Source organism: Acidovorax sp. ST3, assembly GCF_003231145.1.
In the GTDB taxonomy this organism is placed as follows: Bacteria; Pseudomonadota; Gammaproteobacteria; order Burkholderiales; family Burkholderiaceae_C; genus Acidovorax.
Genome location: NZ_QKVP01000007.1, coordinates 166864 through 222884, shown reverse-complemented (window position 1 = coordinate 222884; position 56021 = coordinate 166864). Strand labels below are relative to the sequence as shown.

General features: G+C 67.1%; 51 protein-coding genes and 2 pseudogenes (2 of these 53 only partly in view). 41 read left to right on the top strand and 12 right to left on the bottom strand.

The features are described 5' to 3' along the window. Positions 1–189, bottom strand: partial view of a flagellar biosynthesis anti-sigma factor FlgM gene (gene flgM, locus DNK89_RS22285; protein WP_110961863.1) — the 5' portion only. The gene continues 132 nt to the left of window position 1, outside the view; only the first 189 of its 321 coding nucleotides appear in the window; the start codon lies at positions 187–189; the stop codon falls past the left edge of the window. A gap of 94 nt (positions 190–283) precedes the next feature. Further along, complete coding sequence (flgA, locus tag DNK89_RS22280; RefSeq protein WP_238990901.1) at positions 284–997, bottom strand: flagellar basal body P-ring formation chaperone FlgA; 714 nt, start codon at positions 995–997, stop codon at positions 284–286. Between the two features lie 332 nt (positions 998–1329). Here flgA and flgB point away from each other — a divergent pair, with 332 nt between their 5' ends. The 12 genes from flgB to DNK89_RS22220 all read left to right on the top strand — a co-directional run bounded on the left by flgB (position 1330) and on the right by DNK89_RS22220 (position 13715). Continuing rightward, a complete protein-coding gene (flgB, locus tag DNK89_RS22275; protein ID WP_060987142.1) occupies positions 1330–1800 on the top strand; it encodes a flagellar basal body rod protein FlgB in 471 nt (156 codons plus the stop codon). A 36-nt stretch (positions 1801–1836) separates the two neighbouring features. Further along, positions 1837–2241 carry a flagellar basal body rod protein FlgC gene (flgC, locus tag DNK89_RS22270; RefSeq protein ID WP_015015832.1) on the top strand — a complete coding sequence of 135 codons (405 nt, stop codon included), beginning with the start codon at positions 1837–1839 and terminating at the stop codon, positions 2239–2241. Positions 2242–2259: 18 nt separating this feature from the next. Next, positions 2260–2913 (top strand): flagellar hook assembly protein FlgD, encoded by a 654-nt coding sequence (locus DNK89_RS22265; protein WP_110961862.1) that lies wholly within the window; start codon positions 2260–2262, stop codon positions 2911–2913. Between the two features lie 38 nt (positions 2914–2951). Next, a complete protein-coding gene (gene flgE, locus DNK89_RS22260; RefSeq protein ID WP_110961861.1) occupies positions 2952–4226 on the top strand; it encodes a flagellar hook protein FlgE in 1275 nt (424 codons plus the stop codon). Between the two features lie 46 nt (positions 4227–4272). Beyond that, positions 4273–5013: a flagellar basal-body rod protein FlgF gene (gene flgF / locus DNK89_RS22255; protein ID WP_015015835.1), complete on the top strand. Its 741-nt coding sequence runs from the start codon at positions 4273–4275 to the stop codon at positions 5011–5013. 43 nt (positions 5014–5056) lie between these two features. Further along, on the top strand, positions 5057–5839 hold the full coding sequence (flgG, locus tag DNK89_RS22250; RefSeq protein WP_110961860.1) for a flagellar basal-body rod protein FlgG: 783 nt from the start codon (positions 5057–5059) through the stop codon (positions 5837–5839). 49 nt (positions 5840–5888) lie between these two features. Then, entirely contained in the window at positions 5889–6611 is a 723-nt protein-coding gene (locus DNK89_RS22245) for a flagellar basal body L-ring protein FlgH (RefSeq protein WP_238990898.1), read from the top strand. 282 nt (positions 6612–6893) lie between these two features. Next, positions 6894–8036 carry a flagellar basal body P-ring protein FlgI gene (locus tag DNK89_RS22240; protein WP_015015838.1) on the top strand — a complete coding sequence of 381 codons (1143 nt, stop codon included), beginning with the start codon at positions 6894–6896 and terminating at the stop codon, positions 8034–8036. A 48-nt stretch (positions 8037–8084) separates the two neighbouring features. Continuing rightward, a complete protein-coding gene (gene flgJ, locus DNK89_RS22235) occupies positions 8085–9002 on the top strand; it encodes a flagellar assembly peptidoglycan hydrolase FlgJ (protein WP_110961858.1) in 918 nt (305 codons plus the stop codon). Between the two features lie 25 nt (positions 9003–9027). Next, entirely contained in the window at positions 9028–11034 is a 2007-nt protein-coding gene (flgK, locus tag DNK89_RS22230; protein ID WP_110961857.1) for a flagellar hook-associated protein FlgK, read from the top strand. A 28-nt stretch (positions 11035–11062) separates the two neighbouring features. Further along, positions 11063–12334 carry a flagellar hook-associated protein FlgL gene (gene flgL, locus DNK89_RS22225; protein ID WP_110961856.1) on the top strand — a complete coding sequence of 424 codons (1272 nt, stop codon included), beginning with the start codon at positions 11063–11065 and terminating at the stop codon, positions 12332–12334. A gap of 133 nt (positions 12335–12467) precedes the next feature. Next, complete coding sequence (locus tag DNK89_RS22220; RefSeq protein WP_110961855.1) at positions 12468–13715, top strand: HDOD domain-containing protein; 1248 nt, start codon at positions 12468–12470, stop codon at positions 13713–13715. Between the two features lie 95 nt (positions 13716–13810). Here the strand turns inward: DNK89_RS22220 and DNK89_RS22215 are convergent, their stop codons facing one another. Continuing rightward, positions 13811–15298, bottom strand: a complete 1488-nt coding sequence (locus DNK89_RS22215) for a PLP-dependent aminotransferase family protein (protein WP_110961854.1) — start codon at positions 15296–15298, stop codon at positions 13811–13813. 137 nt (positions 15299–15435) lie between these two features. Between DNK89_RS22215 and DNK89_RS22210 the strand changes: the two genes are divergently transcribed. The 12 genes from DNK89_RS22210 to DNK89_RS22155 all read left to right on the top strand — a co-directional run bounded on the left by DNK89_RS22210 (position 15436) and on the right by DNK89_RS22155 (position 24734). Then, a complete protein-coding gene (locus DNK89_RS22210) occupies positions 15436–16050 on the top strand; it encodes a LysE family translocator (protein ID WP_110961853.1) in 615 nt (204 codons plus the stop codon). After that, complete coding sequence (locus tag DNK89_RS22205) at positions 16047–16964, top strand: DMT family transporter (RefSeq protein WP_110961852.1); 918 nt, start codon at positions 16047–16049, stop codon at positions 16962–16964. The genes DNK89_RS22210 and DNK89_RS22205 overlap by 4 nt, the downstream gene beginning before the upstream one ends. Further along, a complete protein-coding gene (locus DNK89_RS22200) occupies positions 16961–17431 on the top strand; it encodes a RidA family protein (RefSeq protein WP_110961851.1) in 471 nt (156 codons plus the stop codon). Before DNK89_RS22205 ends, DNK89_RS22200 begins: the two co-directional genes overlap by 4 nt. A 4-nt stretch (positions 17432–17435) precedes the next feature. Continuing rightward, the gene (locus tag DNK89_RS22195; protein WP_110961850.1) at positions 17436–17765 is read left to right on the top strand and encodes a DHCW motif cupin fold protein; all 330 of its coding nucleotides are present in this window, start codon (positions 17436–17438) and stop codon (positions 17763–17765) included. A 98-nt stretch (positions 17766–17863) separates the two neighbouring features. After that, entirely contained in the window at positions 17864–19069 is a 1206-nt protein-coding gene (locus tag DNK89_RS22190; protein WP_238990897.1) for a PLP-dependent aminotransferase family protein, read from the top strand. A gap of 6 nt (positions 19070–19075) precedes the next feature. Beyond that, positions 19076–19705: a glutathione S-transferase gene (locus DNK89_RS22185; RefSeq protein WP_110961848.1), complete on the top strand. Its 630-nt coding sequence runs from the start codon at positions 19076–19078 to the stop codon at positions 19703–19705. Positions 19706–19713: 8 nt separating this feature from the next. Next, on the top strand, positions 19714–20577 hold the full coding sequence (locus tag DNK89_RS22180; RefSeq protein WP_110961907.1) for a PhzF family phenazine biosynthesis protein: 864 nt from the start codon (positions 19714–19716) through the stop codon (positions 20575–20577). 169 nt (positions 20578–20746) lie between these two features. Beyond that, complete coding sequence (locus DNK89_RS22175) at positions 20747–21622, top strand: PhzF family phenazine biosynthesis protein (protein ID WP_110961906.1); 876 nt, start codon at positions 20747–20749, stop codon at positions 21620–21622. Further along, the gene (locus tag DNK89_RS22170; RefSeq protein WP_110961847.1) at positions 21619–22338 is read left to right on the top strand and encodes a VOC family protein; all 720 of its coding nucleotides are present in this window, start codon (positions 21619–21621) and stop codon (positions 22336–22338) included. Before DNK89_RS22175 ends, DNK89_RS22170 begins: the two co-directional genes overlap by 4 nt. A 6-nt stretch (positions 22339–22344) precedes the next feature. Then, entirely contained in the window at positions 22345–22986 is a 642-nt protein-coding gene (locus DNK89_RS22165) for a LysE family translocator (protein WP_110961846.1), read from the top strand. Next, positions 22983–23966 carry a threonine dehydratase gene (locus tag DNK89_RS22160; RefSeq protein WP_110961845.1) on the top strand — a complete coding sequence of 328 codons (984 nt, stop codon included), beginning with the start codon at positions 22983–22985 and terminating at the stop codon, positions 23964–23966. The genes DNK89_RS22165 and DNK89_RS22160 overlap by 4 nt, the downstream gene beginning before the upstream one ends. 96 nt (positions 23967–24062) lie before the next feature. Further along, positions 24063–24734, top strand: a complete 672-nt coding sequence (locus DNK89_RS22155) for a histidine phosphatase family protein (RefSeq protein ID WP_015015854.1) — start codon at positions 24063–24065, stop codon at positions 24732–24734. An 88-nt stretch (positions 24735–24822) separates the two neighbouring features. Here the strand turns inward: DNK89_RS22155 and DNK89_RS22150 are convergent, their stop codons facing one another. Then, positions 24823–25674: a creatininase family protein gene (locus DNK89_RS22150; protein ID WP_110961844.1), complete on the bottom strand. Its 852-nt coding sequence runs from the start codon at positions 25672–25674 to the stop codon at positions 24823–24825. A gap of 335 nt (positions 25675–26009) precedes the next feature. On the opposite strand from DNK89_RS22150, the gene DNK89_RS22140 reads away from it, so the two are divergent. From DNK89_RS22140 to DNK89_RS22105, 7 genes and pseudogenes are all read left to right on the top strand, one after another. Further along, positions 26010–26762, top strand: coding sequence for an alanyl-tRNA editing protein (locus DNK89_RS22140; RefSeq protein WP_110961843.1), 753 nt, complete (start codon positions 26010–26012; stop codon positions 26760–26762). Positions 26763–26939: 177 nt separating this feature from the next. Next, positions 26940–30788, top strand: a complete 3849-nt coding sequence (locus DNK89_RS22135) for a DUF748 domain-containing protein (RefSeq protein ID WP_110961905.1) — start codon at positions 26940–26942, stop codon at positions 30786–30788. 115 nt (positions 30789–30903) lie between these two features. Further along, positions 30904–33144 (top strand): protein-disulfide reductase DsbD, encoded by a 2241-nt coding sequence (locus DNK89_RS22130; RefSeq protein WP_203422439.1) that lies wholly within the window; start codon positions 30904–30906, stop codon positions 33142–33144. Positions 33145–33190: 46 nt separating this feature from the next. Then, positions 33191–33378 (top strand): annotated as a pseudogene (locus DNK89_RS22125) (redoxin domain-containing protein); the annotation flags it as partial. A gap of 269 nt (positions 33379–33647) precedes the next feature. Continuing rightward, a pseudogene (locus tag DNK89_RS22115) lies at positions 33648–34076 on the top strand (thioredoxin family protein); the annotation flags it as partial. A 40-nt stretch (positions 34077–34116) separates the two neighbouring features. Beyond that, positions 34117–34632, top strand: coding sequence for a CoA-binding protein (locus tag DNK89_RS22110; RefSeq protein WP_110961842.1), 516 nt, complete (start codon positions 34117–34119; stop codon positions 34630–34632). 104 nt (positions 34633–34736) lie between these two features. Continuing rightward, positions 34737–36059 carry an O-acetylhomoserine aminocarboxypropyltransferase/cysteine synthase family protein gene (locus tag DNK89_RS22105; RefSeq protein WP_110961841.1) on the top strand — a complete coding sequence of 441 codons (1323 nt, stop codon included), beginning with the start codon at positions 34737–34739 and terminating at the stop codon, positions 36057–36059. Between the two features lie 12 nt (positions 36060–36071). Here DNK89_RS22105 and DNK89_RS22100 read toward each other — a convergent pair whose 3' ends face one another. Next, positions 36072–36881 carry an IclR family transcriptional regulator gene (locus DNK89_RS22100; RefSeq protein ID WP_043565733.1) on the bottom strand — a complete coding sequence of 270 codons (810 nt, stop codon included), beginning with the start codon at positions 36879–36881 and terminating at the stop codon, positions 36072–36074. A gap of 142 nt (positions 36882–37023) precedes the next feature. On the opposite strand from DNK89_RS22100, the gene DNK89_RS22095 reads away from it, so the two are divergent. The 4 genes from DNK89_RS22095 to DNK89_RS22080 all read left to right on the top strand — a co-directional run bounded on the left by DNK89_RS22095 (position 37024) and on the right by DNK89_RS22080 (position 41011). After that, entirely contained in the window at positions 37024–37983 is a 960-nt protein-coding gene (locus tag DNK89_RS22095) for an MBL fold metallo-hydrolase (RefSeq protein ID WP_110961840.1), read from the top strand. A gap of 26 nt (positions 37984–38009) precedes the next feature. Next, on the top strand, positions 38010–39662 hold the full coding sequence (locus DNK89_RS22090) for an FAD-dependent oxidoreductase (protein ID WP_110961839.1): 1653 nt from the start codon (positions 38010–38012) through the stop codon (positions 39660–39662). 26 nt (positions 39663–39688) lie between these two features. Then, positions 39689–39946 (top strand): DUF2783 domain-containing protein, encoded by a 258-nt coding sequence (locus DNK89_RS22085; RefSeq protein WP_015015947.1) that lies wholly within the window; start codon positions 39689–39691, stop codon positions 39944–39946. Between the two features lie 96 nt (positions 39947–40042). Next, positions 40043–41011 carry a tripartite tricarboxylate transporter substrate binding protein gene (locus tag DNK89_RS22080; protein ID WP_056648130.1) on the top strand — a complete coding sequence of 323 codons (969 nt, stop codon included), beginning with the start codon at positions 40043–40045 and terminating at the stop codon, positions 41009–41011. Between the two features lie 55 nt (positions 41012–41066). Here DNK89_RS22080 and DNK89_RS22075 read toward each other — a convergent pair whose 3' ends face one another. Genes DNK89_RS22075 through DNK89_RS22070 form a run of 3 tightly spaced genes read right to left on the bottom strand, consistent with a single transcriptional unit; the run spans position 41067 to position 42784 of the window. Next, positions 41067–41618, bottom strand: a complete 552-nt coding sequence (locus DNK89_RS22075; RefSeq protein WP_015015949.1) for a DUF2062 domain-containing protein — start codon at positions 41616–41618, stop codon at positions 41067–41069. Continuing rightward, positions 41615–41773 carry a hypothetical protein gene (locus DNK89_RS24605; RefSeq protein ID WP_167514376.1) on the bottom strand — a complete coding sequence of 53 codons (159 nt, stop codon included), beginning with the start codon at positions 41771–41773 and terminating at the stop codon, positions 41615–41617. Before DNK89_RS24605 ends, DNK89_RS22075 begins: the two co-directional genes overlap by 4 nt. A 27-nt stretch (positions 41774–41800) precedes the next feature. Continuing rightward, on the bottom strand, positions 41801–42784 hold the full coding sequence (locus DNK89_RS22070; RefSeq protein ID WP_060987433.1) for a TerC family protein: 984 nt from the start codon (positions 42782–42784) through the stop codon (positions 41801–41803). 162 nt (positions 42785–42946) lie between these two features. Between DNK89_RS22070 and DNK89_RS22065 the strand changes: the two genes are divergently transcribed. Then, positions 42947–43849 carry a LysR family transcriptional regulator gene (locus DNK89_RS22065; RefSeq protein ID WP_110961838.1) on the top strand — a complete coding sequence of 301 codons (903 nt, stop codon included), beginning with the start codon at positions 42947–42949 and terminating at the stop codon, positions 43847–43849. A gap of 51 nt (positions 43850–43900) precedes the next feature. Here the strand turns inward: DNK89_RS22065 and DNK89_RS22060 are convergent, their stop codons facing one another. Together DNK89_RS22060 and DNK89_RS22055 are read right to left on the bottom strand one after the other, a co-directional pair. Then, a complete protein-coding gene (locus DNK89_RS22060; protein WP_110961837.1) occupies positions 43901–45235 on the bottom strand; it encodes a sulfatase in 1335 nt (444 codons plus the stop codon). A gap of 148 nt (positions 45236–45383) precedes the next feature. Continuing rightward, positions 45384–46337, bottom strand: a complete 954-nt coding sequence (locus DNK89_RS22055; protein WP_015015953.1) for a Bug family tripartite tricarboxylate transporter substrate binding protein — start codon at positions 46335–46337, stop codon at positions 45384–45386. 118 nt (positions 46338–46455) lie between these two features. Here DNK89_RS22055 and DNK89_RS22050 point away from each other — a divergent pair, with 118 nt between their 5' ends. From DNK89_RS22050 to DNK89_RS22035, 4 genes are all read left to right on the top strand, one after another. Then, positions 46456–47001 (top strand): MarR family transcriptional regulator, encoded by a 546-nt coding sequence (locus DNK89_RS22050; RefSeq protein ID WP_015015954.1) that lies wholly within the window; start codon positions 46456–46458, stop codon positions 46999–47001. 135 nt (positions 47002–47136) lie between these two features. Then, the gene (locus DNK89_RS22045; protein ID WP_043565737.1) at positions 47137–48717 is read left to right on the top strand and encodes an MFS transporter; all 1581 of its coding nucleotides are present in this window, start codon (positions 47137–47139) and stop codon (positions 48715–48717) included. A 101-nt stretch (positions 48718–48818) separates the two neighbouring features. Beyond that, positions 48819–49931 carry a uroporphyrinogen decarboxylase gene (hemE, locus tag DNK89_RS22040; RefSeq protein ID WP_110961836.1) on the top strand — a complete coding sequence of 371 codons (1113 nt, stop codon included), beginning with the start codon at positions 48819–48821 and terminating at the stop codon, positions 49929–49931. A gap of 58 nt (positions 49932–49989) precedes the next feature. Further along, entirely contained in the window at positions 49990–50868 is an 879-nt protein-coding gene (locus DNK89_RS22035) for a helix-turn-helix transcriptional regulator (RefSeq protein ID WP_238990896.1), read from the top strand. Between the two features lie 12 nt (positions 50869–50880). Here DNK89_RS22035 and DNK89_RS22030 read toward each other — a convergent pair whose 3' ends face one another. Beyond that, the gene (locus tag DNK89_RS22030; RefSeq protein ID WP_370220959.1) at positions 50881–51342 is read right to left on the bottom strand and encodes an NADH-quinone oxidoreductase subunit B family protein; all 462 of its coding nucleotides are present in this window, start codon (positions 51340–51342) and stop codon (positions 50881–50883) included. 827 nt (positions 51343–52169) lie between these two features. On the opposite strand from DNK89_RS22030, the gene priA reads away from it, so the two are divergent. Further along, on the top strand, positions 52170–54302 hold the full coding sequence (gene priA, locus DNK89_RS22025) for a primosomal protein N' (protein WP_015015960.1): 2133 nt from the start codon (positions 52170–52172) through the stop codon (positions 54300–54302). A 192-nt stretch (positions 54303–54494) separates the two neighbouring features. Here priA and DNK89_RS22020 read toward each other — a convergent pair whose 3' ends face one another. After that, on the bottom strand, positions 54495–56021 hold the 3' portion of the coding sequence (locus tag DNK89_RS22020; RefSeq protein ID WP_110961833.1) for a gamma-glutamyltransferase family protein. It continues 435 nt past the right edge of the window; only the last 1527 of its 1962 coding nucleotides appear in the window; its start codon lies beyond the right edge, outside the window; it ends in the stop codon at positions 54495–54497.

The following is a 56021-nucleotide window of genomic DNA, read 5'->3' as shown; positions in this document are numbered from 1 at the left end:
GGCCGTGCTGCGGGTGGCGGGGCTGAGAGCGCGGGCTGCGGTGGACACCGTGACGGGCACACCGGCGGATGACGCAACCAGTGCGTCTTTCGTGGCTCCTTCCGCAGCGCTGGCGGGAGCCTTGGCTTGCTTGGCAAGCCCCGTCGGCGGCAACCCGCCCGGCAGTTCCGGTGTTTGACCTATCTTCATCGCTCTCTCCACCACCCCGTTGGATGTGGGGCATCAGTAGCAATGTTTTCGACCCATTTGGCCCGGACTTTAGCCATTTATTACCGGGGCGTCATCACAGAGTGACGTCCACCGTCCCAGAATCGTTCACAGTTCCGCTCACGATACGCCCATTCTCCATGCGTACGCGCACAGTCTGTCCGGCCGAGCCCGCCGTCAACGCCTGTCCCGCCGAGCTGACCGCGTAGCCGGGCCCCTGGGCCACCACCTTGACCTGCGCACCCGCCTTGAACAGCAGCGGGGCCCGCACCATGGCCTGGCGCACCGCCTGACCCGCCACGAGCTGGCGAGCGGCGGTCTGACCCACCCAGAGATCGGGGTTGGCCAGAACGGGGGAGGCATCGGCCGCCCAATCCACCTCGGCCTCGGTGGCGTCGTTGGCAGTCAATACTGCGCCCGGAGCCACATTGTTCGTCAGCACCCAGGCCGGCCCAAACGCTTTGATGGTGACGGGTAAAAACACGTTCCATGCGGTCGCGCCTTCCACACAGCGCAGCCCTAGGCGTGTACGGCCCCACAGGCGAGCACCCACAGGGAGATAAGGTTCAACGCGCGCACAGGGCGCCAGCCGCAGGCGCGAATCCAGTGAGCCAACACTCACTTCCATGCGCAGCGGCAGTGCGGAGGACTGGTTGCGAGCCAAAGCATCGTCCAGCCAGCGCTGGGTGAGCGGGCCGAGGTCTGCCGCAGGGTCCGCCGCCGACTGTGCGTGAGCGACACCGGCAGTTCCCAGCAGAGCCCCAGCCACGCCACCAAGCAAGCACAGCATGCGCAGCACAGCACGGGCACGTGCCACCAGGGGCGATCGGGTCGCGCCGTGCAGTACAGCGCCGTGGCGGGCATGCGTCAAAAGGGAAGGGGTGGACATGGGGGCCTCCTTGGGCATCGACGGGCCAGACTGCCCGCGCACAGTGCGCAGAGGAAGGCAGAGGCCATTTCACCCCTGGAACTATAGGCACGCGCCTTGAACGCAAAACCCGGAACTGCGCATCCATTTGCCACTTCTTCGCGCTTTAGAAAAAAGGCGCGGTTTCCATAATCAAGCAACGCCAAAAAGGCCCCTCGGGCTGGCGACTTTGCAACCGACGGTGTGAGGCACACATGCTTGACAAGATGACCAACCAGCTGAATTTTCACGGCAACGCCCTGGTGCTGCGCGGTGAACGCCAGCGCGCCATCGCCAGCAATATCGCCAACGCCGACACGCCAGGCTATGTGGCTCGGGACTTCAAGTTTGGTGATGCGCTGCGCGAGGCCACAGGCGTGACCTCTTCGGCGACCGGTACGCCCGGCGCAGCTGTCACGCGGCTGGCCACCAGCGGCTCGTACGGAACCGCTGGCACCACCGATCCGCACCACATTCCGCTGCCCACCGTGAATTCCAGCACCAGCATCGACCGGCAGGGCGCGCTGGGCTATGCCGTGCAGACGCAGCCCAGCCTGGACAACAACTCGGTGGACCTGGACCGCGAGCGTGCCAACTTCGTGGACAACGCCGTGCGCTACGAAGCCACGCTGCGGTTCATCAACGGCAACGCCAAAACCATGCTCAGCGCCATTCAGGGTCAATAACCAGCCAGCCCCGCAGCGCAGAAAGCGAGCCACCCCATGTCCATGTTCTCGATCTTCAACGTGTCCGGCAGCGCCATCAGCGCGCAGTCGCAACGGCTCAACGTGGTGGCCAGCAACCTGGCCAATGTGGATGCCGTGGCAGGCCCCGATGGTCAGGCCTACAAGGCACGCCAGGTGGTGTTCCAGACAGCGCCGATGGGCGCCGACAGCTCTGCAGGCGTCAAGGTCAGCGGCATCAGCGAAAGCAACGTGCCGGGCCGGCGGGTGCACGATCCCAGCCACCCCTCAGCAGACGCCGAGGGCTATGTGACCCACTCCAACGTCAATGCCGTGGAGGAGATGGTCAACATGATCTCCGCCTCGCGCTCGTACCAGAACAACGTCGAGGTCATGAACACGGCCAAGTCGCTGCTCCTCAAGACCCTGCAGATGGGCCAGTAATTCCCGGGAGACCCCACCATGATTCTCAGTGCCACCAACGCCGTCGCGACCACCACAGACGCGTCCACCAAAGCCAACGCGGCCAGCGACCCGTCGGCCGCGCAGGACCGCTTCCTGAAGCTGCTGGTGGCGCAGTTGAACAACCAGGACCCGATGAACCCCCTGGACAACGCCCAGATGACTTCGCAGATCGCGCAGATCAACACGGTGACCGGCATCCAGCAACTGAACCAGACCATGCAGAGCATGGCGTCGCAGTTCAACTCGCTGCAAGTCATGCAGGGCACGGCCCTGGTGGGCCGCAGCGTGCTGACCGAAGGCTCCAGCCTGGCGGTGGCGGACAAGACGGGCAAGGGCGGATTCGAGCTGGGCTCGGCGGCTACCAACGTGAAGATCGAGGTCACGACTGCAGGCGGCCAGGTGGTGGACACCATCGATCTGGGCGCCAAGGCCGCAGGCCGCCATGCCTTTGACTGGGATGCCAGCAAGTACACCGGCTCCACCGATGCACTGCAGTTCCGCGTGACGGCCGTCAACGGCTCCACCAAGCTGGACTCCACCCCGTTGAGCCTGTCCAAGGTCACCGCCGCAGGTGCCGAGGACGGACAGCTGGTGCTGAGCCTGTCCAACGGCAAAACCATCAACTACAGCCAGATCAAGGCCTTGGTGTAACACCAGCCCGCTTCGTATCGCGTCAACAGGAGAACACCATGAGTTTTCAGCAAGGCCTGTCCGGCCTGAACGCCGCCAGCAAGAACCTCGATGTCATCGGGCACAACATTGCCAACTCCAACACCGTCGGGTTCAAGGCCTCGCGGGCCGAGTTTGCCGAGATGGTGGCTTCCGCCATTGGCTCTGCGGGCGGCTCCAACGCAGGTATCGGCGTGGAAGTGGCGGCCGTGGCGCAGCAGTTCACGCAGGGCAACCTGACCATCACCGGCAACAGCCTGGACGTGGCCATCAACGGCAACGGGTTCTTCACCCTCACGCTACCCGATGGCACCGCCGCCTACACCCGCTCCGGCAACTTCAAGCTGGACAAGGAAGGCAACATGATCACCAACGACAACGCCAAGGTGATGGGCTTCCCGGTGGACCCGGTCACGGGCCTGCGCACGGGCACCGACCCCATTCCCATGGTGTTCCCGACAGCCGAGCCGATCCCCGCCAAGCAGACCACCAAGATCACAGCCGCCTTCAACCTGGACGCCCGCGCCACCGATGCAGCCGGCGACCCTGCGGCCACGCCCCCCATCCCGGCCACGCCACGCGCCACGTATGGCACCTCGATCAACGTGTTCGACAGCCAAGGTGTGGCCAAGCCGGTGAGCCTGTACTTTCAGAAGACCGCTACCGACAACACCTGGGACGTGTACGACGCGCTGGACGATCCTGCGACGGGCTTTGTAGCATCGCCCATCGGCCAGATCACTTTTGACAACAACGGTGCCATCACCGGCCCGGTGGCCACACCACCCGCCACCGGCTTTTCGCTGCCGCTCACCGTCAACCCCACGCCCCCCAACCCCAATAATCTGCCTGCGTACACCGTGGAGGTGAGCCTGGACAAGGTGACCCAGTTCGGCACCAAGTTCGCGGTTTCCAATCTGACTCAGGACGGCTACACCTCGGGCGAGCTGACCGGCATCAACATCGAGAACAACGGGATGATCATGACCCGTTACTCGAACGGCGTGACGCGTGCCGAGGGCCAGCTCGCACTGTCCAGCTTCCGCAACACGCAGGGCCTGGCCTCGGTGGGTAGCAACAACTGGGTGGCCACGTTCGAGTCGGGCCAGCCCGTGGTCGGCACGGCCACCGACGGCAGCTTTGGTTCGCTGCGCTCGGGCGCCCTGGAGGACTCCAACGTGGACCTCACCGCCGAGCTGGTGAACATGATGACCGCCCAGCGCGCTTACCAGGCCAACGCACAGACCATCAAGACGCAAGACCAGGTGATGTCCACCCTGGTGAACCTGCGCTGATCGGCTGACCCTCTACTGAACCCGCCCAGGACCCCGGAGAGCCCCCATGGACCGCATCATCTACACCTCGATGACAGGCGCCAACGCCGCTGCCCACCGGCAGGCGGTGCTGTCCAACAACCTCGCCAATGTGTCCACCGGCGGGTTCCGCGCCGAGATGTCCACCTTCCGCTCGGTGCCGCTGCAGGGCGACGGCGCCAAGACGCGCGTGTTTGCGCTGGAGGCCACCTCGGGCTACGTCAATACCCCCGGCCCGGTGCAGCGCACCGGCCGCAACCTCGACGCCATGGCCGCTGGCAATGCCTGGTTTGCCGTGCAGGGGCTGGATGGCACCGAGGCCTACACCCGCGCCGGCAGCTTCGAGGTGTCGGCCACGGGCCAGCTGCTCACACCGACCGGACTGCCCGTGCTGTCGGACGGCGGCGCGCCCATCGATGTGCCGCCCGGTGCCGACGTGTCGCTCGGGTCAGACGGCACCGTGACCTCCAAGATTCCGGGCCAGCCCGCCCAGGCCATCGGCCGCCTCAAGCTCGCCACGCCCACGCCCGAAGACCCACTCAAACGCGGCGACGATGGACTGTTCCGCACCACCTCGGGCGACCCCATGCCCAACGACGCCAACGCGCGCATGTTGTCGGGCGCGCTGGAGGGCTCGAACGTGAACCCGGTCGAATGCATGGTCGGGATGATCGCTGCATCGCGCCAGTTCGAGCAGCAGATGAAGCTGCTGCAAACCGCCGAAACCAACGACAAGACCGCCAGCCAGTTGCTGAGCATGAACGGCTGATGCCGCTGCCACACCCTGCACGCACCCGCCGAAAGGAAGCACCATGATCAACTCCCTCTGGATCGCCAAGACCGGCATGTCTGCCCAGCAGACTCAGCTCGACGTCATCTCGCACAACTTGGCCAACGTCTCCACCACGGGCTACAAGCGCAACAACGCGGTGTTCGAAGACCTGATCTACCAGAACCTGCGCCAGGTGGGCGCCAACACCACCGAGCAGAACCAGCTGCCCACCGGCCTGCACCTGGGCCTGGGCGTGCGCACGGTGGCCACCAGCCGCAACTTCATGCAGGGCAGCCTGCAGGAGTCCAAGAACAACCTGGATGTCGCCATCAACGGCAACGGCTTCTTTGAAGTGACCATGCCCGATGGCACCGTTGGCTACACCCGCGACGGCTCGTTCCAGGTCGATGCACAGGGCCGCATGGTCACATCCAGCGGGCTGCCCGTGGTAAACGGCATCACCATTCCGGCCAACGCCACCAGCATCACCATCAGCGCCGAAGGTGCCGTGGCGGTCACGGTGCCGGGCAACACACAGCCGCAGACCGTGGGCAACCTGGCCATGGCCAGCTTCATCAACCCGGCCGGCCTGGAGCCGATCGGACAGAACCTCTTCAAGGAATCCGCCGCGTCCGGCCAGCCCCAGCAAGGCACCCCCGGCACGAACGGCCTGGGCATCATCAAGCAAGGGTTTCTGGAAGCCTCCAACGTCAACGTGGTGGAAGAGCTGGTAACCATGATCCAGACCCAGCGCGCCTACGAGATGAATTCCAAGGCCATCCAGACCTCGGACCAGATGCTGGCCAAGCTGGCCCAGCTGTGACCCCCTTGTGACCTCTCTTTCGCCCGCGCTCTCGCCCAGGACCTTCGCCATGCGCACTTTCACACGCTCTCTTCGCCTGCTGCAGGCACTTGGCTCGCTGCGCGCGGGCGTTCCCGCCCTGGGCGCAGCACTGCTGTGCGCTGGTTGTGCCACCCTGTCGCCCCCCCCTCCGGTGGACATCCTGCCCACCACCCCGCCCCCGCTGGCCGCTGCACCGCGCACCCCGCCCCCGGTGACGGGCGGGCTGTTCCACAACGCCAGCTACCGCCCCGCGTTTGAGGACCGTCGCGCGCGCCTGGTGGGCGACAACGTGACCATCCAGATCGTGGAGAACGTGACGGCCAGCCAGAAGTCGTCGTCCACGGTGGACCGCACCTCCGAAGTCTCTGCTGGCGTGACGGCCTTGCCCTTCACCAGCAAGACCTTCACCGACAAGCTGGGCGTAGGCGCGAATTCGGGCAATGCGTTCTCTGGCAAGGGCGGCACCGAAAGCGCCAACACCTTCACCGGCTCCATCACCGCCACGGTGGTGGATGTGCTGCCCAACGGGCACCTGGTCATCACTGGCGAGAAGCAGATCGGCGTGAACCAGAACGTGGATGTGCTGCGCTTCTCGGGCACTGTGGACCCGCGCGCACTGCAGCCCGGCAGCATCGTGAACTCGACCCAGGTGGCCAACGTGCGCGTCGAGTCGCGCGGACGCGGCGCACAGAACGAAGCCCAGGCCATGGGCTGGCTGGGCCGGTTCTTCAACACCGTCACGCCGTTCTGACCAGCCCGGGCGCCCTGAGTGCGCCCAGTGCGCCCATGCCCCCAGTCCTTCCGGTATCTGACGGAAGGCTGGGCGTTGCCTTTGTTCACTACGAATTTGATAGCTATCAGCGCATATTGCACTAACGCTTCCGGCAATTTTTTCTCAAAAATGGCCTGCCAGAACGCTTGCAGGCCGTGCCTGCGCCCCCTTGCCAACGCGGCTTCAGACTCAGCCAATAAGCCGGTGAACCCGCTTCTTTTTGGGTTTTAGTTCTGGCCATGGCCCACCACAATGGATGCCATGAAAGCCTCGTCCCACTCCCCCCTGACCCGCACGGCGCGCGCGCTGTGGCTGCTGCTGGCCCTGGCGGCCGCAGGTCTGGCAACGCCTGCACAGGCCTTGCGCATCAAGGAAGTGGCGGCGGTGCAGGGCGTGCGCAGCAACCAGCTGACGGGCTACGGCCTGGTCGTGGGGCTGGACGGCACGGGCGACCAGACCACGCAAATGCCCTACACCACGCAGGCCATGTCCAACTACCTGCAGCAGATGGGCATCAGCCTGCCCCCCGGCACGGCGTCGCAGCTGCAGCTCAAGAACGTGGCGGCGGTGATCGTCACGGCGCAGTTGCCCGCCTTTGCCCAGCCAGGCCAGCAAATCGACGTGAACGTTTCGTCCATGGGCAACGCCAAGTCGCTCAAGGGCGGCACCCTCATCGTCACACCGCTGCGCGGCGCGGACGGCGAGATCTATGCGCTGGCCCAGGGCAACATGGTGGTGGGCGGTGCAGGCGCATCGTCCGGTGGCAGCAAGGTACAGATCAACCACCTGAGCGCAGGCCGCATTCCGCTGGGCGCGCAGGTGGAGCGGGCCGTGCCCACCCCACTGAACGAGGGCGACACCATCAACCTGGGCCTGAACGCCTCGGACTTCCAGACTGCCCGCCGCGTGGCACAGGTGATCAACGCCAAGCTGGGCAACGGCCTGGCCACTGCGCTGGACGGCCGCACGGTGCAGGTGCGCGCGCCCATCGACCCCGGCGCCCGCGTGGGCTTCATTGCCGACCTGGAAGAGCTGCCGCTCGAAACCTCCACCCCCTCGGCCAAGGTCGTCATCAATGCCCGCACGGGCTCGGTGGTGCTCAACCAGGCGGTCACGCTGGGGCCTTGCGCCATCGCCCACGGCAACCTGTCGATCACCATCAGCAGCACGCCCGTCATCAGCCAGCCCAACCCGCTCTCGCAAGGGCAGACGGTGGTCACGCAAAAGAGCGACATCACCATCAACCAGGAACCGGGCAACGTGATCCAGATGCCTGCGTCGCCACAGCTGGCCGACGTGGTCAAGGCCCTCAACACGCTGGGCGCCACGCCCGGAGACCTGCTGGCCATCCTGCAGGCCATCAAGGCCGCCGGCGCGCTCAACGCCGAGCTGGAGGTGATCTGACATGGCCCGCCCTGCTGCCGCTGCGTGCGCCATCCACCGGGAGCGACCATGGCCCTGACCCTGCCCTCGTCCAGCACCACCAGCCCGTCGAACGCGCTGGCCGTCGATATCCGCTCGCTCAACTCCCTCAAGTACGAAGCGGGCACCGCCAACAGCGCACAGGTCACGCGCGAAGCGGCCAAGCAGTTTGAATCGCTGTTCATGCGCGAACTCATCAAAAGCATGCGCGACGCCACGATGAAGTCCGGCCTCATGGAAGGCGAGCAGGCCAACCTGGGCCAGGACATGCTGGACCAGCAGCTATCGGTCAACATGTCGGGCCTGCAGGGCGGTCTATCAGAAGCCATCGCCCGCCAGCTCTCGCGCCAAATGGGCGGTGCGGACACCAACTTCTCGGTGCCGTCCACGCTCAGCTTGCCGCAGGCACAGAACCGGTCGGCGGCTTCCGCCACCACTTCGTCCGTCGATACCACCCTGCCAGTGCCCAAGGGCCGCGAAGGCTTTGTGCAGCACCTCAGCGGCACCGCCGAGCGCGTGGCGCAGGAAAGCGGGATTCCCGCCAGCTTCATGCTGGGCCAGGCCGGGCACGAAACCGGCTGGGGCAAGAGTGAAATCAAGACCGCCAACGGCGGCAACTCGTTCAACCTGTTCGGCATCAAGGCCGGCAAGGGCTGGACCGGCAAGGTGGCCGAGATCACGACCACCGAATACATCAACGGCACTCCGCGCAAGGTGGTGGCCAAGTTCCGCGCGTATGACTCGTACGAGGACTCGTTCCGCGACTACGCCAAGCTCATCACCGACAACCCGCGCTACGAGAAAGCCCAGGCCACCGCCAAGACGGGTTCTGCCGTGGCCTATGCGGCCGAGCTGCAAAAGGCCGGATACGCCACCGACCCCGAGTACGCCAAGAAGCTCAGCGGCGCCATCAACAGCGCACTGCGCGTACAGCGCGCCCAGGCGTGATGGACGAGAAGAACCGAGGTAAGCCATGAGTCTGCTCAACGTCGGCGCCCGCGCCCTGCTGGCCAACCAGGTGGCCTTGCAGACGGCAGGCCACAACATTGCCAACGTCAATACACCCGGCTATTCGCGCCAGACAGTGGTGCTGCAGACTGTCCAGGGCCAGTTCACGGGCGGCGGCTACATCGGCCAGGGCGTGGATGTGCAGACCATTCTGCGCAACCAGAGCGAGCTGCTCACGCGCCAGTCGGCCGCCGCCGGATCGACACAGGCGGCCGACGCCATCCGCGCCCAGCGCCTGAGCCAGTTGCAGGAAGTGTTCAGCGGCGGCACCCAGGGCCTGGGCGCCGCCATCAACGACATGATGAACGCGTTCTCGGACGTGGTCAGCAGCCCCACCGACATCACGGCACGCACGGTGGTTCTCACGCGGCTGGACGAAACGGCCGCACGCATGCGCACCGCCAGCGACCGGATCAACGAGATCGAATACACCGTCAAGGAACAGCTGCAGAGCAGCGTGACCGCCATCAACAGCCTGGCCACGCAGATGGCGGCGATCAATGAGCAAATCGCCCGCGCTACCGGCAACGGCCAGAGCCCCAACGACCTGCTGGACCAGCGCGACCAGATCATCCGCGACATCAACCAGTATGTGCAGACCACCCAGATCCCGGCGAGTGACGGTACTGTAGGTCTTTTCGTAGCAGGCAGTCAGCCGCTGGTGCTGGGCAGCACGGCCACCAGCCTATCGCTGGGGGATGCGACTGCATTTCCTGGTAGCGGCCAGTCCAAGCTGTTTTTCAACCGCCCCGGAGCCACTCCCATCGAACTGGATGAGAACGTGCTGGGCGGTGGCACTGTATCGGGTCTGCTGCGCTTTCAGAACACCGACCTGAGCGAGGGACGCAACCTGCTGGGCCGCATGGCGCTCGCCATCGGCATGACGATGAACGACCAGCAGAACCTAGGTCTGACACTGGACGGCGTGCCGGGCAAGGACCTGTTCGCCTTGCCCACCAGCATGCCGGGGTACACCAACGGTGCAGGTGTGGGCTCGGTGTCGTTCACCGGTCCTACGCAGTTTGCGGCGTCCGACTACGAGATCCGCTTCACCACGGGTGGGGCCGGGCAGGTGGTGCGTCTGTCTGATGGGAAGTCGACTCCGTTCACCGATGCGGCCAACTTAGCCACACTGCAGATTGACGGCCTCACATTCAATCTGATCTCTCCCGGGAATGATGGCGAGCGGATGCTGTTCAAGCCGTTCAGCACGGCGGCCAACAACATCCAGGCGCTGGTGTATTCGCCGCGCGACCTGGCGGCGGCCAACCCGGTCAACGCAGCCATGGGCACAAGCAACGGTGGCACGTTGCAGCTTGCAGGTCTGCAAGCTACAGGACAACACTGGGACCCCGCTCTGAACGCTGGGGCGGGTGGTGTCTACTCCGACGGGAACTTCACCGCACCCGCAGCAGGCACTAATGTGGTGTTTACTTTCGACGGGACTGGCGGCTTCACCCTGACAGGCAACACGGATCCGCCCATAGACTTGTCCGCATCGCCGCCGGCGCAGCTGACCGGACCGCCTTACAGCTACGCATCGGGCCACATCATCTCTGTCGACGGCTGGCAAATAACCCTGCAAGGCACACCCAATGTCAACGATACGGTGTCCGTGGGCAATGCACTCGACCCGCAATACGGCGACGCCTACACGCGCAATGCGGGGAATGCCAGTGCGCTGATGGGGCTGCGCGACGTCAAGATGTTTGACGAATCCACACTCTCGGACGGGTATGCCGGGGCTATTGCCCAAGTGGGCACACGCACCCAGAGCGCCAAGTTTGCAGAACAGCTGTCCTCCACCATCGCCGCCAACCTCGAGCGCGACCGCACGGCGGTCTCGGGCGTGAATCTGGACGAAGAGGCCGCCAAGCTGATCCAATACCAGCAAGCCTACCAAGCCTCGGCCAAGATGATCCAGATTGCGCAGAACATTTTTGATTCGCTGATCCAGGGCCTGGGCCGATGAACGAAGCCCCTAGCGTGAGGAGTTCGACATGAGCACAAACATCTACCGCGTCGGCACAGCCAACATGTATGACAACGCGCTGCGCAACCTGAGTGCACGGCAGACCAACCTCAGCAACCTGCAAGAGAACCTCACTTCTGGCAAACGCGTCGTACGCGCTAGTGACGACCCGGTGTCAGCAGCGCAGGCCGAGCGAGCCCTTAACCGCCTATCGCGCATCCAGACCGAGCAGCGCGCCCTGGAAACCCAGCGCAATGCCATTGCCCAGGCCGAATCGGCGCTGGGCGACGCCGTTGGTCTGGTACAGAATTTTCGTCAGCTGGTGGTGAATGCAGGCAACGCCACACTCACACAGAACGATCGGGCCACCATCGCCAACCAGCTTCAGGGCCTGCGCGAGCAGCTGGTGGAAGTGGCCAACCGTAAGGACACCAACGGCATCCCGCTCTTGGGCGCACTTGGCAGTGCACTGACGCCGTTCCTGGGCCCGCTGAGCGGCAGCCCCGACTACCGGTTTGACGGACTGCCCGGCCAGACCGCGAGCAATGGTGTGACGATCCCCGGCACTGTGGATGGCGATGCTGCCTTCATGTTCGATCCCAACCGCGATGGCGTCTACACCGCCAGCATCACCACTGTTCCCAACACCCGCCAGCTCACCACCACCGCAATCACGCCTCTTGACAAGAGCCTGATCACCGGCGACAACTACACCATCACTTTCAGCGCAGTGGGCCCGGGAGCCACGCCCGGCACCAGCACGGCCACCTACACGCTCACCAACACCACCACGGGCGCGGTATCCGCACCCGTGGTGGTGCCAGACTATCCGAGCGATAAGCCGGTCACCATCAAGGTCCCCGACCCGAGTATTGCAGCCGACTTCCCTGGCATGACCTTTGACATCACGGGCAACCCGGACAACGGGGACACCATCACCATGCAACCCAGCCCCAGCATGTTCAGCACCCTGGACAGCGCCATCAACGGCATCCGCAATGCTCCCAACAGCAATGCAGCGATCCAGGCCGTGGGGCAGGCGCTGGCAAACATGGATGTCGGGTTGGAGCGGCTGCACAACATCCGCGGGTTTGCCGGCGAGCTGCTCAATCGCGCAGACCGCATCACCGGCGACCAAGACAAGCGCTCCATCCAGCTGGAAGGCGACCGTTCGCGGGCAGAGGATCTCGATATGATCAAGGGCATTTCCGACTTCCAGAACCAGCAGGTGGGGTATGAGGCTGCACTCAAGTCCTATGTGCAGGTTCAGAAGTTGTCGCTGTTCAACTTTATTGGCTAGCAGCCTGCGCGGCAGGGGTGTTCGGGCGTGGCGTTCGGCGCACCCGGTGCCTCCAGGCGGCAGCACCGGCTGGTTTACGCGGCGACTCCCATCCCGCGCGTGTCGGCTGGCCTCGTTTTTTGCCTGAGAGCACATGGTCCAATCCGTCCTAGGTAGCCTGATCCTGGGTTACCGCCCTCTGTGGAACCGAGCCCGCAAACTCGCAGGCATCCAACTGTACGCCCACAACGAGGCCTCGGCCACCGTCGATGGCGGCCACCTGCTGCGAACGCTGCAGGAGCTGTGGTCGGCCAGCTCGCCGCCGCTGCTGATCTCGGCACAGACCCGCCAGCTGCTGTGCGACCTGCTCGAAAACGCACCGCGTGCCGCGCCATGGATCGAGGTGCGCGGCGAGTGGCTGTCGGACTCGGCCATTTATGACCGCGTGAAGGCCGCGCACCAGCGCGGGCTGCGCCTGGTGTGGCGTGGCGACATGGACAAGTTGCCCGAACCCGAGATAGCCCGCTGCTTTGACAACAGCCTGCTGACACTGCGCCCCGAAGACGCCGTGGCTGCATTGCAGACCACACCACCCCGCCCCGGCAGCACCGCCGCCGCTGCGCCCCCACCGGCGGCCAAGCGCGCTCCCAGCCCGGTGCTGGCTGGCCAGATGTACGAAAACATCGCCAGCCGGGCCCTCATGGAACACTGCCTGGACCACGGCAACGCGATGGCCCTGGCCGGCTGGCCGACCGAGGACGTGCTCTACAGCCTGCGCCACCACCCGCAGCAGCCGTCGCACGCGGTGATCTTCAAGCTCATGAAGGCCATCGACGACGAGCAGTCGCTGGAGACCTTTGAAGACATCATGGGCGAGGACCCGCTGCTCGCCTACCGCTTCATGGTGTACACCAACTCGGCCGCGCTCGGCCTGCGCACTGGCATCGATTCGCTGCGCCGGGGCCTGGTGATGATGGGCTACAGCTCCATCAAGCGCTGGCTGTCCGACCAGCTGCCCCATGCGAGCACCGACGCCAACATGCAGCCCGTGCGCGAAGCCATGGTGATGCGCGCCCAGCTCACGGCACGGCTGCTGGATGCAGGCATCGAGAACGACCTGCGCCGCGAGATCTACCTGTGCGGCCTGCTCTCCCAGCTCGATGAGCTGCTGGGCGAGCCCCTCGGCACCATCCTCAAGCGCCTGCCCCTGTCCGAACGCATCTACGACGCCACCGTGCTGCGCACCGGTCCCTACACCGGCGGCCTGCAGATGGCCTGCGCGCTGGAGACCGACGATGCCAGCGCCATTCGCCAGCTGTGCGAGACCTTCGAGATGGACCTCGAAGAAGTCAATCGCGCGTTGCTGCGGGTGTTGTCTGATCTAGAAGTGGAAAGAAAATAGGCCCCGCCGAGCAGCTGCGGGCGTCCTCCCCTGAGGCTGCCTCCCATTGACCCAGTGAGGCGCCTGCTTCGCCCGACGGGGCAGCGCTCAGCGACTCACCGGGCCTGCTCGTCGCGCACCCGTGCAAAGGTCTTCCAGAACGCCGCCTCCTGCGTCGTCGCGAAGTTGATACGCATGAGGGTGCTGGCTTTGCGCTCGGCATGGAACAGGGCACCGGGCGCGAGCAGGTAGCCCTCGTCCAGCATGCGCTGGGACAGCGCATCGGTGTCCACCCCGGTTTCCACCCAGCCAAACAAGCCCACCGGCTCGGCCGCAAAGGTGCAGCCCGCCCCCAGCGCTAGCTTCACGCTGCGCGCGCGCGCCGCATCCAGCCGGGTGCGGATGCGTTCGGCGTGGCGGCGCAGCTGGCCCTGCTCGATGCACAAGGCCAGGGCTTTTTCCAGCAGCGCGGGTGTGGTCAGCGTGGCCAGCAGCTTGGTGTCGAGCAACTGCTCCACCAGCGCGGGCGGCGCGGCCATGAAGCCGATGCGCCAGTTGGGCGCGAGGATCTTGGCGAAGCCGCTCACGTAGATGGTGCGCTGCAGGCCATCCAGCGCAGTGAGGCGCGTGGCATGCTCGGGCGCAATGTGGCTGTAGGTGTCGTCCTCCACCACGTGGAAGTTGTGCTGGTTGGCCAGCTGCAGCACGCGGTGGGCGCTGCCCGGCGTGAGGCAATAACCCGTGGGGTTGTGGAACACGCTCACGCTCACGTAAAGCTTGGGCTTGTGCACCTCGCAGTAGCGCGCCATCACATCCAGGTCTGGGCCATCGGCGCGGCGCGGCACGGGCAGGATGTGCATGCCAAGCGCCGCCAAGCGCGCAAACTCCACCGCCCAGCCAGGCTCCTCCACCATCACCGGATCGCCCGGGCGCAGCAAGGTGCGGCTCACGATGTCGAGCGCATGGGTGGCCCCCACGGTGGTGATGATGTTCTCGGGCACCGTGTGCACATTGAGCGTGGACAGCTTCTTGGCCAGCACACGCCTCAGGCCTGCATCGCCCAGCGGCTCGCCGTACTGGAGCGAGAAGTCCTGCAAGGCCCGTGAGTTGGTGACCTTGCGCACAGCCGCAGGCATGAAAGTGGACTCCAGCCAGTCGGGCGGAAAGACCCCCATGCCGGGCTGGGGCTTGTCGCTGATCTTGTGGAACATGCCCCGGATCAGCGCCGTGGCGTTGACGGGCGACACGCCCGGGCCTGCGCGGCCGGCTGCACGCGCCGCAAACCAGTGTGCCGTGCTCCAGTTGGCGGCCGCACTCTCCAGCCCGGGGTCCACAGGGTGGGCGTCCTCGTCATCGGCAACATGGGCCGCGCGGCCACTTTCGCGCACAAAAAATCCCCGGTTCTTGCGCGCCTCCACCAGCCCCTGGGCCAGCAGCTGGTCATAGGCCGCCACCACGGTAGACGGGCTCACCCCGTTTTGCTGCGCGCACTGGCGCACCGACGGCAGGCGCGCGCCGGGCGCCAGCAGGCGGTTGCGGATGCGCTCCGAGATCCGGGCCGACAACTGCTCGGTGAGCGACTGGGTGGAGGATTTCATCAGCATGGCAAGGCCCCGGGTGGTGTACTGTCTTCGCAACCAATACAGATTCAATACTGCGCTGAATGACTGTACTGGTCATGTATTGGTTTGCAAGATTACATTGAACCCACACATCCGACAAGAACCCCCTGCCATTCCCCATGAGCGTCGCCGAACTCACCGCCCTGCTGCTGTTTTGCACCGCCATGAGCTTTTCGCCGGGGCCCAACACCACCCTGTCCACCGCGCTCGCGGCCAACCTGGGCCTCAAACGCGCGCTGCGCTTCTGCCTCGCCGTCCCAGCGGGCTGGACGCTGCTCATGCTGGGCAGCGGCCTGGGCCTGGGAGCCCTCATCACTGGCGTGCCCGCCTTGCGCTGGGCGGTCACGCTGCTGGGCGTGGCCTACATGCTGTGGCTGGCTTTCAAGCTCAGCCGCGCCGGCCAGATGACGGCCATCGACACCTCGCGCCTGAACGTGACCTTCTGGCAGGGCGTGGGCCTGCAGTTCGTCAACATCAAGGCCTGGATGCTGGCCCTCACGCTCAGCGCAGGCTGGGTGGTCAATGCCGCCGGACAGCCCGCCGCCAACCCGGGCGAGCGGCTGGCCATCATCTGCGGCGTGATGATGGTGTTTGCCTTCACCAGCAACTTTGTCTATGCGCTGGTGGGCTCGCTGCTGCGCCAGTGGCTGGCGCAGGGCACCCGGCTGCTGTGGTTCAACCGGACGCTGGCACTCGTGCTGGTGCTCACGGCGTACTGGATGCTCACCCTATGAACCGCACACAGGAAAAAGAAGCCCTGCTCTGGGGCCTGGTCGGCGTCACGCTGTTCGCGGCCACCTTGCCCATGACGCGGCTGGCTGTGGGCTCCACCGACGCGCCCCAGTTGTCCCCCTGGTTCGTCACGTTCGGGCGTGCCGCCGTGGCGGGACTGCTGTCCATCGGCTACCTGCTGTGGCAACGCGGGCAGGGGCGCCTGAACCTGCCGGTGCGCGCCGAGTGGCCGCTGCTGGGCATCACAGCGTTCGGCGTGATCGTGGGCTTCCCGTTGTTTCTGGCGCTGGCGCTGCGCCACGTGCCCAGCACCCATGGCGCGGTGGTCACCGCGCTGCTGCCGCTGTCCACTGCTTTGCTGGGTGCGCTGTGGTACCGGCAGCGGCCCTCGGCAGGCTTCTGGGCCTGCGCGGTGCTGGGCAGCGGGCTGGTACTGGGCTTCATGGTGTGGCGCGCAGGCGGCCTGTACCTCGGCGCGGCCAACGTCTATCTGCTGATTGCCATGACCACGGGCGCCCTGGGCTACATCGGCGGCGCCCGTCTCACGCCCCGGCTGGGGGCCGAGCAGGTCATCTGCTGGGTGCTGGTGTGCAGCCTGCCACTCACGCTGCCCGTGGCCTGGTGGTTTGCGCCCGCCGTGCCCTCCAGCATTGGCGCGATGAGCTGGGCGGGCTTTCTGTACGTGGCGCTGTTCTCGATGTGGATCGGCTTCTTTGCGTGGTACCGCGCCCTGGCGCTGGGTGCCGTGCGGGTCAGCCAGATCCAGCTCATCCAGCCCTTTTTGAGCCTGCTGTTTGCCGTGCCGCTGCTGGGTGAACACCTCGATACCGTCACCCTGGTGTTTGCCGTGGCCGTGATCGCCACCGTCTTCATGGGCAAACGGATGCCCATTCAACAACAAGGCGCCCCCGCATGAGTGCCATGACCCCGGAGCAGCGACTGCAACAGCTGGGCCTGGTGCTGCCCACCGTGTCCGCCCCGCGCGGCAACTTCGATGCCTATGTGCTGGACGGCCACACGCTGTACCTGTCGGGCAAGGGATCGCCCCTGCGCAACGACATGGCGGTGGTACCCAAGGTGGGCCGCGAGATCAGCACGGACGAGGCTCGCCAGCACGCCCGCGACGTAGGCCTGCACCTGATTGCCACGATGCAGGCAGCCCTCGGAGACTTGTCGCGCGTGCGCCGCGTGGTCAAGCTGCTGGGCATGGTGAATGCGGTGCCCGACTTCATGCAGCACACCGAGGTCATCAACGGCTGCTCCGACCTGCTGGTGGAAGTGTTTGGAGAAGCGGGGCGGCACGCGCGCTCGGCCGTGGGTGTCGGCTCCTTGCCGCGCGGCTTCGCGGTCGAGATCGAGGCCGTGGTGTCGATCAAGGACTGAAACCATGCATTTGCAGAACATCCCCTTCGCCACCACCGACTGGGCCAGCATTCCGCGCGAAGAAAAAAGCGCCGAAGCGGGCCAGGCCTTCTGGCGCACCCAGACATTTGGCGAGGTGCGCGTGCGCATGGTCGAGTACACACCCGGCTATGTGTCCGACCACTGGTGCACCAAAGGCCATGTGCTCTTGTGCCTGAGCGGCGAGTTGCACACCGAGCTGGCCGACGGCCGGCAGTACACCCTGACACCGGGCATGAGTTACCAGGTGGCGGACAATGCTGAACCTCACCGGTCCACCTCCCCACAGGGCGCCACCCTGTTCATCGTGGACTAAGAAGATATGAACGCGCCCGCCAGGGCTGCTGCCCCCCCATTTTTTGACAACAACTTTGCAACCGTAGCGGCCCAGGCGGCCACCCGCAGGAGATGAGAGTGAAACTGAACGACCTTCCCACCACCAGCACGTGGACCCTGGCACGCCGTGCCGAGCGCATGAACCCCTCGGTCATCCGCGAAATCCTGAAGGTCACCGAAAAGCCCGGCATCATCAGCCTTGCGGGCGGCCTGCCGTCGCCCAAGACCTTCCCGGTCTCCGCGTTTGCCGCCGCGTCCGCCGCGGTGCTGGCCAATGACGGCCCCGGCGCCCTGCAATACGCCGCCAGCGAAGGCTACGGCCCGCTGCGCCAGGCGATTGCCGACTTCCTGCCTTGGGACGTGGACGCCGACCAGATCCTGATCACCACCGGCTCGCAGCAGGCACTGGATCTGATCGCCAAGATCCTCATCGACGAAAACAGCCGCGTGCTGGTGGAAACCCCCACCTACCTGGGCGCGCTGCAAGCCTTCACTCCGATGGAGCCCAACGTGGTGTCCGTGGCCAGCGAAGACCAGGGCGTGCTGATTGACGACCTGCGCGCCAAGGTGGGCACGGGTGCGGACAAGGCGCGTTTCCTGTACGTGCTTCCCAACTTCCAGAACCCCACGGGCCGCACCATGAGCGACGCGCGACGCGCCGAGCTGGTGGCCGCCGCTGCCGAGCTGAACCTGCCTCTGGTGGAAGACAACCCCTACGGCGACCTGTGGTTCGACGCCCCGCCGCCCGCCCCGCTCACGGCCCGCAACCCCGAGGGCTGCATCTACATGGGCTCGTTCTCCAAGGTGCTGGCCCCCGGCCTGCGCCTGGGCTACATCGTTGCGCCCAAGGCCGTGTACCCCAAGCTGCTGCAAGCCAAGCAGGCGGCCGACCTGCACACCCCCGGCTACAACCAGCGCCTGGTGGCCGAGGTGATGAAGGACGGCTTCCTGGACCGCCACGTGCCCACCATCCGCGCGCTGTACAAGCAGCAGTGCGAGGCCATGCTGGCTGCGCTCGACAAGGAAATGCAAGGCCTGGGCGTGCACTGGAACCGCCCCGACGGCGGCATGTTCCTGTGGGTGCGCCTGCCCGAAGGCATGAGCGCCATCGAGCTGCTGCCCAAGGCCGTAGAGCGCAATGTGGCCTTTGTGCCCGGTGCGGCTTTCTATGCCGACAACGCCGACCACCGCACCCTGCGCCTGTCGTTCGTAACCTCCACCGTGGAGCAGATCGCCACCGGCATCGCCGCCCTGGCTGCGGCGATCCGCGAGAGCAAGGGCTGATTCACCATGCTGAGGCTCTGGGGGCGCCTGTCGTCCATCAACGTGCGCAAGGTCGTGTGGGCCGTGCAGGAGCTGGGCCTGCCCTCGGTGCAGCGCACCGACGCGGGCGGCCAGTTCGGCATCGTGCGCGAGGCACGCTACCTGGGCCTCAACCCCAACGGCTTGGTGCCGCTGATCGAGGACGAGGACACGGGCGTGACGCTGTGGGAGTCCAACGCCATCGTGCGCTATCTGTGCGCCCGGCATTCGCTGGGCAACCTGTACCCCGAAGACCTGCCCATGCGCTTTGTGGCCGAACAATGGATGGACTGGCAACAGACCACGCTCAACCCCGCAGGGCGTGATGCGTTCCTCCAGTGGATTCGCACCCCTGCAGCGCAGCGCAACGAGGCGCTCATCGCCGCATCGGTCGCACTGACCGAGCCGCTGATGGCGATGCTCGATGCCCACCTGGCGCGCCAGCCCTTCATGGCGGGTGAACGGTTCACCATGGCCGACATCCCGGTGGGCTGCGAGATCCACCGCTGGTGGGGCCTGCCGCAAGATCGCCCTGCACACCCCCATCTGGAGCGGTGGTACAACACGGTCAGCACCCGCCCCGGCGCCCGGGGCGTGTTGGACCAGCCCCTTGCGTGAGCCTCACCATGCACCAGCGCCCCTTCAAGCAGATCGACGTGTTCAGCGACCGCCCCGGCTACGGCAACCCCGTGGCCGTGGTGCTGGATGCCGACGGCCTGAGCGACAGCGACATGCGCCGCTTTGCGGCCTGGACCAACCTGTCGGAAACCACCTTTCTGATGCCGCCCACAGACGCCGGGCGCGCCGCCGGAGCCGACTACCGCCTGCGCATCTTCAGCCCCAATGGCGAGCTGCCTTTTGCGGGCCACCCCACGCTGGGCACCTGCCACGCCTGGCTGCAGGCAGGCCACCGCCCGCAGCAGGGCGGCATGGTGATCCAGGAATGCGCGCTGGGCCTGGTCCGCATCGCACTGAGCGGCGACACCCTGGCGTTTGCCGCCCCTCCGCTCAAGCGCAGCGCCCCCAGCCCTGCGCTGGTGCCACTGATTGCGAGCGCCCTGGGCCTGCGCCCGCAGCAGATTCTGGGTGCGCAGATGCTGGACAACGGCCCCGTGTGGCTGGGCCTGCTGCTCGACAGCGCTGACACGGTGCTGGGCTTGCACCCCGACCACGCCCGCCTGAAAGACCTGGGCCAGGACGTGGGCGTGATCCATGTAGGACCCGCCGCCAGTAACACCGCCCAGCCCGGCGTGGTGGTGCGCGCCTTTGCCGCCCCCATGGGCAACCCCGAAGACCCGGTGACGGGCACCCTCAACGCGAGCCTGGCCGAATGGCTGATTGCCGATGGCCTGGCCCCCCGCAGCTACCTGGTGGCCCAGGGCGAATGCCTGGGCCGCGCAGGCCGCGTGCACATCCGCCAGGACGATGACCACCAGCTGTGGGTGGGCGGCCGAGCCGTCACCTGCATCGAAGGCACGGTGCTGCTATGACCCCGCACCGCACTGCCCCACGCCCCAGCGGCTAATTGCCCCCTCGGCCCCGCCAGGGCGCCGAGCCACAACCACCTGTTTGCACACCGGGCCACACCCCGGTGAGCCCCCGGCGTGCCCGGCCCACCCCGCTTTACTGCCCGCTTGATTGACCAAGGACCTGACCACCATGCACCAACGCCCCTTCCAGCAAGTCGATGTATTCACCGCCACGCCCTACCGAGGCAACCCCCTGGCCGTGGTGCTGGACGGTTCCGGCCTCAGCACCGAAGCCATGCAGGACTTCACCAACTGGACCAACCTGTCCGAAGCCACCTTCCTGCTGCCCCCCACACCGGAAGGCCGCGCCGCCGGAGCCGACTACCGCGTGCGCATCTTCTGCCCCGGGCGCGAACTGCCTTTTGCAGGCCACCCCACACTGGGCAGCTGCCACGCATGGCTCAAGGCCGGCGGCCAGCCCCAGGTGGCAGGCCAGGTGGTGCAGGAATGTGGCGTGGGCCTGGTCACGCTGCGGCAGGATGGGGAGCGCCTGGCCTTCGCCGCGCCGCCCCTCATCCAAAGCGGCCCGCTGGCCGAAGATGACGTGGCGCTGATTGCCCGGGGCCTGGGCGTGGCGCGCAGCGACATCCTGCACCACGCCTGGTGCGACAACGGCCCCAACTGGCGCGGCGTGATGCTGCGCAGCAGCGAGCAGGTGCTGGCGCTGAAGCCCGACGCCAGCATCCTGGGCCAGCTGGACGTGGGCGTCGTGGGCCCGCGTGGAAAAGTCGGCGTCATCGGCAGCACCGACGCCGAAGGCATCGCCTTTGAAGTGCGCGCCTTCTTCCCTGGCAACAACGGCCTGGCCGAAGACCCTGTGACCGGCAGCCTGAACGCCGCGCTGGCCCAGTGGCTCATAGGCGCCGGGCTGGCCCCCAAGCAGTATGTGGCCGCCCAGGGCACCTGCCTGGGCCGCGCCGGGCGGGTGTTTGTGGAGCAGGACGGCGACACCATCTGGGTCGGCGGCAACTCGGTCACCTGCATGACCGGTGAGGTGCTGCTGTGACCGCCACCTCCACCCAGCAACCCGCCTGCGTGGACCACCTGGTCGTGCTGGCGGCCGACCTGGCCAGTGGTGTGGCCTGGTGCCAACGCACGCTGGGCATCACCCCCACGGCGGGCGGCGAACACCCGCTGATGGGCACGCACAACCGCATCTTCAACGTCTCCAGCCCGGCGCATCCGCGCGCTTACCTGGAGATCATTGCTATCAACCCAGGAGCATCCAAGGCAATATCCACTAGCGCAAGGCGCTGGTTTGACATGGATGACGCCAAATTGCAGGGCCAGGTGGCGCAACACGGCCCCCAGCTCATTCACTGGGTGGCCAGCGTGCCCGACGTGGCGGCCGCATGCACCGCGTTATCGGCGCTGGACATCGATCGCGGCGCCGTCATCACCGCCAGCCGCCCCACGCCCCATGGCCTGCTGCAGTGGCAGATTACCGTGCGCGATGACGGATTGCGCCTGATGGACGGCTGCCTGCCCACGCTCATCCAGTGGGGCGCGGCGCACCCCTGCGACAGCCTGCCCGCCAGCGGCGTGCAGCTGGAGCAGCTTGCACTGCAGCACCCGCAAGCCGCCACATTGCAGGCCGCGTGCACCGCCGTGGGTGTCGCCGCCTCCGTCCTCGTCACGCCGGGCACCGCGCCGAGCCTCTCTGCCCAGCTCCGCACGCCACGGGGCCCCGTCACCCTCACTTCAGTCACCTCTCAGGAGTAAACCGCCATGCTGTTTTCGTTGCAGGAATTGCTGCTCTTCGCGCTCGCCGCGCTCGTGCTGGTGCTCACGCCGGGCCCCAACATGGTGTATTGCGTCTCGCGCAGCCTCACCCAGGGGCCGAGCGCCGGGCTCATCTCGCTGACCGGCGTGGTGCTGGGTTTTGTCGTGCACCTGCTGGCGGCGGCGCTGGGCCTCACCGCGCTGCTGGCGGCCGTGCCGCTGGCGTTTGACGCCATCCGCTACGCCGGCGCCGCCTACTTGCTGTGGATGGCCTGGCAGGCCGTCAAACCCGGTGGCGCCGCGCCTTTTGAAGCGCGCAACCTGCCGCACGACAGCCCGCGCACCCTGTTCCTCATGGGGTTCATGACCAACCTGTTGAACCCCAAGGTGGCCATGTTCTACCTGTCGTTCTTCCCCCAGTTTCTGCACCCCGAGCGCGGCCAGTTGCTGCAACAAAGCTTGACGCTGGGCGCGGTACAGATCAGCACCAGCGCCGCCGTCAACGCCTTGCTTGTGCTGGGCGCCGCGCGCGTGGCGCTATTCCTCAACCGCAACGCTGCCTGGATGCGCGCCCAGCGCTATTTCATGGGCACCGTGCTCGGTCTGCTGGCCCTCAAACTGTTGACTGAAAAGAAAGCCGCCGCATGAACACCCGCCTCGACCCCACCGCCCTGCTGCCCACCCTGGCCGACATCGAAGCCGCTGCCGAGGTGGTGTACCGCGACTTCGCCGCCACGCCCCAGTACCGCTGGGGCCTGCTCAGCCAGCGCCTGGGCGCCGACTGCTGGCTCAAGCACGAGAACCACACGCCCGTGGGCGCGTTCAAGATCCGGGGCGGCCTGACCTACTTCGACCAGCTCGCCCAGCGCGGCGCGCTGCCCTCTGAGGTCATCAGCGCCACACGCGGCAACCACGGCCAGAGCATGGGCTGGGCCGCACGCCGCCACGGCGTGGCCTGCACCATCGTCGTGCCGCGCGGCAACTCGGTGGAGAAGAACGCCGCCATGCGCGCGCTGGGCGTCACGCTCATCGAACACGGCGACGACTTTCAGGAAGCGCGCGAACACGCCATCCAGCTCGCGGCCCAGCGCGGGGCCCACATGGTGCCCAGCTTCCACCCCGACCTGCTGCGCGGCGTGAGCACCTACTGGTGGGAATTTTTGCGCGCCGTGCCGCAGCTCGATGTGGTGTACGTGCCCATCGGCCAGGGCTCGGGCGCGTGCTCGGCCATTGCGGCCAAGCTGGCGCTGCAGCACCCGGTGCGCGTGGTCGGCGTGGTCAGCAGCCACGCCACCACCTATGCCGATTCGCTGGCCGCAGGCCGCGTGGTGGAGGCACCGGTGACCACCCAGCTCGCCGACGGCATGGCCTGCCGCGTGGCCGATGCCGAGGCCCTGGCCGTGATGGCGCCACACATCGACCACATCGTGCAGGTGAGCGACGCCGAGGTGGCCGCCGCCATGCGTGCCCTGTTCACCGACACCCACAACGTGGCCGAAGGCGCAGGTGCGGCGGCGCTGGCGGCGGCGCTGCAGGAACGCGACCAGCTACAGGGTTTGCACGTGGGCCTGGCGTTGACGGGCGGCAACGTGGATGCGCCCATGTTCGGCAGCGTTCTGGCGGGCTGAAGCCCTTGCAGCTTCAACCGAAAAAGCTACACATTTAATAGCATCGGTCGCTTTTGCGACAAACGCCTGCGGCGGGTTCTGATCACAATCCGCCGCATGGGAACCCTCTACCTCGTGCGCCACGGCCAGGCCTCGTTTGGCGCGGAAGATTACGACCAGCTCAGCGCGCTGGGCCGCCAGCAGGCGGTGCGCCTGGGCGAACACTGGCGCGCACGCGGCTTGGGGTTTGACGCCGTCATCACCGGCACACTGCGCCGCCACACGCAGACGCTGGAAGGCATCGCCGAGGGCCTGCAGACCACGCCCAATGCGCTGCAGTTGCCAGGCCTCAACGAATACGACAGCCACGCACTCATCGCCGCCATCCACCCCCAGCCCCTGGGCCCGGCCGACACGCCCGAGCGCTACCGCGCGCACTTCCGCATCCTGTGCGACGCACTGGCGCAGTGGATGGCAGGTGTCATCAGCCCCCAGGGCATGCCCAGCTGGAACGAATTTTCGGCCGGCGTGCGCAGCGCGCTGGACCATGTGCGCCACCACCACGCAGGCCAGAACGTGCTGCTGGTGAGCAGCGGCGGCCCCATCTCCACGGCCGTGGGCGAGGTGCTGGGCACGGCGCCCGAGGTCACCATTGCGCTGAACATGCGCATCCGCAACAGCGCGGTGACGGAGTTCTCCATCTCGCCCAAGCGATTGATGCTGCAGACCTTCAACACGCTGCCGCACCTGAATGAGCTGGAGCATGCGCAGTGGGTCACGCACGCCTGAGCACCGAGATTTCGGCTTTTTGAGCCTTTCAGGCTGCTTGCGTTAGTGGATCATGCGCCAGTAGCTATCAATAAGATAGCAAATCGATTCAACCCAGGTCAGGCCCGCTCGCCAGGGTAGATAGCGGCAGCGCCTGCAGCTCCTGCAGCAGCGCCACCAGTTGCTGCGCTGCAGCGTCTACCACCGCTTGCCCCTTGTCGGCCGTGGCTGCGGCCGCGTCACCCACGGCACCCGCCGGGTGGTAGTCCTGCATCTGCCAGCCCAGCTTGGCGCTTTTGCCGTTGCCCAGGATGGCGTAGCGCTCCGACCGGTCTTGTGAAGTGGAGCGGAAGTTCTGCGCCTGTTCCATGCGCACCGTGGCGGGCGCCAGGTGCAGCATCATCGATGTCTCGATCTCGCCTGCGTGGATGCCAAAGCGGTGCTCCTGGGCGCTGAACTGGCCCGCTACCGCGTCTGGCAGCGGCAGGCTGAACCAGCTGGCGCTGTAGACGATGAGATCGCATCGCGTGCGCAGCTCGCGCGCCACGATGTCCATCACGCTCACCTGGCCGCCGTGGCCGTTGAACAGCAGCAGTTTCTGGATGCCCGCGCGCGCCACGCATTCACCGATCTCGGTCCACAGCGCAATCACCGTAGCGGGCGACAAGGTGAGCGTGCCGGGAAAGCGGATGTGCTCAGGGCTCAGGCCCACGTTCTGTGGCGGCAAGAACAGCACGGGCAACTCGGCGGGCAGCTGCGGCAGCGCGGCATCGATCACGCCTTGCAGCAGCGTCGCATCCACCGACAGCGGCAGATGCGGCCCATGCTGCTCAATGGCCGCCACCGGCAGCACGGCCACCACCTCTTCAGCCCGCCCGCTGGCCTTTAGCGCCGCGAAATCACGGGTGGACAAGTCGGCCCAGAAGCGGGAGGGCAAGGGAATCAATGCGGCAGAAGTCATGCGTGCATGGTAGCGGCGCTGTTGGCGCCTGGGAAACAGGCAGCGGCGCCGCTCAGAACCTGTTCCAAGTCTTTTTGGAAATCGCATTGGAGTGCAATCGGGATGAGTGGATGCTTCGGATGCGCCGCATGGGCTCGTGCCCATGCAAGCAGCCGGGGCGTCCAATCGCCCGATTTCACTCCAACCCTGCGGGCAAGTGCCTTGCCGGGCGGTCTGCGGCGTTGCGGCGCTTGTGGATAGCCGTGCTATCAACTGCGCACCGCGCCTTGCACCCTATCCCGGCAAGGGACTTGTGCGACTCCAAAAAGACTTGGAACAGGTTCTAAGATGCCACCATGACCCAAGACCTCTTCCGCCAAGACGCCTACCTGCGCGAATGCAGCGCCCACATCACCGCCGTCACCGATGCCGGGATCGTGCTGGACCAGACCGTGTTCTACCCCCTGGGCGGCGGCCAGGCCGGCGACAGCGGCGTGCTGGTGCTGGCAGACGGCACGCAGATCACCATTGCCGACACCCGCAAGGGCAAAGACACCGAAGGCAACCCCACCAGTGACATCGTCCACGTCCCCGCCCCCGGGCAGGAAGACCGCGTGGCGCAACTCACGCCCGGTACGACTGTCACCGCCCGCATCGACTGGGACCGCCGCTACCGCATGATGCGCCTGCACACCACCAGCCACCTGCTGTGCCACGTGGTGCCGCAGCTGGTCAACGGCTGCTCCATCACGCCCGACTACGCGCGGCTGGACTTTGCGATGACCGACCCGCTGGACAAGGAGCAACTGACGGCCGCCATCGCCACCCTGGTGGCCGCTGCGCACCCACTCACCGTGGCTTCGATCAGCGACGAAGAACTGGACGCCAACCCCGCTCTGGTCAAGAGTATGAGCGTGCAGCCGCCCCGGGGCACCGGGCGCATCCGCACCATCCGCATCGGGGGCGAAGGCGGCGCGCCGCTGATCGACCTGCAGCCCTGTGGAGGCACGCATGTGGCCAACACCGCGGAGATCGGCGGCATCGTCGTCACAAAGATTGAAAAGAAAAGCGCCACCACTCGCAGGGTGGTGCTGGGCTTCGCCCAATGAGCGGCGCCTGACCCCACTGTCAACAATCTTGAGCCACCGCAGCCCCCGGTTGCATTGGCTTACGCAGGCAGGCATACAACGGGGACAATAGCGCCCGCGCGCAGCAGCCGCCCGGCATCCGGGTAGCGATGACCGGGCCTCCCCCTGGGGCTGCGGCGCCTACCCTTGTCTGCCGCCATGCCGATCTCCCTGCGCTCCGTCTCGTTTGCCACCCTGCGCCAGCACCGCTGGTTCCGCCCCGCCGTCCCCGCGCTGGCGGGCTTGATCGCTCTTTGGCTGGTCACTTGGCTCGCCATCCCGCCGATGGTCAAGGGCCCGCTGGAGCGCATCGCGTCCGAGCAACTGGGCCGCACCGTGACCATTGGCGACATCGACTTCCAGCCCTGGAGCCTCGAATTTGCGCTGCGCGACGTAGCCGTGGCAGGTGCCAATGGTGCGCCCCCGCAGCTGACCATTGGCCGCATCTATGCCGATGGCGAGCTGCAATCTCTGTTTCGCCTGGCGCCCGTGGTGGATGCCTTCACCATCGACAACCCGGTGCTGCGCATCACCCACCTGGGCGACGGCCGCTACGACGTGGACGACATCATCGCCAAGGTCACCGCGCCCAAGAACGACCCCGAGCCCGACCAAGGCCCCGCGCGCCTGGCGCTGTACAACCTGGCGCTCACTGGCGGCAGCATCGACTTCATCGACAACACCATCAGCGAGACCCACGAGGTGCGCGCGCTGACGCTGAAAGTGCCGTTCATCAGCACCCTGCCCTCGCAGCGCGAGGTGAAGGTGGAGCCCCACCTGGCCTTCACGCTGGACGGCAGCCGGTTTGACTCGTCCGCCGAGGGCACGCCGTTTGCGCAGACCGGCAAAGCCGACGCACAGATCCGGCTGGATGGGCTGAACCTTGCGCCCTACCTGGGCTACCTGCCGGCCAACCTGCCCGTGAAGGTGCAAGGCGCCACGCTGGATGCAGATGTGAAGGTGGCCTTTGAGCAGCACCCGCGCATGGCCGTGAAGCTGAGCGGCACCGTGCAAGCCAGCGGTGTGCGCATGGCCGACCGCCAAGGGGCCGACCTGCTGAGCTACGAGCGCCTGAAGATCGACATGGCCGATGTGCGCCCGCTGGAGCAGATCGTGCGCCTGCAGCATGTGGAGCTGACGGCGCCGGTGGTCACGGCCACGCGCGATGCGGCGGGCCAGATCAACCTGGCACAACTGGCGGCGCCTGCACAGCCTGCAACGCCCGCCAAGGACAAGACCACCGCATCTGCAGTGCCCGCATCTGCCGACGCTGTATCTGCTCCAGTGGCCAGCGCCAGCACAGCCTCCGCCTCTGTGGGTGAAGGCAAAGGCAAAGGCAAAGCCAAGGCCAAAACAGCCGCCCCCGCCTGGGTGGTCGAAGTCGCCACGGCCGCCGTGCGCGGCGGCACCCTGCGCTGGGCCGACGCCACCACGCGCCCCGCCGCGGCCCTGCAGGCCACCGAATTTGCGATGGAGGCCGCCGACATCGCCCTGCCCTTTGCCAAAGACAACGCCAAGCCCTTCACCTTCAAGGGCGGGCTCAACCTGCAGGGCAGCACGCTCAGCTTCACCGGCGAAGCCACGGACCAGAAGGCCCAGGTCAACACCACCCTGAACGCCCTAGCCCTGCAACTGGCCGCGCCCTACTTGGCCCAGGCGCTGGAGCCCACGGTGACCGGCCAGCTCAGCGGTGATGTGGGTGTGACCTGGCAAGCCCCCACGGGCGCTGCCGCACAGGCAGGTGCCACGGGTGTCACCCTCAAGGCGGGCCCCCTGGCGCTGGAGCAACTGGCCGTCAAGCAAGGCAAGACCACCTTGGCCAGCCTGGGCAAGCTGGAGATTGCGGGCGCCGAAGTGCCCCTGGACGCACGCACCGCCACGCTGGAGCGCCTGGCCATCACCCAGCCGCAACTGGCGGTGGAGCGCGGCGCGGACGGGCGCTGGATGTTTGAACGCTGGCTGAAATCGGAGAAGGCGGCGCCCGCTGCGCAAGGCAGCGCCACGGCCATAGCGGATGCAGCCCCCGCCAGCAACACCGCGCCCTGGAAGCTGCGCGTAGCCGACTTCTCGGTGCAGGGCGGCACGGTTTCCCTGGCCGACAACGCCCAGCCGCGCCCCGTGGCGCTGGACGTGACGGCCCTGGGCATCACCGCACGCAACCTGGCCAGCGACGGCAGCAAGCCCGAGGCCTTCACGCTCACCGCCCGCGCCGCCGCGCCGGGCAAGGGCGGCAACAAGGCCGTGCCCGGCACGATCGACTACCAGGGCACGCTGGCCCTGCAGCCGCTGACCACCCAGGGCAAGCTGGACGCCACCCGCCTGCCGGTGCACGCACTGGACGGCTACCTGGCCAGCCAGCTGTCGGTGGAGCTGCTGCGCGCCGACGTGGGCTACCGGGGCCAGGTGGCGCTGGCGCAGACGGACAAGGGAGTCAGCCTGCGCCTGAGCGGCGATGCGGTGGTCGAAGACCTGCGGGCCAACAGCACGGCCGCCTTCACCCCCAAGACCGAGGCCCAGGTGGGCGAGGAACTGCTGGCCTGGAAGAGCCTGAACCTGCGCGGACTGGCCGTGGCCACCGCCCCCGGCACCGCGCCGCGCGTGGAGGTGAAGGAAACCAGCCTGGTTGACTTCTTTGCCCGCATCACGATCAATGAGGCGGGCCGCATCAACCTGAGCGACATTGCCAAGACACCGGCCGAGGCCCAGGCCGCCAACGCAGCCAGCGCTGCTGCCAGCACAGCGGGACCCACCGCACCGGCCCCCGCCACAACCGCATCGGCTGCGCCAGCTGCCACCCCCACGGCCGCCGTGGCCCAGGCCGACCCGCTGGCCCCCGTGGTGGTCTTTGGCCCCGTGAGCCTGGTCAACGGCAAGGTGCTGTTCTCGGACTTTTTCATCAAGCCCAACTACTCGGCCGACCTCTCGGAGCTGACCGGCAAGCTCAGCGCGTTCTCCTCCGAAGCGCCCGGCGGTGATCCCGTGCTGGCGGACCTGGAGCTGCGCGGCCGCGCCGAGGGCTCGGCGTCGCTGGAAGTCACCGGCAAGCTCAACCCGCTGGCCAAACCGCTGGCGCTCGACATCGTGGGCAAGGTGCGCGATCTGGAGCTGCCCCCGCTCACGCCGTATTCCGTCAAGTACGCCGGGCACGGCATCGAGCGCGGCAAGCTCAGCATGGACGTGAACTACAAGGTGCTGCCCAACGGCCAGCTCACCGCCAGCAACCGGCTGGTGCTGAACCAGCTGACCTTTGGCGAGCCCGTGGAGGGTGCACCCAACAGCCTGCCCGTGAAGCTGGCCGTGGCCCTGCTGGCCGACCGCCAGGGCGTGATCGACCTGGACCTGCCCATCAGCGGCTCGCTCAACGACCCGCAGTTCCGCATCGGCCCGGTGATCTTCAAGATCATCATCAACCTCATCGGCAAGGCGCTGACCTCGCCCTTCAGCCTGCTGGCCAGCGCCTTTGGTGGTGGCGAGGAGATGAACCATGTGCCCTTTGCCCCCGGCAGCGCCACCCTGACGCCCGAGGCGCAGCAGAGCCTGGACAAGGTGGCCAAGGCCCTGGCCGACCGCCCCGCGCTCAAGATCACCGTGACCGGCACGGCCAGCCTGCCGGACGAACGCGAAGGCCTGCAGCGCGAGCACCTGCAGCAGCTGGTGCTGGCCGAAAAACGCCGCGCCAACCCGGCGGACACCGCCCCCGTGTCGGCCGCCGAGTACCCCGCACTGCTCAAGGAGGTGTACCGCCGCGCCGACATCCCCAAGCCGCGCAACCTGGTCGGCCTGGCCAAGGACCTCACCGTGCCCGAGATGGAAGCCCTGCTGCTGGCCCACCAACCCGCCACCGAGGCCATGGCCGCCGAGCTGGCCACGCAGCGCGGCCAGGCGATCCGCGCGTACCTGGTGGCGCAAAAGTTGCCGGTGGAACGTCTCTTTGTGGCGGCACCGAAGTCAGACAAACAAGCCGAAAAGTGGACACCGCGTGCGGAATTGACGCTAGCGACACAATAAGCGGCTGGCTGGCGGGACGTTCTGGGCGAATCTCCCGCCAGCCAGTCCCATCGCCCCGCAGGCAGAGCGCAGGGCGCCGGAACCAATCCCGCCCCGCCCGCTCCCACACTGCACCATGCCTTCACGCCTGTTCCACCGCTTTGCAGCCACTCTCTTTTTTATAGCTGCCAGCGCTTTATGGACGGGCGCCAATGCCCAATTTGGCTCCAAAACTACCGGCCAGGGCACCAGCGTGGTCACCACGCCCTATGTGCGGGCCGAGCTGCTGGCCCATGCGCCGCAGGGCGTGGCGCCCGGCCAGCCGCTGTGGCTGGGCCTGCAAATCACCCACCAGCCGGAGTGGCACACCTACTGGAAGAACCCCGGCGACTCCGGCCTGCCCACCGACCTGGCCTGGACGCTGCCCGCCGGGCTGGATGCGGGCGAGATCGCCTGGCCCCTGCCCAAGAAGATCCCCATCGGCACGCTGGCCAACTATGGCTACGAAGGCACGGTGCTGCTGCCCGTGCCCGTGACGGTGGCCAGCACCTACGCCCCCGGGCCGCTGGCCAAGGACGCCACCATCCAACTGCGCGCCTCGTGGCTGGTGTGCCGCAAGGAGTGCATCCCTGAAGAGGGTGAGTTCACGCTGCAGCTGCCCATTCAGAGCACCACCGCGCTGAACGGCGCGGCCTTCGAGGCAGCCGCCAAGGCCCAGCCCCGACCCGTGCTGGCGGGCACCAACGGCATCGTGCCCGACAGCCAAGCGCAGATCGCGGACGGCAGTCTGCTCAGCGTCAGCGTGCAGGGCCTGCCCGTGGCGCTGCGCGGCAAGACGCTGGACCTGTTCCCCGAGACCGCCGAGGTCATCGACAACGCTGCGAGCTGGAAGCAAGCCTGGAACGGCAGTGTGTGGACCGCGCAGATCCCCCTCTCGGCCCAGCGCAGCGCCAGCCCCAGCCTGATGCCCGTGGTGCTGGCCGAGCAGGCGGCCCCAGGCCACGGCCCCGACACCCGCACCGGCTACCGCGCCGAACTGAAGGTGCTGGGCACCTGGCCGCAGGGCGCGTCGGTGGCTGCGGTATCGCCCGCGCTGGAGGCCGCGCTCAAGGCCAACGCGGCGCAGGCGGGCGGCGCGGCAACACCGGCTGCGGGCTCCGGCGCCTCGTCCCTCACCCTCACTGCCGCGCTGCTGGGCGCCTTGCTTGGCGGGCTCATCCTCAACCTCATGCCCTGCGTGTTCCCGGTGCTCGCGATCAAGGTGGTGGGATTCACCCAGCATGCGCAGGACCGGCGCGCGCACCGCATCAGCGGCATCGCCTACACGGCGGGCGTGGTACTGTCGTTCATCGCCCTGGGCGCGCTCATGCTGGGCCTGCGTGCGGCGGGCGAGGCCGTGGGCTGGGGCTTTCAGCTGCAGTCGCCCGCCGTGGTCGCATCGCTGGCGGCGCTGTTCACGCTGATCGCGCTCAACCTGGCGGGCGTGTTCGAGTTTGGGCATTTCCTGCCGTCCTCGGTGGCCAGCCTGCAGGCGCGCCACCCGGTGGCCGACAGTTTTCTGACCGGTGTGCTGGCTGTGGCCGTGGCCTCGCCCTGTACTGCGCCGTTCATGGGCGCGTCCATGGGGCTGACAGCCACGCTGCCTGCGCCCCAGGCGCTGGCAGTGTTTGCCGCGCTGGGGCTGGGGCTGGCGCTGCCGTACCTGGCAGCCAGCTTGGTGCCCGCCGTGGCACGCGCCCTGCCACGCCCCGGCGCGTGGATGGACACCTTCCGCAAGCTGATGGCCTTCCCCATGCTGGCCACGGTGGTCTGGCTGGTGTGGGTGTTGGGCCAGCAAAGCGGCATCGATGGCGCGGGTGCGCTGCTGATCCTGCTGGTGGGGTTGTCGCTGGTGGTGTGGGCCCTGTCGCTGGCAGGCCGCGCACGGGTGTGGATGGCCAGCGTGTCCATCGCGGCCATGGCCTTGCTGGTCTGGTCCTTTGCGCCGCACATCACCAACGTGCCCACCACACAAAGCGCTACCCAGGCGTCGTCGGCCACCGGCTGGCAACCCTGGGCCCCTGGTGCGGCCGAGCAGATCGTGGCAGGGGGCCGCCCCGTGTTTGTGGACTTCACCGCCGCCTGGTGCGTAACCTGCCAGTACAACAAGAAGACCACGCTGGCCCACGCCGACGTGCTGGCCGACCTGCAGACCAAGAACGTCGCCCTGCTGCGCGCCGACTGGACGCGACGCGACCCTGCCATCACCGCCGCCCTGGCGTCGCTGGGCCGCAGCGGCGTGCCGGTGTACGTGTTCTACCGCCCCGGCAAGCCGCCGGTGGTGCTGACCGAGGTGCTCAGCGTGGACGAGGTGCGCGCCACCATCGCCCAGTTGTAGCCCTCCCCGCTTTCGACCACCCGCCAACCCTTCAGGAGACCCCGCCATGAAGCTGCTTCGCCGAACGTTGATCGCCACCGCCGCCCTGGTCGCCCTGGGCGCCCAGGCCGCCGCCACCGTGGGCCAGCCCGCGCCCGACTTCACGCTCAAGGACACCAACGGAAAGACCGTGCGCCTGTCGGACTTCAAGGGCAAACACGTGGTGCTGGAGTGGACCAACCCCGGCTGCCCCCTAGAGCCTGTTTCAAGTCTTTTTGGAGTCGCACAAGCGCCTTGCCGGGATGGGGTGCAAGGCGCGGTGCGCGGCCAATAGCTCGGCTATTGGCAAGCGCCGCAACGCCGCAGACCGCCCGGCAAGGCACTTGCCCGAAGGGTTGGAGTGAAATCGGGCGATTGAACGCCCCGGCTGCTTGCATGGGCACGAGCCCATGCGGCGCACCCGGAGCATCCACTCATCCCGATTGCACTCCAATGCGATCTCCCAAAAGACTTAAAACAGGCTCTTGGTCCGCAAACACTACGACAGCGGCAACATGCCCGCCACACAGAAGGACGCCACCAGCCAAGGCGTGGTGTGGCTGTCCATCAACTCCACCGAAAAAGCCAGCAGCGACTACCTGGAGCCCGCCAAGCTGATGGCCTGGAAGCAGGAGCGCAAGGCCGCCCCCACCGCCGTGCTGATGGACGAGGAAGGCACCGTGGGCAAGAGCTACGGCGCCCGCACCACGCCGCACCTGTACATCGTCAACCCGCAGGGCCAGCTCATCTATGCGGGCGGCATCGACAGCATCCCCTCGGCCCGCCCGGCCGACATCGAGAAGGCCACCAACTATGTGAAGGTGGGGCTGGCGGAGGCGCTGGCGGGCAAGCCGATTTCGGCAGCGACGACAGCGCCGTATGGGTGCAGCATCAAGTACAAGTCGCCGGCTTGACCTGCCGCTGCGAACCCGAGGGCATGCGTACACTGTTTGCATGCTCCACACCCCCGACACCATCAGCACCCTGCGCCACCTGCTCACCGCCTGCCGCACCATCGCAGTGGTGGGCCTCTCGCCGCAGTGGCATCGCCCCAGTTACTTTGCCGCCAAGTACATGCAGGCGCATGGCTACCGCATCGTGCCGGTCAACCCGCTGGTGGCGCGTGAGGGCGGGCAGATTTTGGGCGAGGCGGCCTACGCCAGCGTGACCGAGGCGGCCGCCGCGCTGGCAGCGCAGGGCCAGAAGATCGACATGGTGGACTGCTTTCGCAAGAGCGAGGACATCCCGCCACTGGCCGACGAAGCCGTCGCCATCGGCGCACAGTGCCTGTGGCTGCAGCTGGGCGTGTTCAACGAGGCCGCCGGCCTGCGCGCTGAAGCGGCGGGGCTGCAAGTCATCCAGAACCGCTGCGTGAAGATCGAACACGCGCGGCTGTTTGGCGGCCTGGGCTGGATGGGCGTGAACACACGCGTGATCAGCGCCAAGCGCCTACGGCAGCTTCCTTACTAGCAAATTGATAGCTGCCAGCGCATATCGCACTGGCGCTTGCGGCTAATTTCATTCAAATTCCTTCACCCAACCCCCTGCGCAGCACTGCGGGCTGCGCCACCGCCATGACAGAGCCCACATCCAGCGGCGCCGACCGCCACTTCGGCTTCGGCACACGCGCCATCCACGCGGGCGCGCAGCCCGACCCCGTGACCGGCGCGCGCGCCACGCCCATCCACCAGACCACCAGCTTTGTGTTCGACAACGCCGAACACGCGAGCAGCCTGTTCAACCTGCAGACCTTTGGCAACGTCTACAGCCGCATCAGCAACCCCACGGTGGCGGTGTTGGAGGAGCGCATCGCCAGCCTCGAAAACGGCCGCGCGGCCCTGGCCTGTGCCAGCGGCATGGCCGCGCAGATGGCGGCGCTGTTGGCCATCCTCAAAACCGGCGACCACATCGTGGCGGCCAGCACGCTGTATGGCGGCACGGTGGGGCAGCTGGGCGTGGGCTTTTCGCGTCTGGGCATCGAGACCACGTTTGTGGACCCGGCCGACCCCGAGAACTTTGCACGCGCCATGCGCCCCAACACCCGCGCCGTGTATGGCGAGACCATTGGCAACCCGCTGGTCAATGTGCTCGACATCGCGGCCGTGGCCGAGGTGGCGCATGCGCATGGCGTGCCGCTCGTCATCGACAACACGGTGGCCAGCCCCTACCTGTGCAACCCCTTGCAGTGGGGCGCCGACATCGTGGTGCACAGCGCCACCAAGTACATCGGCGGGCACGGCACGACCATGGGCGGTGTGGTGGTGGAAGGCGGCAAGTTCCCGTGGGACAACGGCAAGTTCCCCGAGATGGTGGAGCCCAGCCGCGCCTACCACGGCGTGAAGTTCTACGAGACCTTTGGCGACTTCGGCTACACCATGAAGGCACGCATGGAGGTCAACCGCACCTTTGGCGGCGTGCTCTCGCCCATGAACGCGTGGCAGCTGTTGCAGGGCGCCGAGACGCTGCACCTGCGCATGCGCGAGCACTGCCGCAATGCGCTGGCCGTGGCGAAGTTTCTGCAAGGCCACCCGCAGGTGGCGTGGGTCAACTATCCGGGTCTGTCGGATTCGCCGTATTTCGACCTGGCGCAAAAACAGTTCCGTGCTGTGGACGGCGCGCCGGGCGCCTCGGGCATCCTCACGTTTGGCGTGAAGGGTGGCGCGGCGGCGGGTGAAAAGTTCATCGACGCCTGCGAATTTTTGAGCCACCTCGCCAACATCGGCGACGCCAAGACGCTGGTGATCCACCCTGCATCGACCACGCACCGGCAACTGAACGAAGAAGAGCTGGCCCGCGCAGGCGTGAGCGCGGACATGGTGCGGTTGTCGGTGGGGATTGAAGACCTGGATGACATCCTGTGGGACATCGACCAGGCGCTGGGGCGCGCAGCGGGCTGATCGCCCCACCGCCTACACAGGGCCGACCGGCGCGCCCAGGCGCTGCGACAAGCTCCGCGCCGCCTCGCGCAGGTGCTGCGCCGCCGGGCTCGCAGGCCCCGTCTGCAGCGTGGCGCTGGGGCCGATCACGGCGATGCACAGCACCAGTTGCCCGAATCCATCAAACACCGGCGTGGCCAGTGCGCTGATGCCGGGCAGGAGCTGGTCGGTCACCTCGCTGATCTGGTGCTGGCGCACCGCCTCCAGTTCGGCCGCAAAGGCGGGTTCGTCCAAAGCGCCTGCAAACCCTTCGGCCGCCAGCGCAGCCGCTGCCCGCTCTCGCGGGCCGAAGGCCGCAAACACCTTGCCCGTGGCCGTGTGCCGCACCGAGGCCGTGGTGCCGTGGCGCATGGCCACATACACGGCGGTGGGGCCTTCTTCCACACGGATGATGGTGGGGCCGTTGTCGCCCCAGACCGAGGCCGACACGGTGTAGCCGATGCGCTGGGCCAGCGCGGGCAGCTCGGCAATGGCCAGGCGCACCGGGTCCACCTGCTGCAGGCTGATGAGGCCCAGCTGCATGGCCAAGGGGCCCAGGCCGTAATGGCCGCTCACGGCGTCCTGCTCGATGAGGCCCAGCTTGCCAAAGCTCACCAGGTAGGGGTGGGCCTTGGCGGCCGTCATGTCCGCCGCGCGGGCCAGGTCCTTGAGCGCCATCCGCCGGCCGGTGCGCGCCAGCACCTTCAGCAGCTGGCCGCCCACCTCCACGCTCTGGATGCCGCGCGGGCTGCGGGGTGTGTCTTCGTCGTCGGCAGGGGGCAGGTCGGGGGTCGTGGTGGGCATGGGGCGATTGTCCACGCAGCGCAGCACCCATCAGCCCTTCGGGTTTACACCTAAACAAATGCGTTAGACATGAACGAATTTCTTGCCTAACATCAACGCATTCCGTTTAGATAAACGCATTCACCATTAACAAATCACCACCATGAGCACCGTCAAAACCTTTGCCTCCGCCGCCGACCTCGAAGTGAAGAAGGTGAGCTTCGACAAGCTCTCCGACCACGCCTATGCCTACACGGCCGAGGGCGACCCCAACACCGGCATCATCATTGGCGACGACGCGGTGATGGTCATCGACACCCAGGCCACGCCCGTGATGGCGCAGGACGTGATCCGCCGCATCCGCGAGGTGACGGACAAGCCCATCAAGTACGTCCTGCTCTCCCACTACCATGCCGTGCGAGTGCTGGGGGCCAGTGCGTACGGGGCCGAGCACATCATTGCCAGCGAGGACACGCGCGACCTGATCGTGGAGCGCGGCCAGTTCGACAAGGACAGCGAGATCGGCCGCTTTCCGCGCCTGTTCCAGAACGTGGAGAGCGTGCCGGACGGCCTGACCTGGCCGACCATGACCTTCAACCAAAAGATGACCCTGTGGCTGGGCAAGCTGGAGGTGCAGATCCTGCAACTGGGTCGGGGCCACACCAAGGGCGATACGGTCGCCTGGCTGCCGCAGGAAAAGATCCTGTTCAGCGGCGACCTGGTGGAGTTCGACGCCACGCCGTATGCGGGCGACGCGTATTTCCAGGACTGGCCGCAGACCCTGGACAACATCGCGGCTCTGAAGCCCGAAAAGCTGGTGCCCGGCCGTGGCGCCGCGCTGCAGACGCCCGAGCAGGTGCAGGCGGGCCTGGCGGGCACGCGCGCCTTCATCAGCGACCTGTACGACAGCGTGAAAGCCAGCGCTGCCAAGGGCGAAGACCTGCGCAAGGTGTACGAGGCCACGTTTGCCCAACTGCAACCCAAGTACGGGCACTGGGTCATCTTCAACCACTGCATGCCGTTTGACGTGACCCGGGCGTACGACGAGGCCACGCAGTACCCCGACCCGCGCATCTGGACCGCCGAGCGCGACATCCAAATGTGGAAGGCTCTGGAAGGCTAGGCCGCCGAGGTTGGAGGAGACAAAAAATGAACCCTAGAGACATCCCCCAAGAGGCCTTCCACGCCAGCGGCGCCGAAGTGCAGGCCCTCGATTTTGGTTACGTACGCTCGCCCGACCAGGACCGCGCGACGCCTGCGCAGCACCCCATCGTGGTCATCGGCGCAGGTCCCGTGGGCCTGTCACTCGCCATCGACCTGGCCCAGCGCGGACAGCGCGTGGTGGTGCTGGACAACGACCACAAGCTCTCCATCGGCTCGCGCGCCATCTGCTTTGCCAAGCGCACGCTGGAGATCTGGGACCGCCTGGGTGTGGGCCAGCGCATGGTGGACAAGGGCGTGTCGTGGAACCTGGGCAAGGTGTTCCTCAAAGACGAGCAGCTCTATGAATTCAACCTGCTGCCCGAAGAAGGCCACGAGCGCCCCGCCTTCATCAACCTGCAGCAGTACTACGCCGAGGCCTACCTGGTGGAGCGTGCGCTGCAGCTGCCGGGCATCGACATCCGCTGGCACAACAAGGTGACGGCGGTGCAAAGCCGCGCGGACGGTGCACTGCTCAGCATCGACACACCCGAGGGCGCCTACCAGATCGACGCGCAATGGCTGGTGGCCTGCGACGGCGCGCGCTCGCCCACGCGGCAGATGTTGGGGCTGGAGAGCAAGGGGCGTATTTTTCAGGACCGCTTTTTGATCGCCGATGTGAAGCTGGCGGATGAGGCGAACTTCCCGACCGAGCGCTGGTTCTGGTTCGACCCGCCGTTTCACCCCAACCAAAGCGTGCTGCTGCACCGCCAGCCCGACAACGTGTGGCGCATCGACTTTCAGCTGGGCTGGGACGCCGACCCCGAGGAAGAAAAGAAGCCCGAGAACATCATCCCGCGCGTGCAGGCGCTGCTGGGCGCGGAGGCGCAGTTTGAGCTGGACTGGGCCAGCGTCTACACCTTTGCCTGCCTGCGCATGGACCAGTTCGTGCACGGCCGCGTCATCTTTGCGGGCGACAGCGCGCATGGTGTGTCGCCCTTCGGCGCACGCGGTGCCAACAGCGGCGTGCAGGACGCCGAGAACCTGGCCTGGAAGCTGGACTGGGTGCTCCAGGGCCGCGCCAGCCCCGCGCTGGTGAATACATACGGCCCAGAGCGCGAATACGCCGCCGACGAGAACCTGTGCAACTCCACCCGCGCCACCGACTTCATCACGCCCAAGAGCGAGGTGAGCCGCCTGTTCCGCGACGCGGCCCTGCACCTGGCGCGTGAGCACGCGTTTGCGCGCCGCATCGTCAACAGCGGCCGCCTGTCGGTGCCGGCCACGCTGCATGCATCGCCATTGAACACGCCCGACACCGATGCGTTTGCGGGCACACAGGTGCCCGGCGCCGTGCTGCTGGATGCACCGTTGACGAAGCAGGGCCAGCCCACCTGGCTGCTGCGCGAGCTGGGGCCGGACTTCACGCTGCTGGTGTTTGGCCCCGCCCCTGCATGGGCCCATGGCCTGCCCGGTGTGAAGGTGCTGCAGATCGGCATCGACGTGCTCGACCACCAGGCGCTGGCCGCCCAGCGGCTGGACGCGCTACCGCGCACCGTGTACCTGGTGCGGCCCGACCAGCATGTGTGCGCGCGCTGGCGCACGCCTACCGAAGCCGCCGTGCGCAGCGCATTGACCCGTGCCACAGCCGCAGCCGTCTGACCAGGACGACGACAAGGAACATGCCCATGCTGAACACCCAACCGAACCTGCAGGCCTGCGACGATTTTTATGAAGCGCTGATTGCCGCGCACCAAGGCCTGTCCACGCCCGAAAGCCACGCCATGAACGCACGCCTGGTGCTGCTGCTGGCCAACCACATCGGCGACCAGGCCACGCTGCAGCACGCGCTGCAACTGGCGCGCGGCAGCGCCGTGCCCACGGCCGACCGGCGCACCACCCCGGCCATCACGCCAGTGGTGCCCACCCACGCGGTGGCAGCCTAGCCGCAGCCCCTTTTCATCCCCACGGCTTCAGCACCGCGCAGACGGTGCAGGGCCCGACTCGCCTTGAACCTTGACCACCACGGAGACAACACCACCATGCAGCGCAAACATTTCCTCGCCACCCTCGCGGGCCTGGCCCTGGCCACCACCCTGCCCCTGGCCCACGCCCAGGACTCCAAGCCGCTCGAATGGGTCGTGGGCTACGCCGCCGGCGGCGGCTCGGACATCGTGGCGCGCACCATTGCCGAGTCAATGTCGGCCACGCTGGGCCGCACCATCATCATCAACAACAAGCCCGGCGCGGGCACCAACATTGCCGCCGAGTACAGCGCGCGCAACAAGGACTACGGCAACCTGATGTTCTCGGCCGACTTCGCCACGCTGGCGGCCAACCCGTTCTTGTTCAGCAAGCTCAGCTACAACGCCGAAAAGGACTTCCAGCCCGTGGGCCTGCTGGTGCGCTTTCCGATGTTCCTGGTGGTGTCCAACAGCGTGCCCGCCAAGAACCTCAAGGAGTTCATGGCCTGGGCCAAGGGCATGCCCGATGGGGTGAACTGGGCATCGGCCGGCCCCGGCAGCCCGCACCACCTGGTGGGCGAGCTGTTCCGCGAGCAGAGCGGACTCAAGCTCACGCACGTGCCCTATCGCGGCGCAGCCCCGGCCATCCAGGACGTGATCGGAGGCCAGGTGTCCGCGATGTGGATCGACAGCGCCACGGTGTACCCGTTCCTCGCGGGCAACAAGGTGCGCGCCATTGGCGTCGCCAGCCCGCAGCGCGTGGCGACCATGCCCGATGTGCCCACGATTTCCGAACAAGGTCTGCAGGGGTTTGAGGGCTTTGCATGGCAGGGCCTGGTGGTACCCACGGGCGCACCGGCCGATGTGGTGGCCAGCTTCAGCAAGGCGCTGCAGACGGCCCTGGCCGACACGCGCACCAAGGCGCGCCTGCAGGCCCTGGGTGTGGAGCCTATGCCCGGCACCGCTGCCCAGATGGGCAGCTTTGCGCGCACCGAGCGCGAAAAGTGGGGCCGCGTCATCACCAAGGTGGGAGTCAAGCTGGACTGAGCCCCTGCGCCGCCTTCGGCCCTGCCCCCCACAGGACGCGGGCCGAATACGGGGCTCAGCGGCTGCGCGCCAGCCTTCGCTTGCGGTGCAAGGCGGGTGCGAGCCACAGCAGCTGCACCGTCACATAGCCCAGCACCGCCAGCAGCAGGCCCAGGGTGGGCAGGCCGATCAGCAACGGCGTGCCCAGCGCCTGCATCCAGGTGCCCAGGGCCTGCACCGTGAACTCCCCGCCCGGCGCAACGCTGCTCCAGGCGGGCAGCGTCTGCGCGCCGGGCATCACCAGCGCCCCGAGGTAGAAGGCCATCACATACAGCGGCACGGTGGTGAGCGGGTTGGTATAGAAGGTGGCCACGCCCCCGGCCACCACGTTGCCGCGCAGCCAGGCGCATACCAGCAGCGTGCCCGGGATCTGCAGCGGCCCGGGGATCAGGCCGCAAAACATGCCCGCCGCCACCCCGCGCGCCAGCGGCTGGCGCTGAAAGCGGAACAGCGCGCGCTGCTCCAGCCAGGGCTGGAACTGCGCCAGCCAGCTGCGGTCCAGCAGCTGCCGGGCCCGGGGCTCCAGGGCCCGCAGCCAGCGGCGCAGGCGACACAGCGGCTGCATCATGCGACGAACGCTACTGCGGTGCCAGCGCCCCACAAGGTGGTCAGGCCCACCAGCAGGCGCACGTCGCGCGGCTCATTCTCCGCACGGTAGGCCATCGCGGTGGCCCCCACCAGGCCCAACAACATGCACAGCATCACCGATTCGATCAGATCCATGGCTCGGGTCTCCCGGTTCGGCAGCGATCAGGCCTTGGGGGGCAGTGCGGGTGGGGCGCCCTTGGCCGCCTCGCCCGAATTGCGCAGCGACAGGAAGATCGACCCGGCGATCAGCGTGGCCGTGACCAGCAACGCATAGCCAATCGGAATCTTCACAAAGTCGATGAGCAACATCTTGCCGCCGATGAAGACCAGGACCAGCGCCAGACCATAGGCCAGCAGGTGGAAGCGGTCGGCCAGGTCAGCCAGCAGGAAGTACAGCGCACGCAGGCCCAGGATGGCAAAGATGTTGGCTGTGAGCACGATGAACGGGTCGCTGGTGATGGCGAAGATGGCCGGGATGCTATCCACCGCAAAGATGATGTCGGTCGTGCCGATCAGGATCAGCACCACGAACAAGGGCGTGTAGTGCTTGACGCCGTTGATCATGGTGGAGAGCTTTTCACCATCGAACTGGTCGGTGATGCGGATGCGCTTTTTCAGGAACTTGAGCACCGGGTTGGTGGCAATGTCAGGCTCTTGCCCGGCGGCAAACCACATCTTCACGCCCGTGACGACCAGGAACGCACCGAACACATACAGCAGCCAGTGGAAGGTGGCCAGCAGCCAGGCGCCTGCCAGGATCAGCAGCGTGCGCAGCACGATGGCGCCGATGATGCCGATGATGAGCGCGCGCTTCTGGTACTGCGGCGGCACGGCAAAGTAGCTGAACAGCATCAGGAAGACGAAGATGTTGTCAACCGACAGGCTCTTCTCCACCAGGTAGCCGGTGATGAACTGCATGGACACCGTGTTGGCGACCTCGCGGCCCTGGCTGCTGTCCAGGTACCACCACAGAATGGCCACGAACACAAAGGCCAGCGAGAACCACAACAGGCTCCAGCGCGCGGCCTCGCCCATGGTGACCTTGTGCGCGCCCTGGCGCTCCATGACCAGCAGGTCCACGCCAATGGCGATGACCACGAAGACGGCAAATCCCGCCCACATCCACCACGTTCCGATTGTTTCCATCGAGTTTCTCCAAAGATGCCCTCATACGCCCAGACCAGCCGGGCGCCCAAGCCCCGCACTGTAGGGGCCGGCGTACTTCTCTAAAACCTGTGATCACAGTAGTATTGGTTCGGTTTTTACGAACCAAACACCTTCCCTCGACTTCTCCCCTCGAAAAACCCCATGAGCCAGAGCTTCAACTACCGCCATCTTTTCTACTTCTGGGTGGTGGCCAAGGAGGGCGGCATTGCCCGCGCCGCCGAGCGGCTGGACATGGCCGTGCAGACCATCAGCGCCCAGGTGCGCGAGCTGGAGAAGTCGCTGGGCGTGAGCCTGCTGCGCACCGAGGGCCGCAACCTGGTGCTGACCGACGCGGGCGTGGCTGCGCTGCACGAGGCCGACCACATCTTTGCGCTGGGCGAGCTGCTGCCCGTGCGCGTGCGCGAGGCCGCCAGCGGCCAGACGCTGCGGCTGAACCTGGGCATCTCCGACGGCATTGCCAAGCTGGCCGTGCACCGGCTGCTGACCCCCGTTCTGGACGAGCCCCACCTGCGCCTGCTGTGCCACGAGGGCGAGTTCCAGCCCCTCTTGGGCGAGCTGGCGCTGCACAAGCTGGATGCCGTGCTGGCCGACCGCGCCGCGCCGCCCAACCCCGCCCTGCGTACCACCAGCCAGCTGCTGGGCACGAGTGCGATTGCCTGGTACGCGCCGCCGCTGTGGGCCGAGGCGGCAGCCAACAACTTCCCGCACAGCCTGGCCGTGGTGCCCGTGCTGCTGCCCACCGACCACGCCGCCATGCGCGCGCGCATCGACCACTGGCTGGAGCGCGAACGCATCCGCCCGCACATTGCCGGGGAGTTTGAAGACAGCGCCCTCTTGAGCACCTTTGCCGCCACCGGCATGGGCGTGATGCCCGCCCCGGTCTCGCTGGGCGAGCACCTGGCCCAGACCCACGGGCTGGTGCAGGTGGGCACCGCGCCCGATGTGCAGGAGCAGTTCCATCTGATCTACAGCGCGCGCAAGGTGATGCACCCGCTGCTCACGCGGCTGCTGGAGGCGGGACAGGGTGGATCGCTACTGAATTGATAGCTACCCGCGCATATTCATCTGGCGCTTGGGGTCAAAAATACTAAAACTTCAGCGCTGCGGCATGTCCTTCACCGAATACCCCAGGCTCACCGTCGCATCGTCGGGGATGGCGGGCATGGACGCATTCCACGCCTCCCACGCGGCGCGCATGGCCCGCAGGCGGTCGGGCTCCAAAGGCGCACGGTTGGCGCGCTCGCGTTCGTCGTCGGCCAGGTTGAACAGGTAGTCGTTGCCGTCCACCCGAAGGTACTTCCACACGCCCTGGCGCATGGCGCGCTGGCCCCGGTGGTTCATGCGCCAGAACAGCGGGGGCTCGTCATGCACGCTGGCATCGCGCAGCAGCGGCATCAGCGAGCGGCCGTCCAGCGGGTAGTCCGCATGTGCGGCGGCGCCTGCGGCGTCGAGCATGGTGGCCGACCAGTCCATGGTCATGCAGGTCTGCGCGCTCACGCCGCCCGGCGCAATCACCGCAGGCCAGTGGGCGATCCAGGGCACGCGGATGCCGCCTTCGGTCAGGTCCATCTTGCCGCCCACCAGCGGCCAGTTGTCCGAGAAGCGCTCGCCGCCGTTGTCGCTGGTGAACACCACCAGCGTGTCGCGCGCCAGGCCCTTTGCCTCCAGCAGCGCCATGATGCGGCCAATGCCCTCGTCCATGTGGTGGATCATGCGGCGGTAAGTCTCGATGTTGCCGCCGTGCAGGTGGAACAGGTTCGTCTTCACCTCCTGCGCCAGCGCCTCATCGTCGCGCGTCTCCCAGGGCCAGTGGGGCGCGGTGTAGTGCAGGCTCAGAAAGAACGGCGTGCCGGCCTGCGCGCCCGGCGCCATGCGCTGCACATAGTCGAGCGCGTGGTCGGTGATGAGGTCAGTCAGGTAGCCGTCCTGCTGCTTTTCCTCCTCGCCCAGGTACAGGTCGTGGGCGCCATTGGAGCTGCAGTGGGTGAAGTAATCCACCCCGCCCGACATGGGCCCGAAGAACTCGTCATACCCCGAGCGCAGGGGCCCGAACGCAGGTGGATAGCCCAGGTGCCACTTGCCCATCAGCGCCGTGCGGTAGCCCGATGCGCGCAGCAGCGACGGCAACGTGGGATGCTCGGGCGGCAGTCCCAGGGTAGTGCTGCCCCGGCTTTTGCTGTTGATGGGCTCCTCGGCCGCGCCACGCAGGCGGTACTGGTAGCGCGCCGTCATCAGCGCAAAGCGCGTGGGCGAGCAGACGGGCGAATTGGAATAGCCCTGCGTGAGCTTGAGTCCGTTGGCCGCCAGCTGGTCGAGCACCGGCGACACGGGGCCAAAGGCTGCGTCGCGCCCGCCATAGCAGCCCAGGTCGGCATAGCCGAGGTCGTCGGCAACGATGAAGATGATGTTGGGACGGGGGTGCGTTTTCATCTCTGAGATCCAATGTCACTGAACGAGGGCTGCGACCTGCGCAACTGGCACGGCCCATGTGAGGGGCGGCTAGCAAGGGCCGCCCCGCAGCGAGGCCGCCGTCCCCCTTGAGGGGGAAGCGGCGCAGCCGCTCAGGGGGTGCTTCCTATCAGGGTTTGAAGCCCGAGCGCTGCACGACTGGTGCCCATTGCGCGCGGTAGGCCTTGAGCATGGCTTCGGTCTGCGCCATGGTCGCCACCACGGGCTCCATCTTGGCAGTTGCGAACTTGCGCTGGGTGTCGGGGTCTTTCATCACCTCATGGATCAGACCGGCCAATCGCTCGGCCTGCGCCTTGGGCATGCTCATGGGCGCAAAGAAGGTGTTCCAGCCGGTGGCGGCCAGGTCCATGCCGGCTTCCTTGAACGTAGGAATCTGGGGTGCCAGCGCGCTGCGCTTGGCGCTCGACACGGCCAGGATGCGGATCTTGCCCGCCTCGTGCTGGGGCAGCAGGGTGTCAAACGTATCGAACGCCACGGGCACCTGGCCGCCCAGCAGGTCGTTGAGCAGGGGGGCCGAGCCCCGGTAGCCCACCACTTCGGCGCGCACCTTGGCGGCGTCGCCCACCATCAGGCCAAAAAAGTGCGGCAGGCTGCCCGTGGCGGGCACGCCGAAGTTGGCCTTGTCCGGGTTGGCCTTGAGCCAGGCCATGAGGTGCGGCAGCTCTTTGACCGGGACGGCGCTGCCCACGGCCACGCCAAATTCGTAGCTGTTGACGTGGCTCACGGGGCGGAAGTCGCGCTCCGGGTCGTAGCCCGCGTCAGGGAAGACCAGCGGCGCCACCAGCATCACGGCGGGGTTGGCCAGCAGCAGCGTGGGCTGGTTGGCAGGCGCGGCTTTGACAGCCTGGGCCGACAGGCGGCCACCCGCGCCGGTCTTGTTCTCCACGATCACGGGCGTGCCAAGCTTGGTACCCAGCTTGTCGGCCACGATGCGGGCCACACGGTCGGTCGCGCCGCCGGGGGCGTAGCCCACCACGATGCGCAGCGGGGTGTCCTGCGCCTGGGCCAGGGTGGCGCACAGGGCGAGTGCGGCGGTCAGCACAACAGCAAGGGGTTTGCGCATGGTCGAAATCTCCAGGGGCGATGGCAGGGCCTGCGCAGCCGCGCAGGGGGGTGGATGGCCGGACTGTATTGGCCACACAATCAATTGATCTAATCAATCATTGCCCGGAAATACCCTGATGCCTGCCCCGGCCCCCAAACCACCCGCCGCGCCCGGCCACCGGCTGGCCCACCCGCAGGCCGCCAACGACCTGCTGATGTACCGCCTCAACCGCCTGATCGCGGTGGCGGGCAGCCTGGTGGTGCGGCTGTGCGAAGGCGGCTACGGCATCACCCGCCGCGAGTGGGGGCTGATGATGATGCTGGCGCAGCACCCCGGCATGCCCCCGGCCGAGCTGGCCCAGCGCCTGGGGCTGGACCGGGCCCGCACCTCGCGCGCCATCACCTCGCTGCTGACCAAGAAGCTCATCACCCGCGACGCCATGCCTGGCGACCGGCGCCAGGCCCAGTTGTCACTCACCGCGGCGGGCCAGGCCGTGCACGACGAGCTGTTTCCGCAGGTCAAGGCGCTCAACCAGGAACTGCTGGCCGGGCTCAGTACCGAGGCGGTGGCAGGCCTGGACCAGGCGCTGGCCGACATGCAGCGGCGTGCCGAAGCGCTGGTTGCCACCCGCACCGACGTGCCGCGCACCTACCGGCTGCGCGGTGGACGGCATGTGGATTGAGGGGGTTTGCAGGATGGAGTTGCCCCAAAACGGGGAACCGGCGATATCCTCAAACCCGCCCTGAGCCACCCGCCCACGGCACGCATGCGCTCCCCTTGTCCCACAACGACCCACGCACACCCAACGCCATCCTTCATGTCCCAGCACTCGACCTCTTTGTGGAGCCCCCTGCGCCAACCCGCGTTCCGGGGCCTGTGGATTTGTGGCGGCATCTTTTTTGTGGGCAGTGGCATGCAGACCATGGCGGCGGCCTGGCTCATGGTGGAGCTGACGGGCTCGTCCTTTCTGGCCGCGCTGGTGCAGACCGCCGTGTTCATGCCCATGTTCCTGCTGGCCCTGCCCGCCGGTGTGCTGGCCGACACCACCGACCGGCGGCGCCTGATCTCAGGCGCTTTGCTGGCGCAGGCGGGGGCCAGTGCACTGCTCACGCTGCTGGTGCTGGGCGGCTGGGGCGGGTCGGCCTCGGTGCTGTTCCTGGTGTTTGTGTGCGGCTGCTGCACGGCGGTGCTGACGCCCGCGTGGAACTCGTCGGTCATCGACCCCGTGCCGCGTGACGAATGGCCCCAGGCCATCACCGCCGTGAGCATTGCCTACAACGCCGCGCGCGCGGTGGGGCCCACGATGGCAGGGCTGGTGTTTGCGCAGCTGGGCGCGGGCTGGGTGTTTGCCGTCACGGTGACCACCACCCTGGTGATGTGGGAGTCGATCCGCCGCTGGCCGCCCAAAGCGCACCCGCCCTCCAAGCTGCCCGCCGAGCGGCTGTGGGGCGGCACGCTCAGCGGCCTGCGGTTTGCATGGCACTCGCGCATGATCCTGGCGCAACTGGTGCGCGTGATGGCCTTCAGCGCCGCGGGCTCGGCCCTGTGGGCGCTGCTGCCGGTGATTGCGCAGCGCCTGGGCACGGGGGCGCCGGGTTTCGGTTTGCTGATGGGCTGCCTGGGCACGGGCGCCGTGGGCGTGGGCCTGGTGCTGGGGCGGCTGCGTGCACGCTTTGGCATGGAGGTCATCGTGGGTGTGGGCGGCGTCGTGTTTGGCATCGCCATGCTGGTGGCGGCACTCACCCACATCACCTGGGTGGTCTACATCGCCATGCTGTTTGCAGGCGCGGCCTGGATGTCGGCCATGTCCACCTTCAACACCGCCACCCAGGCCAGCGCGCCGCAATGGGTGCGCTCACGCGCCGTGGCCATGCACATGGTGGCGGCGCTGGGTGCGTTTGCGATGGGCTCGGCCTTCTGGGGCGCGGCGTCGGACATCCTGGGCCTCACGCCCACACTCTGCGTCGCCGCCGCATTGATGGGTGTGGGCCTGCTGCTGGCCCGCCCCATGCCGCTGCGCATGGGTGCGCTGCACGAGGTAACCCAGGCCACGCCCTGGGACGAGCTTTTCATCGAGGCCGAGCCCCTGCCCGAGGCGGGCCCCGTGGCCGTGGAAGTGGGCTACCGCATCGCCCCCGGCACCGACGCCGCCTTCCTCGACACCATCAGCCGCATGAAGGCCCCACGCCGCCGCGACGGCGCCACCTTCTGGCGCGTGTACAAGGACCTGGGCGAGCCCTCGCGCTATGTGGAGCGCTTCATCGTCGAGTCCTGGGCCGACTACCTGCACCAACGCGCCCGCGCCACGATGGCCGACCAGGCGCTGGAGACGGAAGTACGAGCGTTTTTGGCACCGGGCGAGGTGGTGCGGATGTCGCACTACATCGCGGAGCGGTAGGCGCCCTTGAGCCGACCCACAGTGGTTCCGGCTTGATGCGCGTCAATTTCCGCAGCCGGATCGGGTACCGACACCGGCGGTCGGCCTGCGACAATCGCAGGATGACCTTCGCCCCCCTTGCCAACGACACCTTCCTGCGTGCCTGCCGCCGTCAGGCCACCGACTACACGCCCCTGTGGCTCATGCGCCAGGCGGGGCGCTATCTGCCGGAGTACAAGGCCACGCGCGCCCAGGCGGGCAGCTTCATGGGCCTGGCTACCAATGTCCAGTACGCCACCGAAGTGACCTTGCAGCCGCTGGAGCGTTTCCCACTCGACGCCGCCATCCTGTTCAGTGACATCCTGACCGTGCCCGACGCCATGGGCCTGGGCCTGTCCTTTGCCGAGGGCGAAGGCCCGCGCTTTGCGAAAGTGGTGCGCGACGAAGCGGCCGTGGCCGCGCTGGCCGTGCCCGACATGGACAAGCTGCGCTACGTGTTCGACGCCGTGACCAGCATCCGTAAGGCGCTCAACGGCCGCGTGCCGCTCATCGGCTTCTCGGGCAGCCCCTGGACGCTGGCCTGCTACATGGTCGAAGGCAAGGGATCGGACGACTACCGCCTCGTCAAGACACTGATGTACAGCCGCCCCGACCTGATGCACCGCATCCTGGCCGTGAATGCCGACAGCGTGGCCGCCTACCTCAACGCCCAGATCGACGCGGGTGCCCAGGCCGTGATGATTTTTGACAGCTGGGGCGGCGTGCTGGCCGACGGCGCATTTCAGGAATTCAGCCTGGCCTACACCAAGCGCGTGCTGGCCCAACTCAAACGCACCGGCGTGGATGGCACCGACGTGCCGCGCATCGTCTTCACCAAAGGCGGTGGCATCTGGCTGGACGACATGAAGGACGTCGACTGCGAGGTGCTGGGCCTGGACTGGACGGCCCACCTGGGCAAGGCGCGCGCCATCGTCGGCGGGCAGGTGGGCGGCCCCGGCAAGGCACTGCAGGGCAACATCGACCCCAACGTGCTGTTTGCGCCACCCGCGCAGATCGTGACCCAGGTGCATGCCGTGCTCGACGGCTTTGGCAAGCCCCACACCGACCGCAACACCACCGGCCCCACGCACATCTTCAACCTGGGCCATGGCATCAGCCAGTTCACCCCGCCCGAGCATGTGGCGGCGATGGTGGAGGCCGTGCACAGCCACTCGCGCGCGCAGCGCCAGGGCTGATCGCCCGGGCGAGGGCTCCAGACCGCGCGGCGCACCCGGCAGGGACCAGGTGATGGCAATGGAACACCCCGTACCGCCGCCAGCGGAGCCACCCACCGGCCCGCAGGCGCTGCCCGCCTCGGCACTGCAAGCCCCACCCGGCGCGCTCGCGGACTGCGTGCGCGCCTTTTTCTGGCGCGACCTGGGCCGCCAGCCACCCCACACCCCGGCGGACACGCGCGTACCGCCCAGCCCCTACCCCGGCATCATCTGGCTCACGCGGGGCACGGCCCGGCTCGTGGAATGTGCGGGTACACCCACGGCAGCGGCCCTACCGGCCATCACGCTCTCGGGCGCCCACCGCCATCCGTACCACTCGGTCTCTTCCCGCGATGGCGATTCGTTCTGCCTGGCGTTCCAGCCCGGCGCGCTGGGGCTGCTGACCGGGCAGGACCTGGCGCCGCTGACCGACCGCATCACGGACGCGGTGACCTGGCTGCCCGAGGAGTGGCACCCCTTCCTGGCGGCCGTCCATACGGCGCCCGACCATGGCGCGCGCCAGGCGCTGTGCGTGGACTTTCTGACCCCGCGCTGGGCAGCGGTCGCCGACCGGCACGCCGCCTGGCTGCAGGTGCTGCACCAGGCATGGCAGCGCGGCGCACGCCAGGCCCTGGCCTCCACGCTGGACTGGACGCCCCGGCACCTGCAGCGCCGCACCCGGCAGCTAACGGGCCTGAGGCCGGGAGAGATCGAACGCATGCTGCGCGCCGAACATGCACTGCTGGCCATGCGCGATGGCAACGCCGGGGCCCTCGACGCCGCGCTGCGCCATGGCTACGCCGACCAGGCGCATTTCAGCCGCGAGGCGCGTGCATTGTTCGAGAGGCCCCCTGCCGCACTCAAGGCCCACACCCAGCGGCCGGGCGACGATGCGGACTGGCTGCTGCGGCGCAGTTAAACCACCCGCCGTTTACCGCTGGATCACCCGGGGCCGCTTGATCTTGGCCTGCAACTGCAGGATGCCGTAGAGCAGCGCCTCGGCTGTGGGCGGGCAGCCGGGCACATACACATCCACCGGCACGATGCGGTCGCAACCCCGCACCACCGAGTAGCTGTAGTGGTAGTAGCCACCGCCGTTGGCGCACGAGCCCATGGAGATCACATAGCGCGGCTCGGGCATCTGGTCGTAGACCTTGCGGATGGCGGGCGCCATCTTATTGGTGAGGGTGCCCGCCACGATCATCAGGTCGCTGTGGCGCGGGCTGGAGCGCGGGATGATGCCGAAGCGGTCCAGGTCGTAGCGCGCCATGGCGGCGTGCATCATCTCGACCGCGCAGCACGCCAGGCCGAAGGTCATGAACCACAGGCTGTCGGTGCGCGCCGCTTGCACCACCTCGTCCAGCCGGGCCAGCACAAAACCGTCGCGCTCCATGGTGGGCGCCTCTGTCATGGGGGAAGAAGAGTAAGTAGCCATGGCGGCATCGTCGCCACAAGCCGCTGCGCCGTCTTGAAGCAAAGCGACATGGAGCGCTGTGACACCCGGGACGCCAGAGACTCCGGGCCCTGCGACAATCCCCGGGCATTTCGTCGCAGATCCAGGCGCCTCGCCAGCGCACTTATGCACAAAAATGGAGCATCCTCACGCCCGGCATGACAGCAGACTGCAACTTGCCAAAAAACCTTGCCAACGCACTAAGTCGTTGATTCATAAGGATTTAAATCCCCTGCTTTTTTGACAGGCAATCCAGCCAAAGCACGATTTGACAAGGACTTGCGGGGCAAACCCAAGGGATATCAACAAAGTTATCCACAGGAATTCTGGATTTCTTACAAATACCCTGTCAAATCAACCACTTGCAGCCCAAACCGAAGAAATGCATGAACATCTGATGACGGCACTAGCACAAAAAGGGGGCTGCCTGTCCTCTTGACGAACCCATGCTGTCCGACTTATGCACACAAAACGTGATGCAGCGCAACATCGAGACGCCGAATGGGCTTAGCACAAAAATCGAGGCCAAATTTCTTCAGATGATTGATTCATAAGGATTTTTTTGGAGTGCCGCATTTCCGGGCAATCTGTTCGCAGCCAGTATTCATGCGGCTTGGGCGGGGGTCCAGGCGGGATGTCAACAAAGTTATCCACAGAAATCCGGGATTACTCACACACCCTCGGCAAATCAAGCACTTAGCCGCCAAAGCTCCAGATCACATCCACAACGCGCACTAAGCTCGCCAGTCACCCCATAGCCCGTGCCTATGCCCACCTATATCGTCCACGTTGCCCTGCAAACGCCCTCGCACAGCGGGGTCGGCGACTTGCTGAGCTACGCCAGTGAGCGCCCGCTCTCACCCGGAACGCTGGTGCGTGTGCCCCTGGGCACGCGCGAGGTGCTGGGCGTGGTGTGGGATGCCGACGAGGCCCCTGGCGAGCTGCCCGATGGCGCCACCCTGCGCCCCATTGCCGGCGTGCTGGAGGGTGTGGCGCCCCTGGATGCGCCGTGGCGCCGACTGGTGGGGTTTGCGGCGCGCTACTACCAGCGGGCCTTGGGCGAGGTGGCGCTGGCCGCGCTGCCCCCCCAGCTGCGCGACCTGCGTCCCGAGCAGTTGGCGCGGCGGCTGCGGCGCCCGGCCAAGGGCGCTGGAGACGCCTCAGGCACTATTGAAAACATAGCACTCACCGCAGAGCAGGAAAGCGCCAGGGCCCGAATTTCTGCAGAAAAAGGGCCCTTCCTGCTGTTTGGCAGCACCGGCAGCGGCAAGACCGAGGTGTATCTGCGCTGCGTGCAGGAGATGCTGGAGGCCGACCCCACCGCCCAAGCGCTGGTGATGGTGCCCGAGATCAACCTCACGCCCCAGCTGGAGGAGCGGTTTGCAGGCCGCTTTGCGCCGCGCTTCGGCCCCGGCGCCGTGGTGTCGCTGCACAGCGGCATGACGAACCCGCAACGCCTGGCCAGCTGGCTGGCCGCCCATGGCGGCAGCGCACGCATCGTGCTGGGCACGCGCATGGCGGTGTTCGCCAGCCTGCCGGGGCTGAGGCTCATCGTGGTCGATGAGGAGCACGACCCCAGCTACAAGCAGCAAGAAGGCGCGCGCTACTCCGCCCGCGACCTGGCCATCTGGCGCGGACGCGAGCAGGGCGCGAAGGTGATCCTGGGCTCGGCCACCCCGTCGCTGGAGAGCTGGCACGCCAGCCGCCCGCCCACGGCCGAGGACCCCGAGGGCGGCCGCTACGTGCGCCTGCACATGCCCAGCCGCATCGGCGCCGGAGCCCTGGCCCGCGTGCGCCGGGTGGACATGAACCAGCAGCCCCGCCGCACCGTGTTCAGCGCGCCGCTGCTGCAGGCCATCACCGAACGCGTGGCGCGCGGCGAGCAGAGCATGATCCTGCTGAACCGCCGGGGCTACGCGCCCGTGCTGCACTGCGTGGACTGCGGCTGGAAGAGCGACTGCCCGCACTGCAGCGCGCACCAGGTGTTCCACAAGACCGACCGCACCCTGCGCTGCCACCACTGCGGCTACACGGTGCGCGTGCCGTTTCACTGCCCGACCTGCGGCAGCCCCGACATCCACCCCATGGGCAAGGGCACCGAGCAGCTGGAGGAGCAGCTGGGCACGCTGCTGCGGGAGGTGCTGCGGCCCGACCGCACGCCCGCCCGCATCGCCCGCATCGACGCTGACACCACCAAGGCCAAGGGCGCGCTGGAGGCGCAGCTGGCACAGGTGCATTCGGGCGAGGTGGATGTGCTGGTGGGCACGCAGATGATCGCTAAGGGGCACGATTTCCGGCGCATCACGCTGGTGGCTGCGGTGCAGCCCGATGGCGCACTCTTCAGCAGCGACTTCCGCGCCGCAGAACGGCTGTTTGCCCTGCTGATGCAGGCCGCAGGCCGCGCCGGGCGCGACGCCGCCTACATGGCCGCCCAAGCGGTGCACGGCACGCAGCCTGAGATGTGGGTGCAGAGCTTTCACCCCCAGCACGCCGTGTTCGAGGCGCTGCGCAAGCACGACTACGAAGCCTTCGCCGCCCAGCAGCTCAAGGAGCGCGAAGAGGCGGCCATGCCCCCGTTCTCGTACCAGGCGCTGGTGCGGGCCGATGCGCGCACGCAGGAGGTGGCGCAGGGCTTTCTGACAGCAGCCACCGCTGCCGCGCACGCCGCGCAGTTGCCAGGTTTGCCCGACGGCACGGTGATCCTGTTCCCGCCCGTGCCGCTCACGATCCAGCGCGTTGCCAATGTGGAGCGCGCCCAGATGCTGATGGAGAGCAGCAGCCGCGCCACCCTGCAGCGCTTTCTGGCCGCGTGGCAGCCGATATTGCAAGCGACGCGCAGCCAGCCGGAGCACAAGGGGTTGATCCGCTGGCTGGTGGACGTGGACCCGCTGGCGATCTGATTCCATTTCCAAATCATCCGTGTCGTTGTTGCTTTGCCTTGCCGTGCTACAGCACTGTCTGCGGCTTCGCGCCTAGACACGAATGATTTGGCAACGGAATAAGGCGCACCCGCAGTCTTGCGCAACGGCCAAAAGCAACGGGGGCTGCGCTTTTCAACGCAGCCCCCGCCTGGTCAGAGCGTGGTTCGCCGGTTACAGCGCACCGTCACCCAGCACGATGCCTTCACGGCGGGGGTCCACCCCGCCTTCCAGCCGGGTCTGGCCGTTGCGGTTGACCCGCATGATGGTGGACACGCCGCTCGACTGCGCGGCGTTGTTCACCGTGTGGCCCTTGGCCTTGAGGCCGTCGATCAGCCCGGTGAGGTCCAGCGCCGTGTTGGCGCCGTCCACGTTGGTGGTGGGGCTGTTGGTGGCGCCAAAGTTCACCAGCGATGTGGCTTGCTGGGCATCGAGGTTCCAGTCCACCGCGCCGACCACGGTCTTGAGCACGTACTGGATGATGGTGCCGCCGCCCGGCGAGCCCGTGGCCATCACGAAATCACCCGGCTCCGTGCCCTTGAACACCAGGGTGGGCGCCATGGTGCTGCGGGGGCGCTTGCCGGGCGCCACGCGGTTGGCAATGGGCACACCGGCGCCGTCAGCCGGCTGGGCCGAGAAGTCGGTGAGCTGGTTGGTCAGCAGAAAGCCGCCCACCATGTGGAACGAGCCCATGCTGGACTCGACCGTGGAGGTCATCGACACCACGTTGCCGTAGGCATCCACGATGGAGAAGTGCGTCGTGCCGCGCTCCACCGTCTTGTCCACGCCCAGAGGCACATCGCCCAGCGCCCCTGCCGACGCCGTTCCCAGCGACTTGCCGTCCGGCTGGATCAGTGCCGCGCGCTGCTTCAGATAAGCCTTGTCCAGCATGGTGGACACGCCCTTGCCAGGCAGCGGGATGAAATCGGTGTCGGCCACGTACTTGTCGCGGTCGGCATAAGCCAGGCGCTCTGCCTCGGACACCAGGTGCACGCCCATCACGCTCGGTACGCCGCCTTCGTTGGTCGGGTTGGTGGGGCCGTATTTGGAAAGGTCGAAGTTCTCCAGAATGCCCAGCGCCTGCGCAATGGCGATACCGCCCGACGACGGGGGCGACATGGTGCAGACGTAGTAGCTTGCGCGGTAGGTGGTGCACACCGGTTCGCGCTTCTTGGCCTGGTAGTTCTTGAGGTCGTTCACCGTCATCAGGCTGGGGGTGATGGGCGTCTTGGCCGCATCGTCACCCACCGACTGGGCCGCCTTGGCCACGATCGCTTCGGCCAGAGGGCCGGAGTACAGGGCGTTGGCGCCGCCGCTGGCCAGCGTGCGCAGCGTCTGTGCATACGGCAGGTTGGTCGTCACGGTGCCGGTGGCCTTGGGTGTGCCGTCGGCGTTGAAGAAGGCGGCGACGGCATTCGCATCCAGCGCCAGGCTGGCGGCGTTGCCCTTGATGGCGTCACCCATGCGGCCCGGAATGCGGTAGCCGTTGGTGGCTAGCTGGATGCCTTCGTCGAACAGCTTGTCCCAGCCCAGCTTGCCGTGTTCCTTGTGGGCCATGTCCAGCATGCGCATCACGCCAGGCACGCCAATGGAGCGACCGCTGCGCCGGGCGCTGGGCACGGGCGCGGGGGACGAGGCATCGCCCTGGTCCTGGCGCACCAGGTAGTAGCCGTTGGCGGCAGCAGGGGCGGTCTCGCGGCC

What these genes read in the sequence shown, in the direction of transcription:
- flgA (WP_238990901.1), bottom strand. Translation starts at nt 997, where the DNA reads ATGCTGTGCTTGCTTGGTGGCGTGGCTGGGGCTCTGCTGGGAACTGCC.
- flgB (WP_060987142.1), top strand. Translation starts at nt 1,330, where the DNA reads ATGCTTGACAAGATGACCAACCAGCTGAATTTTCACGGCAACGCCCTG.
- flgC (WP_015015832.1), top strand. Translation starts at nt 1,837, where the DNA reads ATGTCCATGTTCTCGATCTTCAACGTGTCCGGCAGCGCCATCAGCGCG.
- DNK89_RS22265 (WP_110961862.1), top strand. Translation starts at nt 2,260, where the DNA reads ATGATTCTCAGTGCCACCAACGCCGTCGCGACCACCACAGACGCGTCC.
- flgE (WP_110961861.1), top strand. Translation starts at nt 2,952, where the DNA reads ATGAGTTTTCAGCAAGGCCTGTCCGGCCTGAACGCCGCCAGCAAGAAC.
- flgF (WP_015015835.1), top strand. Translation starts at nt 4,273, where the DNA reads ATGGACCGCATCATCTACACCTCGATGACAGGCGCCAACGCCGCTGCC.
- flgG (WP_110961860.1), top strand. Translation starts at nt 5,057, where the DNA reads ATGATCAACTCCCTCTGGATCGCCAAGACCGGCATGTCTGCCCAGCAG.
- DNK89_RS22245 (WP_238990898.1), top strand. Translation starts at nt 5,889, where the DNA reads ATGCGCACTTTCACACGCTCTCTTCGCCTGCTGCAGGCACTTGGCTCG.
- DNK89_RS22240 (WP_015015838.1), top strand. Translation starts at nt 6,894, where the DNA reads ATGAAAGCCTCGTCCCACTCCCCCCTGACCCGCACGGCGCGCGCGCTG.
- flgJ (WP_110961858.1), top strand. Translation starts at nt 8,085, where the DNA reads ATGGCCCTGACCCTGCCCTCGTCCAGCACCACCAGCCCGTCGAACGCG.
- flgK (WP_110961857.1), top strand. Translation starts at nt 9,028, where the DNA reads ATGAGTCTGCTCAACGTCGGCGCCCGCGCCCTGCTGGCCAACCAGGTG.
- flgL (WP_110961856.1), top strand. Translation starts at nt 11,063, where the DNA reads ATGAGCACAAACATCTACCGCGTCGGCACAGCCAACATGTATGACAAC.
- DNK89_RS22220 (WP_110961855.1), top strand. Translation starts at nt 12,468, where the DNA reads ATGGTCCAATCCGTCCTAGGTAGCCTGATCCTGGGTTACCGCCCTCTG.
- DNK89_RS22215 (WP_110961854.1), bottom strand. Translation starts at nt 15,298, where the DNA reads ATGCTGATGAAATCCTCCACCCAGTCGCTCACCGAGCAGTTGTCGGCC.
- DNK89_RS22210 (WP_110961853.1), top strand. Translation starts at nt 15,436, where the DNA reads ATGAGCGTCGCCGAACTCACCGCCCTGCTGCTGTTTTGCACCGCCATG.
- DNK89_RS22205 (WP_110961852.1), top strand. Translation starts at nt 16,047, where the DNA reads ATGAACCGCACACAGGAAAAAGAAGCCCTGCTCTGGGGCCTGGTCGGC.
- DNK89_RS22200 (WP_110961851.1), top strand. Translation starts at nt 16,961, where the DNA reads ATGAGTGCCATGACCCCGGAGCAGCGACTGCAACAGCTGGGCCTGGTG.
- DNK89_RS22195 (WP_110961850.1), top strand. Translation starts at nt 17,436, where the DNA reads ATGCATTTGCAGAACATCCCCTTCGCCACCACCGACTGGGCCAGCATT.
- DNK89_RS22185 (WP_110961848.1), top strand. Translation starts at nt 19,076, where the DNA reads ATGCTGAGGCTCTGGGGGCGCCTGTCGTCCATCAACGTGCGCAAGGTC.
- DNK89_RS22180 (WP_110961907.1), top strand. Translation starts at nt 19,714, where the DNA reads ATGCACCAGCGCCCCTTCAAGCAGATCGACGTGTTCAGCGACCGCCCC.
- DNK89_RS22175 (WP_110961906.1), top strand. Translation starts at nt 20,747, where the DNA reads ATGCACCAACGCCCCTTCCAGCAAGTCGATGTATTCACCGCCACGCCC.
- DNK89_RS22165 (WP_110961846.1), top strand. Translation starts at nt 22,345, where the DNA reads ATGCTGTTTTCGTTGCAGGAATTGCTGCTCTTCGCGCTCGCCGCGCTC.
- DNK89_RS22160 (WP_110961845.1), top strand. Translation starts at nt 22,983, where the DNA reads ATGAACACCCGCCTCGACCCCACCGCCCTGCTGCCCACCCTGGCCGAC.
- DNK89_RS22155 (WP_015015854.1), top strand. Translation starts at nt 24,063, where the DNA reads ATGGGAACCCTCTACCTCGTGCGCCACGGCCAGGCCTCGTTTGGCGCG.
- DNK89_RS22150 (WP_110961844.1), bottom strand. Translation starts at nt 25,674, where the DNA reads ATGACTTCTGCCGCATTGATTCCCTTGCCCTCCCGCTTCTGGGCCGAC.
- DNK89_RS22140 (WP_110961843.1), top strand. Translation starts at nt 26,010, where the DNA reads ATGACCCAAGACCTCTTCCGCCAAGACGCCTACCTGCGCGAATGCAGC.
- DNK89_RS22135 (WP_110961905.1), top strand. Translation starts at nt 26,940, where the DNA reads ATGCCGATCTCCCTGCGCTCCGTCTCGTTTGCCACCCTGCGCCAGCAC.
- DNK89_RS22130 (WP_203422439.1), top strand. Translation starts at nt 30,904, where the DNA reads ATGCCTTCACGCCTGTTCCACCGCTTTGCAGCCACTCTCTTTTTTATA.
- DNK89_RS22110 (WP_110961842.1), top strand. Translation starts at nt 34,117, where the DNA reads ATGCTCCACACCCCCGACACCATCAGCACCCTGCGCCACCTGCTCACC.
- DNK89_RS22105 (WP_110961841.1), top strand. Translation starts at nt 34,737, where the DNA reads ATGACAGAGCCCACATCCAGCGGCGCCGACCGCCACTTCGGCTTCGGC.
- DNK89_RS22100 (WP_043565733.1), bottom strand. Translation starts at nt 36,881, where the DNA reads ATGCCCACCACGACCCCCGACCTGCCCCCTGCCGACGACGAAGACACA.
- DNK89_RS22095 (WP_110961840.1), top strand. Translation starts at nt 37,024, where the DNA reads ATGAGCACCGTCAAAACCTTTGCCTCCGCCGCCGACCTCGAAGTGAAG.
- DNK89_RS22090 (WP_110961839.1), top strand. Translation starts at nt 38,010, where the DNA reads ATGAACCCTAGAGACATCCCCCAAGAGGCCTTCCACGCCAGCGGCGCC.
- DNK89_RS22085 (WP_015015947.1), top strand. Translation starts at nt 39,689, where the DNA reads ATGCTGAACACCCAACCGAACCTGCAGGCCTGCGACGATTTTTATGAA.
- DNK89_RS22080 (WP_056648130.1), top strand. Translation starts at nt 40,043, where the DNA reads ATGCAGCGCAAACATTTCCTCGCCACCCTCGCGGGCCTGGCCCTGGCC.
- DNK89_RS22075 (WP_015015949.1), bottom strand. Translation starts at nt 41,618, where the DNA reads ATGATGCAGCCGCTGTGTCGCCTGCGCCGCTGGCTGCGGGCCCTGGAG.
- DNK89_RS24605 (WP_167514376.1), bottom strand. Translation starts at nt 41,773, where the DNA reads ATGGATCTGATCGAATCGGTGATGCTGTGCATGTTGTTGGGCCTGGTG.
- DNK89_RS22070 (WP_060987433.1), bottom strand. Translation starts at nt 42,784, where the DNA reads ATGGAAACAATCGGAACGTGGTGGATGTGGGCGGGATTTGCCGTCTTC.
- DNK89_RS22065 (WP_110961838.1), top strand. Translation starts at nt 42,947, where the DNA reads ATGAGCCAGAGCTTCAACTACCGCCATCTTTTCTACTTCTGGGTGGTG.
- DNK89_RS22060 (WP_110961837.1), bottom strand. Translation starts at nt 45,235, where the DNA reads ATGAAAACGCACCCCCGTCCCAACATCATCTTCATCGTTGCCGACGAC.
- DNK89_RS22055 (WP_015015953.1), bottom strand. Translation starts at nt 46,337, where the DNA reads ATGCGCAAACCCCTTGCTGTTGTGCTGACCGCCGCACTCGCCCTGTGC.
- DNK89_RS22050 (WP_015015954.1), top strand. Translation starts at nt 46,456, where the DNA reads ATGCCTGCCCCGGCCCCCAAACCACCCGCCGCGCCCGGCCACCGGCTG.
- DNK89_RS22045 (WP_043565737.1), top strand. Translation starts at nt 47,137, where the DNA reads ATGTCCCAGCACTCGACCTCTTTGTGGAGCCCCCTGCGCCAACCCGCG.
- hemE (WP_110961836.1), top strand. Translation starts at nt 48,819, where the DNA reads ATGACCTTCGCCCCCCTTGCCAACGACACCTTCCTGCGTGCCTGCCGC.
- DNK89_RS22035 (WP_238990896.1), top strand. Translation starts at nt 49,990, where the DNA reads ATGGAACACCCCGTACCGCCGCCAGCGGAGCCACCCACCGGCCCGCAG.
- DNK89_RS22030 (WP_370220959.1), bottom strand. Translation starts at nt 51,342, where the DNA reads ATGGAGCGCGACGGTTTTGTGCTGGCCCGGCTGGACGAGGTGGTGCAA.
- priA (WP_015015960.1), top strand. Translation starts at nt 52,170, where the DNA reads ATGCCCACCTATATCGTCCACGTTGCCCTGCAAACGCCCTCGCACAGC.